Here is a 57,671-nt window from a genome sequence, read left to right as displayed (position 1 = left end):
CTGCTGTCCTATGTGCTGGTCACGCTGGTGCGGCGTCCGGTTTCATTCCCCTTGCCCTATGATGATCGGGCGCAGCTGCAGACAGGGTAATGGGGACGCATGGCTGCGCAAGAGCACGGAACTAAAAAAGCCAGGGCCGCGGATGTGACCCTGGCTTTTATGGCTTACGGAGAGATTGCAGCCTGTTTCCATTCAGCAGCATTACGTTCAGGGAAACAGGTCGTCCACAGCCGACTGCGACATCGGTGTTGTATCTACTTCCGCCGCCAGCTCTTCGGTCGTCACCTTAGTGAGTGCTGCTGCGGGAGGCGGCGTGGCCGGCCTTGTGGCCAAGGGATCATCCACCTGCTTCAATGCCGAAGCAGCCCCGGCCAGTAGCATATCCACCGCATCCTGATTGATGGCGTCGCGCAGGGGCGGGCCGTGCATCAAGTCGGCATCGGGTCTGGTATCCTTGTCCTCCGTCAAGACGGCGGACAGGTCGCTCTCCTCCACCCCTTCCAGACCCCAGATCTGGATCATCGCATGGACACGGCGCTCGATATAACGCAAGGTATTGACCACCTTGGTCATCCGCTGCCCGGTAATATCCTGGAAGGAGCAGGCGGTCATGATCTCCGTCACCTCCGCATCCAGAATCTGGGCGAGGTCAGGGTGATCCTTGCGCAACCGGTCAGCGACTGACTGGATACGTTCCGACCCGTTGAGGATTTCGGTTGTCGCGTGCTCGGTGGATTGCAGGATGGCATCAAGCTCTTCCGTCGCCCGCATAATGCGATTGGCGGACGGATCATCCGGCTTCAGGGCGGCGATTTCACGCCGCGTCTCCGCGATATGGGAGGAAAGCTCCTGCAGCTCCCGCCGCAGGATCTTGATGTGCGAGCGCTGATCGACCTCAGGAGGTTCCCGCCGCTCCCGCACGATGCGGCGGAGATCGTCGAGCGATACAGCCCGGTGCCGGCGGTCACGCACCCGAAGGAATGCGCGACCACGGGGACTGGACAGCAACGCGTCTTCGATCTGATCAAACTCGGCGTCGGAAAGATCAATGATCTCCGACACGGCCGATCACCCGAGAGCGCCGAGAACGCTTTCGATTTTCTTCTTCAGCGTGTCAGCGTTGAAGGGCTTGACGATGTAATTGTTCACACCGGCTTCCTTGGCGGCGATCACGTTTTCCGTCTTCGATTCGGCTGTCACCATGATGAAGGGCGTCGCCTTCAGCCGCACATCGGCGCGCACTTCCTTCAGAAGCTGCAGGCCTGTCATCGGTTCCATGTTCCAGTCGGAAATCACCAGACCGAACTGGGCAGCACGCAGCTTGGCCAGTGCTTCAGCGCCATCGGCTGCTTCTTCGATCTTCGTGAACCCGATCTGGGTAAGCAGGTTCCTGATGATACGCCGCATCGTCGCATAATCATCGACAACCAGCACTTGAATGTTCAAGGACACTGCGGAACCCCCACCTGAACGTGTTGCGCCAAGATGTATCGCGTTAATACATTACTCACCATATGGTCGATCCACCCTGACCGGGTTTCCGTGACCGACCGTATGATGATACCACCAGAGGGTAACTGATCGTTTGAAACAAGCCAACAATCATAACCCTACCGGCGGATCAGGCCGCACTTTGGTTTCCGTGCTGCCCCTTGTCAAGCTTGGTGGAACTGACCTTTTGAACCTTTTCATCAAGTGCGGCGCAGGAGGGACAGCAAACCGCTGGTAATCGGGTAGCGGCGGTCCTTGCCGAAGCTGCGCGAGGTGATCTTCACGCCCGGTGGTGCCTGCCGCCGCTTATATTCGGCCCGGTCCAGCATCCGCCAGACGCGGTTGACCGTTTCGGCATCGTGGCCGCGCGCCACGATATCGGCCAACGCCATATCGCGTTCGACCAGGCATTCCAGGATATCGTCCAGCACGGCATAGTCCGGCAGGGTGTCCTGATCCTTCTGATCGGGCTTCAGTTCCGCCGTGGGGGCCTTGGTGATGATGCGTTCGGGAATCACCCGGCCCGCCGGACCCAGGCCACCGGCCGGGTGATTCTGGTTCCGCCAGTGCGACAGCCGGTAAACGGTGGTCTTGTAGACATCCTTCAGTACCGAATAACCACCGCACATGTCGCCATAGAGCGTGGCGTAGCCGACCGACATTTCCGACTTGTTGCCGGTGGACAGCACCATGCCGCCAAACTTGTTGGAGAGCGCCATCAGGGTGACGCCGCGCGACCGGCTTTGCAGATTCTCTTCCGTGATGTCGGGGCCCCGGCCGCTGAAGCTGGGGGCCAGCATCGTATCGAAGGCCTGCATGGCCGGCCCGATGGAGATGGTATCGATGCGGCAGCCCAGCAGCCCGGCGCATTCCGCCGCGTCATCCAGGCTGTCCTGGCTGGTATAGGGGCTGGGCATCATCACGCAATGCACCCTCTCCGGCCCCAGCGCGTCCACCGCCACGGCGGCGGAAATGGCCGAATCAATGCCGCCCGACATGCCCAGGATCACACCGGGAAAGCCGTTCTTGCCGACATAATCGCGCAGGCCCAGCACCATGGCCCCATAAATGGCAGCCAGTGATTCCGGCGGCGGCACCATTTCATCGGACCGGCCCACCCAGCCATCGGCCCCGCGGGTCCAGCGGGTGATGGCGACGTATTCCACGAAGGCCGGCATCTGGGCCACCAGCCCCTTGTCGGCATTGAGCGCGAAGCTGGCGCCATCGAATACCAGCTCATCCTGCCCGCCCACCTGATTCAGATAGATCAGGGGCAGGCCGGTTTCGGTGACGCGGGCCACGGCCAGCGACAGGCGTTGGTCGATCTTCTCCAGCTCAAACGGGCTGCCATTGGGCACCACCAGCAGCTCGGCCCCGGTCTCTGCCAGGGTTTCGGCCACATCCGGCTTCCACATGTCCTCGCAGACCAGCACACCCAGCCGGACGCCCCGGAAATTGACCGGGCCGGGCAGGGGGCCGGCATCGAACACCCGCTTTTCATCAAAGGGGCCGTAATTGGGCAGGTCATGTTTCAGGCGGATCGCCTGGATCTTGCCACCATCCAGCAGCAAGGCCGCATTGTGACGCCGCCCTTCCACCCGCCAGGGGGCTCCCACCAGCAGGGCGGGGCCGCCATCGGCGGTGCGGGCGGCCAGGGCCTGCACCACATCTTCCACCTTGTCGAGGAAGAAGGGCTTCAGCACCAGATCTTCGGGCGGATAACCGCTGACCGACAATTCGGGATAAACCACGAGATCGGCACCGGATCGGGCCGCTTCATCGCGGGCGGCCAGGATAAGCCCGGCATTATGCTCAAGCGCACCAACGGTGGGGTTGATCTGCGCCAGCGCGATGGTCAGTTGATCGGTCATTCTGCTTCCGGTCCCGTTCCGGCCGCTGGGATGGAGAATCGGGCCGGGCACATCCCTTATGCTCCGGTAGAGCATAAGGGGTCAAGCCGACAAGCGGCGGTTCATCCGGCTTGCCCCGCTTCCGTCCCCGCCGTACCCTCGCGCCGGGAAGGGCTGCCCGCTCTGGGCCTGAGATTGGGAGCTTGTCACCATGGATAGAGATAATCGCCGGATCGGGCGGTTGATTGCCGCAGGGCTGCTGTTGTTGCCTTCCGTGCCGGCGCTGGCCGAACATCTGCCGGCCCCGGCCGCGCAATATCAGGCCCGCCAGACGCTGACCATCAATGGCGCCGTCCTGGAAGCGGTGGTCCACCATGATCATGGCAAGGAGCGCCGCGAAAGCCGGGTTGATGGCTTGAACAATCTGCTGATCGTGCGCCCGGACCAGCAGAAGGCCATCGTCATCCAGCCGGAAAGCCGGATGGCCATGCAGATCGACATCACCGATCCGGAAGTGGGGGTGGTACCGGCCGCCCTGGCCGGGCTGGAGGCCAAGCCGCAGGGGGCGGAGACGCTGGCCGGCGAAAAGGTAACGCGCTACCGGGTGCAGGACAGTTTCCCGCAAGGGGGGGCCTTTGATGGCACCGTCTGGTCCACGCCCGACGGCATCTATATGCGGATCGAAGGCAAGGTGAGCGATGCTGCCGGGCCGATCGACATGGCGATGCGCCTGTCCGACATCAAACGCGGGCCGCAGGATGCCGCCTTGTTTACCCCGCCGCCCGGCTTGCGGATGATGGAGATGGAGCCGGAGGCGGGGCGGGTACCGCCCGCCTTTCAGGAGGAGAAGAAGTGAGGATGTTGCGCATTCTGGGCGCCTTGTTCGCCTTCCTGCTGTCCCCCCTGGTGCCGTCGCTGGCGCGGGCGGAACCCTTGCCGGAGGGTGAATATCTCCAGTCCCTGGATGCGGCGGGCTGGAAGGCCACGCCCGGTGGCGTGCGTTACCGGGTGGTGGAGGCGGGCCCCGGCAAGGGCAGGGGCCCGCTGCTGACCGATTATGCCACCCTGCATTATCGCGGCAGCCTGCTGAACGGCACCGTGGTTGACGATACGGCCAAAGGGCGCAAGCCCGTTCGCCTGCAGTTGACACGGGTGATTGCTGGCTGGAAGGAGGTATTGCCCCTGATGCATGTCGGCGATAAGTGGGAAATCGCCGTGCCGGCCAACCTGGGCTATGGCGTGCGTGGATCATCCACCGGCAAGGTGCCGCCCAACGCCACCTTGCTGTTCACCATAGAATTGCTGGGGCTGGAAGCGCCGAAGCTGAGCAGCGAAATCGGCGGCGGCGGTTGACGCCCGGGGGGATGCGGGTGCGGCGGCAAGGGGGATGGTTCTGCGCCGTCTTCCGTGCTACGCCCGTGCGCAGTTGATGTCTTTCCCCGTTGTCGCCGGAACGGAGCCGTCGCCCACATGTCCGTCCTGTCCAAGCCCGCCCTTCTTGCTGCTGCCCTGCTGGTCTTGCAGGCTCTGCCCGTCGCCGCCCAGCAGCCGACGCCGCCGGCTGGCGGTGATGCAGCGCTGACCCTGCCGCGTATCGATCCGCAGAAGCAATATCTGATTGAAAATGCCAAGAAGCCCGGCTGGCGGACCACCCCCAGCGGTCTGCAGTTCCGCGTCATGAAGCAGGCGGTGGGCAATGCGCCCCGCCCGGCCCTGACGGATGAAGTAACCGTGCATTATCGCGGGGTGTTGATCGACGGTACCGTGTTTGACAGTTCCTATACCCGGGGGCGCCCGGCTTCCTTCCCGCTGTCGGGCCTGATTCGCGGCTGGCAGGAAGCCATCCCGATGATGAAGGTGGGGGAGACCTGGGAACTGGCGGTCCCGTCGGAGCTGGGCTATGGCGCGCGGGGGCAGCCGGGCAGCATCCCTGGCGGATCCACCTTGCTGTTCACCATCGAATTGCTGGGTACGCGCAAGCCGGATAATACCAATCTGCTGCTGAACCCGAACATGATTCGGTAAAGCGGCGGCTTACAGTAAATCGCGCAGCCGGTACCAGGTCATGGCCAGGACCAGGGCCGGCATCCGCAGAGCCTGACCACCGGGGAAGGGGCGGTGTGGGATGCGGGCGAAAATATCAAACCGTTCGGCCTGAGTGCCGATGGCTTCCGCAATCACCCGGCTGGCCATGGCCGTCAGCGCCACGCCATGGCCGCTATAGCCATGGGCGAAATAGGTGGTGGGGCTGAGCCGGCCTAGATGGGGCAGGCGGTTCATGGTGATGGCGACATGGCCGCCCCAGAGATAATCGATCCCCAGATCGGCCAGTTGCGGAAAATACTGCAACATGGTGCGGCGCAGGCTCTGTTTCAGGCCCGGCGCATCAAAGCCGGAATAGCTCACACCACCACCGAACAGGAAGCGGTGGTCGGGTGAGCGGCGGTAATAATTCAGGGCGAAATTGATATCGGCCACGGCGATGCCGTTGGGAATCAGCGCTTCCGCCCTGGCCGGGTCCATTGGCGCGGTGCCGATGATATAGGTGCCGGCGGGCATGATCCGGCTGCTGGCGGCCCCGGCCAGCCCGCCCAGATAGGCATTGCCGGCCAGCACCAGATAGCGGGCGGAAACCTTGCCGGTGGCGGTGGTGGCGAAGGGCTGGTCGCCGGTCTCCACACGCACCACCCGGCTATCCTCATGGATGCGCACGCCCAGGCTTTCAGCGGCGCGGGCCAGCCCCAGCGCATAGTTCAACGGGTGCAACTGGCCGGACCCGGCATCATACAGGCCGCCGAGATAGGCTTTGGTTGCCACCATCTCACGCATTTCCGCCTGGCCCACCAGGCGGGATTGGCCATAGCCCAGCCCTTCCAGTTCCGCCTGATGCTCCGCCAGCGCAGTGATATGCCGCGGTTTCAAGGCCGCCAGCAGATAGCCCCATTTCAGATCACAATCGATCTGGTGCTGTTCCACCAGATCGGCCAGCATCTGCTTGGCTTCCTCCGACATGTCCCAAAGCCGCCGGGCATCGGCCTTGCCCACCAGCTGTTCGATCTCGGCAATGGATTTGTTATAGCCGGTGACGATCTGGCCGCCATTACGCCCCGATGCGCCCCAGCCAACCTTCGCGGCCTCCAGCACCACCACGGACAGGCCGCGTTGCGCCAGTTCAATGGCCGTTACCAGCCCCGTATAGCCGGCACCAACAATGCAGACATCCGCTGCCGTGTCCCCCACCAGCATCGGGCGGGTGGGGGCGGGATGGGCGGTGTCGGCGTACCAGGACGGGGCATGGTGCATGATCGGTTCCGGCTCGGTTCCTCATGGGCAGCGGCAGCATAACACCGCAAGCCGTTGAGAAGCCATGTTCAGCGGGCCTATCCGTTGACGAGCGCGCTGACCTTGCCCAGCAGACCCGATGCGGTGCCGGCACTTGACTCCACCAACAGCACAACGCTGCGCAAACCCGTACCGGCGGGGAAGCTTGCCTGCAGCGGTCCCACCCCGGCTGCGGATTTTTCCGCCACCAGCCGCCCATCGACCCAAAGCTCAGCGCGGCCGCCGACCTGTTCGAAACGCAGCAGCCCGCCTTCGGCCGCCATCCGTTTCCAGGGCTGGAAGCGGGTGCGATAGACGCGCCAGCCGGGTTGGGATTCCGTCGGCGTGGCCGTGCCGGGCCGCAGGAAAGCCCAGCTGTTATTGTCCCCATCAGCCGGGGCTAGAGTAGGGGCGGGTTTTTCCGCCAGCAGGGGGGAGCGTCGCCACTCCTCCAGCGCCAGACGGGGTGGGGTGACCGGTACCTGCGGGCGGGGGGATGCGGCCAGCCGCTCAATGGAAAGCCTAGCCGGTTTCAGCCCATCGGCCTCCGCCAGCAGCGTGATGCGCCCCTTGCCCTGATCGGCCCGGATGATGATCTGGGCCAGACCGTTGAACAGGGAGCGGCTGTTGCCCTGCTCCGGCTCATGGCTGTTGGGGTCACCATTGCCGACGCCGATGACGCTGGCACCTTCCACCTGAAAACGCGTCATCAGGTTGGCCGTGGGGACGTGGCGGCCCTTGGCGTCCACCGCATCAATGGTGATCGGCTGTGCCTCCTCCCCATCGCCGGCCATGCTTGTCCAGGCTGGCGTCAGGCGCAGGGCCACGGGGGCACCGGCTGTCTCATGCATCGTGGAAGCGACGGGTTTGCCAGCGCGTAAAGCCACGGCCTCAATCCGGCCCGGAGCATAGGGGACATCCCATTCATTGCCCATGAAGCGGTCGGCCTTCTGCCGCCCGATTTCCCGCCCGTTCAGTTTCAGGATGACCTCGTCAGCATTGCTGCTGATGAAGAGCTTCACTGTCTGGCCCTCTCGGCCGGACCAGGTCCAATGCGGGGCCATGAAGATGACGGGGCGGTCATCAATCCAATGGGCGGCATGGATGCCAAAGGCGGTTTTGGGAAAACCGCAGAGGTCCAGAATGCCGAAGAAACTGGCAATGCTGGGCCAGACATGCGGGGTGGGCTCCCCGTGGTAATCGAAACCGGTCCAGACGAAGCCGCCGGCGATGAAGGGGCGCTCGGCGATATTCTTCCAGCTCTGCCGGTGGGTGTTGCCCCAGCTCGTCACCTCTGTGTCGTAGGAGGTGATGATGTTGCGGGAGGGATCGGTGTGGAAGGCGCCGCGCGTCTGATAGGCGCTGGTATCTTCCGAACTGGTGATGGGTTTGGTCGGGTTCAGGGCATGAAACCGGTCATAATGTTCCTGATAATAGTTGAACCCCATGACATCGACGACGGTGGAGACATTCACCGGATCGTAGAAGGAACCATTCATCGCCGCCGTCACCGGCCGGCTGTCATCCAGCCGTTTCACCGCCGCCACCATGCGGCGCACCATCTCCACCCCCGACTCGGTGCCCTGCATCGGCTCCTCATTGAAGACCGACCAGAGGATGACGCAAGGATGATTACGGTCGCGCCGCACCAGCCATTCCAGCTGGGCCAGATAGTCGGGGGCGGGGTTGAACAGCCGGTTCTCATCCATCACCAGGAAGCCCAGCCGGTCACACCAATCCAGCATTTCGGCATTGGGTGCATTGTGCGACATGCGGATGGCGTTGCAGCCCATGGCCTTCAGCCGCTCCAGCCGCCAGAGGATCAGGCTGTCCGGTACAGCGACACCGACTCCGGCATGATCCTGATGCAGGCAGACGCCTTTCAGCTTCACCGGTTGGTCATTGAGAAAGAACCCCTGATCGGCGTCAAAGCGGATGCTGCGGAAGCCGATGAAGCAGGTGCGCTCATCGGTCACGACACCTTCGCGCAACACCCGTACCCGCACCGCGTAGAGAACGGGGTCTTCCACCGACCAGAGGCGGACCGACCCCGGATCAAGCGCCAAGGCAATCTCCGCCCGGTCCAGCACGGGTACTGTCACGCTTCTCTGTGCCGTGGCGATGTCACGGCCATCGGGGGCCAGCAGGGTGGTTTCCACCGTCACCGTTACCGGGGCCGCCTGAATATTGGCGAGCGTAGCGGTGACTGGTACCTGCCACCGCCCATCCGTGCCGCGACGGGGATCGCAGTGAATGCCATCGCTGATGATGGCCACCGGGGCGCGGCGGACCAGCCAGGCATGGCGGTACAGCCCGGCCCCTTCATACCACCAGCCCTCCATCGCGTTGGCATCAACACGAATGGCGATGACATTCAGCTCATCACCAAACCGGGCAAATGGGGTGAGGTCGATGTAGACACTGTTATAACCAGACCAATTATGGGCCACGATGCTGCCATTGACCCAAATGGTCGCATGGGTGGCGATGGCGCCGAAATGGAGTTCAATGGTCTTGCCGCGATCGGCCGGGTCCAGCCGCAGGGTGCGGCGATACCAGCCGATGCCACGCGGCCGGTAACCCTGAGAAATGTTAGCGTTCTCAACAAAAGGCTGCTCCGATGCCCAGTCATGGGGCAGCAGCACCGGCTGCCAATCGCTGTCATCATAGCCGGGGGCAGCTGCCCCGCCAGCATTGCCGGCCTTCACTGAAAGATATGTCGCGTGATGTCCCACGGGAACGGGTGTGGGAATGTCTCCTTCATGGAAACGCCAGCCCTGATCCAGCCGGCTGCGGAACGGATCGGTCTCTGGCAGCTGCGGGCAGGGGGCATCCAGCGGTGGCGGCAGGGGAAAGCCATCACCGGGCACCGCTTTGGCCCCGAAGGCCACCCCCGGCAACCAGCTTTTCACCGCCAGTGCGGTGCCGATACCGGCAGTGCCGAGCAAAATCTGGCGACGGTCCATGGCGCAGGCTCCATCGAAGGGCGCGTCATGGCGCGCCGGGTGTTTGGTTTGTGCGGGGAAAGGAATGATGGCGCGCAGAAAGGGCGGCAGCCATGCCGGCTGTTCCGGCAGAACGGGCGGTCAGACAGTGGCCGCCCCGGAGAAGAACGTCAAATGTCGCTCAATTCCGCAACAAAATCATAGGCATCGCCGCGGTAATAGGAGCGGGTAAATTCCGCCGCGCGGCCATCGCGCAGAAAGGCGCGGCGCTCGATCAGCAGGCCGGCATGACCGGCATCCACACCCAGCATCTTGGCATGGTCACCCAGGAAGGGCACGGCGCGCAGCCGCTGCAGCGCCCGCACCGGGCGGCTGCCGGCCTTTTCCAGGGCAGCATAAAGGCTACTGCCCACGGCATCGGCTGACGGCAGGCAATAGCCGGCGATGGTGGAGAATTCCAGCGCCATCGGCACATCATCGGCGTAGCGGATACGGGCAAAGCGGAATACGGGCGCACCGGGGGAGAGGCCCAATGCCATGGCCTCTTCCGGATTGACCTGTCCGGGGCCCTTGGAAATCCAGCTGCTGCTGGCCCGGCGCCCGCGTGCCGCCATATCTTCGGAGAAAGAGGAAAGCTTGGAGAAGCTTTTTTCCACCCGGCCGGCGACAAAGGTGCCCGCACCCCGCCGACGGGTCAGCAAGCCTTCCTCCACCAACCCGGCAATCGCCTTGCGTACGGTGATGCGGGAAACATCATATTCCACCGCCAGATCGCGTTCCGGCGGAATGGCATCTCCCTGGTTCAACACATTGCCGCTGATCGCATCGCGGATCAGCTGCTGAAGCTGAATGTATAAAGGGGAGTGGTTATCCGCCCGGAAGCGTCCCACCAAATCCGAAAACGCCATTACGCCTCCCTGGCGGCGATCTTGCGCCGCACCCAATAGCGTCAGAAATATATCATGCTTAACAGCAGGGCAACCGGTATGGACCAAGGTCTATATTGGTGTTCGGCATGAGCGCCCTGCCGCAATGTGGAATTGTCCGGGTGCCTCGCCGAAGGCGGCCTGCATACCATGTTATTTGAGGCGCCTATTCACCTGAAAATGTTATGTGCTTTTGCGGCTTTGGGTTGCTGCTGGAAAGTGATTGTTACGAGTTGGTATTAAGGAGGGGAAGGACACTGTGGCAAGATTTACACGGTCGTAAAAGACTCTGCCGCCGTCACCGTTGGCTCCTTGGTGTTAGTAGAAGAATTTCTTAAGGTAATCAAACGCTTGCCCATATTTCATGCGATCGTCACGAAATTTTAAAAGAGGTAGCATGTTTGGTATGAATTGGTTATGTTCGTTTTAGCGCTAACAGTGTTCGGCCTAGCCGACAAAAAATGTGTGGAATGGTGCCTGCCGGATGGCGGGTGTGCTGCCTGGCGGCGCTCTTGGCCGGGGGCATCTTTTCAACAGGGGGAAGACAATGAAATTGCGGCACTTGATTCTGGTTTCCACTGCTTTGGCGGGTTTGGCTTGTGGCGTTCAGGCCCAGGCGCAGGAAACTGCTGGTGGCGAAACGCTCGAAGAAATTATTGTTACCGGTATTCGTGGCAGCCTGCGTCAGGCCATTGAGGTCAAGCGTCAGGCCAATTCCGTGGTTGACGTCATTTCCGCTGAAGATGTGGGCAAGTTCCCGGATCGTAACGTGGCGGAATCGCTGTCCCACATCCCCGGCGTCTCCATCGATCGTCGCTTCGGTGAGGGTGAAAAGGTCGCCATCCATGGTACCGACCCGGCCCTGAACCGGATGTTGCTGGATGGTCACGCCCTGGCTTCGGCCGACTGGGGTGGTAACGACAACGACCCGTCCAGCCGTACCTTCAACTATTCTCTGCTGGCGCCGGAACTGGTGGACCGTCTTGAGGTCTACAAGTCGCCGGAAGCCCAGATCGAAGAAGGTTCGATTGGCGGTACCGTCATCGTCCGCACCCGCAAGCCGCTGGACATGGACTCCGGTTCCATGTTCGCCTCGGCCGGCTATTCCTATAATGATCGTGCGGAGAAGGGCAATGGCCGCGCCTCCGGTCTGATCAGCTGGAAGAACGACGACGAAACCTTCGGTATCCTCGGCGCCGTCACCTATGATCGTCAGAACCTGACCCGCGGTGGTGTCGAGTTCTTCGGTTATGACAATGTCAATGGCGGTAGCAGCCCGTTCCTGACCACCAATGCGGCTGGTCAGCGCGTGCTGAAGAACCCGAACGCCAAGATCACCGGCGGCAGCGTCGCCGACCTGGACAAGGCCGTTTCACCGTTCGGCATCAATTATGCCTATTTCCAGCAGGTGCGTGAGCGTACCAGCGTTTCCAGCACCGCCCAGTGGCGTCCGTCGGAAGAGATCACGCTGACCGCCAGCGGTCTGCATATCGACGGTAATTACAACAACTACAGCCAGTCCATGTACACCATTCCGGGTGCCTGGACCGGTGACAAGCTGCTGTCCGCCACCGTCAATAACGGTGTCGTTACGGCCGCTTCATTCGACCCGGCCAGCAGCCAGAGCGCCCAGCTGGACACCCTGGTTCGTCGCACCAAGCTGAAGACCGACAGCTTCAATCTGGAAGGTGAGTGGGAAGGCAGCAGCGGCGCCAAGGTGAAGCTGAGTGGCGGCTGGAGCAAGGCCACCGGTGGCCGCGATCCGGAATATCTGTTCAACGTCCAGACCAAGCTGGGCTTTGACTATGCGTTCACGGATGATAGCGCGACGGTCAACTTCAAGGGTGATCCGACCAATCCGGCCAATTACTTCACCAACCCGAACAACAACAAGCAGACGTTCGAAGGCAAGCCGATGATCGTCAACGGCGTTCAGTTGAACGCCGCGCAGATTGGCGGGCTGGATTACAGCAAGACCACCGATCGTGACATCTATGGCGGTGTCGATACCGAAATCCCGCTGGAATTCGGTCCCTTCACCAAGCTGCTGTTCGGTGGCCGTATCACCGAGCATGTCAACCGCGTCGATGCGGCTGGCCTGAACACCTATCTGTCCACCTCCAAGCTGGCCTCCCAGCTGGGTGTTGAAACCCTGGTTACCCCGGATGGTGTGTTCGACGGCAGCGGCGGCAGCGGCAATGCCACCAAGTACCTGAACCTGCCGCGTGAAGCCGTCATCAAGATCCTGGCCGACAGCATCAATTTCGACCTGGGTCGCAAGATTGGCGCTTCCAACCGCGTGCAGGAAAATGTGGCGGCTGGCTACACCCAGCTGAATTTCGAGAAGGGTAACATCCGCGGTAACATCGGTGGCCGTCTGGTTTACACCCGCGACGTCTCTGATTTCGCGCTGACCAGCAACGACAACCCGGTCCCGCAGGTCCAGTCGGTCGAAACCGATTATCTGAAGTTCCTGCCGAACTTCAACATCGCCTATGAGTTCGAAGAGAACGTCATTCTGCGCGGTGCTGTGGCCAAGGTGATTTCCCGTCCGCGTTACGGCGAATTGGCTGGCTCGTTCTCCCAGAACGATGTCACCAAGGATGCTGGCGGTGGCAACCCCAATCTGAAGCCCTATGAGTCGGTGAACTACGAAATCTCGGCCGAGTGGTATCCGAAGCGCGGCACGCTGATTTCGTTGGAACTGTTCCGTCGTGAAATTGACAACTACATCCTGAACAGCAAGCAGACGAATGTCCGTCTGTTCAATGGTCTGAATCAGCGTTTTGAGGATGGTTACACGGTCAACCGCCCGATCAATGCCGGTTCTGCAAAGGTGAACGGTGTCCTGATCGCCGGCCAGAGTGAAATCTGGAATGGCTTTGGTATCCAGGCCAACTACACCTATGCTGACAGCTCCACGGACTCCAGCGATGCCCTGGGCGAGCTGAACCTGCCGTACCTGTCCAAGCATACCGTGTCGGTGATCCCGTACTATGAGGATGGTCCGTTCCAGGCTCGCCTCAGCTACAATTACCGTTCGTCCTACTTCCGCACCATCGGTCGCCTGAACTCGCGCGACATGGTGGCGCCGTATACCCAGCTGGACTTCTCGGCCGGTTACCAGATCACCGATGCGATCTCGCTGACTGTGAATGCCCAGAACCTGCTGGACGAAACCTACATCCAGTATAACGGCACCCGTGACCGTCCGACCGCCTTCTACAAGAATGGCCGGACCTACGCGGCGTCCATCTCTTACCGCATGTAATTCCTCCCAGCGCCTCCTTTCCCTTTGGGGAAAGGAGGCCTTTCCCATGGGGCCCGGCTGTCAGGACCGGGCCCCATGGGAATTTTTTTATCTGCACATCGCATGGTCTTGAATGCACAGGCGCGGTTACCGATATCGCGCCTGTGCATTCGCATGTCTGCGTCTTGGCAACAGGGATGCTGTGGATTTTTTTGGTCATTCGCGCATATCAGGCATAGACGTGGCGCGCAGCCTTTGGCACCATACCTTTATGATAACAATGCGGTCATTTAAGACCGTTTGATGTCGCGTTTCCGCTAAGAGGCTCAAGGTTTGCGCGGATTTGGCAGTTTCCGAAGCAGAGCCCTCTATAATACCAATACAGAACCAGTGAGGCATGGATGAAACGAGCTGCATTGAGCATATCAATCGGGCTGGCGACGCTGTTCGCCTCCACCGCGATAGCGCAAACATTACCGCCGCTCGTGCCCATGCCGCAGAAGGTAGCCGCTGCCACCGGCAGCTTCACGGTTTCGGATGGGGCAACCATTGGTCTGCCGGCGGGGGATGCCGGTGCGACGGCGGCGGCGCGGCTGCTGGCGGCGCATGTGAAGGTCGAACGCGGCCTGTCCTTGGCGGCGGCTGGCACGGCCGGTGCCATCACCCTGGTGCGCGATCCCGCTGTTCCCGGTGACGAAGCCTATAAGCTGTCGGTGGATGCCACGGGTATCCGGGTCACCGCCTCTGGCGACCGGGGCCTGATCTATGGCGCCATGACGGTGGCGCAGTTGCTGAGCCCTGATCACAATTTTGGCAAGCCGGTGACGGTGCCAGCCCTGTCCATTGAGGATGCGCCGCGTTTTGGCTGGCGCGGTCTGATGGTGGATGTGGCCCGCCACTTCCAGCCGATCGAATTCCTCTACGGCATCGTCGATCAGATGGTGTCGGTGAAGCTGAACACCCTGCATATTCACCTGACCGATGATCAGGGCTGGCGCTTTGAGGTGAAGCAATATCCCAAGCTGACCGAGCTTGGTGCCTGGCGTCAGGGCCCCAGCACGGGCGGCCCGGCCCCGACCGAAAAGGTCGGCGGCTATTACACCCAGGAACAGTTGAAGGCGCTGGTCGCCTATGCCGCCGAACGCGGCATCACCATCGTGCCGGAAATTGATCTGCCGGGCCATGCCCAGGCGCTGGTCGCGGCATATCCGGAAATCGGCGTGTTTGGGGATCGCCCGGTTGTGTCGCATGATTGGGGTATCAACCCTTATCTGTTGAATTCCAATGAGAAGGGAATGCAGTTCATCAAGAATGTGCTGGATGAACTGATTTCCGTCTTCCCCGGCACTTTCGTCCATCTGGGCGGTGACGAGGCAGTGAAGGACCAGTGGGAACGCTCCCCGGAAATCCAGGCCCAGATCAAGGCTTTGGGCCTGCGGGATGAAAATCATCTGCAAACCTGGGTGATCGACGAGCTGGGCGCCTATCTGGCGCAGAAGGGCCGCCGCCTGATCGGTTGGGATGAGATTCTGGAAGGCGGTCTGCCGCCATCTGCTTCCGTCATGTCCTGGCGGGGGGAGAAGGGGGCGGTTGCCGCCGCCAATGCCGGCCATGATGTGGTGTTGAGCCCGGCCCCGACGCTGTATCTGGACAGCCTGCAGAGCGACCGTGCGGATGAGCCGCCGGGTCGCCTGTCGATCCAGACCCTGGCCGATGTCTACAAGTACGACCCGATGCCCGTTGGCATCGATGCGGAAAAGGCCAAGCATGTGCTGGGCGCCCAGGCCAATGCCTGGAGCGAGTATCTGGCCACCCCCTATCAGGTGCAGCATGTAATTTTCCCGCGTGCGGCGGCGGTGGCGGAAATCGTCTGGTCCGATAAGGGCAAGCGCGATTTCACCAGCTTCCTGGACCGGGTGCGCCCGCAGATGCAGCGCTGGGAGCGTTCCGGCATCCATGTGGCCGACAGCGCCTTTGCCGTGGATTTCAAGCTGGATGGCACGCGCGGCCAGGCCCTGCGTGACAATAAGGTGAAGGTCAACCTGACTACCCAGGCCGGTTACGGCACCATCCGCTATACGCTGGATGGCAAGGAACCGACAGCCAAGTCCAAGACGTTCAAGGAGACGCTGACGGTCAAGCCCGGCACCACCATCCGCGCCGTTGCCTTTGACAAGCAGGGTCAGCCCACGGCCGCCCCGCGCAGCTTTGACACGACGCGGGAAGCGCTGCTGACCCGCAGCGCGTCGGACATGGTGGCCTGCCCGCGCGGTGCGCTGGGCCTGCGTGTGCCGGCAACCTCTGGCGCCAGGGAGAATGCGCCGGCCTATAACGTCAATATCTTCGATACCTGCACCGCCTATCCGGCCGCCCCGCTGGATGTCGCCAAGAGCTTCACTGTGGAGGTGGCGCGGCTGGCCCGTCACTATGGTCTGGCGCATGAGGAAAAGGCGCTGCGGCATCATTATGCCGTCACCACCCATGGGGAACTGGTGATCAGCGCCAACTGCATTGCCGCCGCCAAGAGCGAGGGCAAGCTGAAGCCGACGGTGGTGGCCACTTTCCCGCTGCCCGATCCCAACACCGCCCCCACCCGCTTCAGCTTCAGCGGCAGCCTGCCGAAGCTGGAAGGGGATGCCGACATGTGCTTCCAGTTTACCTCTTCGCTGCTGGACCCGTTCTATACGGTGCATAGCGTGACGCTGAAGGAGAAGGCCCAATGAAGATCCGTGCCGCTCTCCTCTCCGTCCTGCTGCTGACCACTTCCGCGCTGGCAGCGCCGAAGGATGTCGTCTCCCTGAATGGTGAATGGCAGGTTCGTATCGATCCGGCCGATGCGGATGCGGCCAAGGCCCATCCCAAGGAATCCAAATGGTTCAAGTCCCTGGTGCCCGGTTCGGTGCAGCAGGATCTGATCAGTGCCGGCCGCGTGCCCGACCCGTTCAAGGGGATTAACGAGGCGCCGATCCAGTGGGCCGGCATGACCAACTGGCAGTTCCGCCGCACCCTCCAGGTGACGCCCGCCATGCTGGCGCGCGACAATCTGGAACTGGTGTTTGACGGGCTGGATACGTTTGCCAGCGTCAGCGTCAATGGCAAGGCGCTGCTCTCCACCGATAACGCCCATCGCCGCTGGCGGGTGGATGTGAAACAGGCGCTGAAGGCGGGGGAGAATGAGATCATCGTCTCCATCGCCTCGCCCATCCGCACGCTGCAGCCCAAGGTGCTGGCCGAAGCCAACCCGCTGCCCGGCGAATATGACAGCCCCTATGGTGATGAGCCGAAGGGCAAGCAGACCAGCCCCTATATCCGCAAGCCGAAATATCAATATGGCTGGGATTGGGGCCCGCGTCTGGTCAATATCGGCGTCTGGCAGCCGGTCAATCTGGAAGTCTGGGATGACGCCCGCGTCGATACGCTGCTGGTGCATCAAGAAGCGCTGAACGATGCGGAGGCGCGGCTGCTGGCCCGCTACCGCGTTGTTGCCGACAAGGAAACCACGGTGACGCTGACCACCAGTATCACCGCGCCCGACGGCACGGTGCAGAAGGTGGAACGCACGGCCAAGGTGGCCGCTGGCGTGAATGAGGTGACGGTTCCGCTGACCATTGAGAAGCCGCAGCGCTGGTGGCCGGTGGGCTATGGCGCGCAGCCGCTTTACAAGGTTTCCGGCCATTTGGGTGACGGGCAGGGGGCCGCCGACACGGTGGAACGCCGCATCGGCCTGCGCACCAGCGAACTGGTGCGCGACAAGGGCAGCTTTGGTTTCAAGATCAACGGCATGGTGATCTTCGCCAAGGGCTCCAACCTGATCCCGTTTGATAATTTCCCGGCCCGTGTTTCAGAAGCCCAGATGCGCGACGTGCTGACCAGCGCGCGTGATGCCAACATGAACATGATCCGCGTCTGGGGCGGCGGCTATTACCTGCATGATGCCTTCTACGCCATGGCGGATGAGATGGGCATCATGGTCTGGCAGGACTTCATGTTCGGCGGGGCCGTTACCCCGCCGGATGCGGAATTCCGCCACAGCGTGAAGGCGGAAGCGGAAGAGCAGGTGGAACGCCTGCAATCCCACCCCTCCATCGTCGTCTGGGCCGGCAATAACGAGGTTCTGTCGGGCTGGGAAAACTGGTCTGACCGCAAGGCCTTCAAGAAGAAGGTGGGACCGGATGAGCAGGAGCGGGTCGGCGTCGGCATGGCCGTACTGTTCGACCGCGTGCTGCGCGATGCGGTATTGACCCGCTCGCCGGGCATCCCCTATTGGCCGGGTTCCCCCTCCACCGATTATGAAGGGCCGACCGATACGGACAAGGATGGCGACCGCCATTTCTGGGATGTCTGGTCCGGGTCCAAGCCGGTGGAAAAGTATCTGGAATCCTGCCCGCGCTTCATGTCGGAATATGGGTTCCAGTCCATGCCCGACATGGCGACCATCCGGGACTTCGCCGGCAAAGGTGATCTGGCTATCGACAGCCCGGTGCTGAAGGCGCACCAGAAGTTCCTGGCCGGGGAGGGCAATGACCGCCTGAAGCTTTATATGGATCAGCGTCTGCGCCCGGCGAAGGATTTCGCCGACTTGGTCTATCTGACCCAGGTGAACCAGGCCCAGGCCATTGATATGGCCGCCCGCCATCACCGCGCCTGCCGCCCGGTGACGCTGGGTTCGCTCTATTGGCAGATCAATGATACCTGGCCGGCCATTTCCTGGGCCAGCATGGATTATTACGGTCGCTGGAAGCTGCTGCATTACGCCGCCCGCCGCTTCTTCGCGCCGCAGGCCATCGTGGCCCAGCACCGCGACGGCGCGACCGTGGTTTCCGTCGTCTCTGACGCCACCCAGCCGATCACCGGCCAATGGCGTATCCGTTCCTTCGACATGGCAGGGAAGGTTATCGGCAACCGGGAAGAAGCCGTGACCATGTTGCCGCTCAGCGCCACCCAGGTCGCCAGCATCCCGGATGCCGATCTGTTCCATGGTGCCGATGCCAAGGCCAGCTATGCCGTGGCGGAACTACTGTTGGATGGCAAGCCCGTGTCCCGCACCATTGTGGAACGCGCGTTGCCAAAGGACATGGCCTATCCCGCCCCCGGCCTGAAGGCCGAATGGGACGGTAAAAAGGTGACGATCACCGCCACGGCCCTGGCCCGCGCGGTGATGCTGGATTTCGGCGCCACCGCCGCCCAGCCGTCCGACGATGGGTTTGACCTGTTGCCGGGTGAGAGCATCACCGTTGATGTCCGTTCCGATGCCACCGCCGCCGCGCTGAAGCGCGCCTTGACCCTTCGTACCCTGGGACCGCAATAACATGTTCCGTCGTTTATTGCTGCTTGCCGCCACCGCGCTGTCCACCAGCGCGGTTGCCGCCCCCGTGGATGATACGGTCGCCAAGGCCATCGCCACGATGACGCTGGAAGAAAAGGCCGCCCAACTGCAGAACACGGCCCCCGCCAATCCGAAGGTGGGCATTCCCGCCTTCGACTGGTGGAATGAGGGGCTGCATGGTCTGGCCCGCAACGGCTATGCCACCGTGTTTCCGCAGGCCATCGGTCTGGCGGCTACCTGGGATGCGGAACTGCTGGGTAAGGTCGGTGATGTGGTCGCCACCGAGACGCGGGCCAAGTTCAATACCAAGCCCGCCAACGCTGATCGCCGCATCTTTGAAGGGCTGACCATCTGGTCGCCCAATATCAACATTTTCCGCGATCCGCGCTGGGGTCGGGGGCAGGAAACCTATGGCGAAGACCCGCATCTGACGGGCACGCTTGGGGTGGCTTTTGTGAAGGGGCTGCAGGGCCCGGACCCGAGCCAGCCCAAGGTGATTGCCACGCCGAAGCATCTTGCCGTGCATAGCGGACCGGAGGCCGGGCGCGACAGTTTTGATGTGGACCCCAGCCCGCAGGATCTGGAGTCCACATATCTGCCCGCCTTCCGCCAGACCATTATGGAGGGGCATGCGCAGTCGGTAATGTGCGCCTATAACTCCATCCATGGCGTGCCGGTCTGTGCCCTGCCGTCGCTGATGGTCGATCGGGTGCGCAAAGATTGGGGCTTCAAGGGCTTTACCGTGTCCGACTGTGATGCGGTGGCCAATGTCCATATGTTCCACCATTACCGGCTGGATGCGGTAGGTGCCGCCGCCGCCAGCCTGAAGGGCGGGACGGACCTGAATTGTGGCAATACCTATGCGGCACTGCCGGAGGCGGTGAAGCGCGGTCTGGTCACTGAAGCGGAGATCGACACTTCCCTGGCCCGCGCGCTGGAAGGCCGCCGCATGCTGGGCACTGCCTTTGGTGCCAGCAGCAAATGGGCCAGCATCAAGCCCGATCAGGTGAACACGCCTGAACACCGCGCCCTGGCGCTGGAAGCGGCGCGCAAGGCCATCGTGCTGCTGAAAAACGATAACGCCATCCTGCCGTTGAAGCAGGGGACGCGCATCGCTGTGATCGGCCCGAATGCCGACGACTTGGGCGTGCTGGAAGCCAGTTACAAGGGGGCGGCCCTGAACCCGGTGACGCCGCTGGATGGCCTGCGCCACCAGTTCGGTCCGCAGAATGTGACCTATGCCCAGGGTTCCGTGTTGGTGGATGGTGCCGCCGTCACCATGCCGGAAACTGCCTTCACGGCGGATGGCAAGCCGGGCCTGAAGGCGGAATATTTCGCCACCTCCACCGTCACCGGCAACCCGGTGGCGACGCGCCAGGATCGTCGGGTTGATTTCAACTTTGCCCGTACATCCCCTCTGCCGCAACTGGACCCGAAGTCGTTTGCTGCCCGCTGGACCGGCCAGTTCGTGCCGCCGGGCGCTGGTCGCTATGTGCTGGCCATCGACATGCCCGCCTGCTGGAAGGACTGCACCCGCCATGACGAGGTGCGGTTGTGGATTGATGGCAAGCCGGTACACCAAGGTTTGCTGGGCAAGCAGCGGGTGGAAATCCCCTATACCAGCGACGGCAAGCCGGTCGATTTCCGGCTGGAGCTGGACCATTACGGGGAGGATGAGGGGCTGCGCATGATGTGGCAGGCCCCCGATCAGCCCCTTTTTCAGCAGGCGCTGGCGGCGACCGCGAATGCCGATGTCATCGTTGCCATGGTCGGCCTGACCGCCGATCTGGAGGGCGAGGCCCTGCAGGTGACGGTGCCGGGCTTTGTCGGCGGCGACCGCACGGAAATCGAACTGCCGCTGATCCAGCGCCGGCTGTTGCAGGCCCTGCGCGATACGGGCAAGCCGGTTGTGGTGGTGCTGACAAGCGGTAGTGCCGTTACCATTGATCCGGCCATGGCTGATGCCATGCTGGCCGCCTGGTATCCGGGCGAAGAAGGTGGCACGGCCATTGCCGAAACGCTGGTGGGTTTGAACAACCCCTCGGGCCGGCTGCCGGTGACAATCTATCAGAAGACCAGCGACCTGCCGGCCTTTGTCGATTATGGCATGAAGGAGCGGACTTATCGCTTCTTCTCCGGCACGCCGCTCTATGGCTTCGGCCATGGCCTGTCTTATACCAGCTTCAGCTATGACCGGATCAAGGCGAAGGCTGTCGATATCAAGTCCGATGTCAAGGTAACCGCCCGCGTGCGCAACAGCGGCAAGCTGGCCGGTGATGAAGTGGTGCAGGCCTATGTGGTTCCGCCCGCCGCTAAGGGCCCCCGGACCATGACCACGCCTGTCTTGCAGCGCGAGTTGGTTGCCTTTACCCGCACCAGCCTGAAGCCGGGTAAGGACGCGGAAATCAACTTCAGTCTTGATCCGCGCAGCCTGTCCATTGTCGCCCGCGACGGCACCCGTACGGTGCAGCCGGGCACCTACAAGCTGTGGATCGGTGGTGGCCAGCCGGGCACCGCGCCCGGCGTCTGGACTGAGTTCACCCTGCAGGGCGAAGCCTGGGAGCTGCCGAAATGATCGACCGTCGCACGTTTATCACCACCGGTGTTGCTGCCGGTGCCGCGCTGATGGCCACCCCGGCCTTCGCCCGAACGGAGGGTGGTTTCACCAGCCATCGCCCCGCCAAGGGTGACCGCCATTTCACCAGCGAGGCGGTGGAGGCGGAGATCAAGCGCGTCTCTGCCAAGATCGCGGATCCCAAGCTGCGTTGGATGTTTGCCAACTGCTATCCCAACACCCTGGATACCACGGTGAAAATGGGCATGGTGGATGGCAAGCTGGACAGCTTTGTCATCACCGGTGACATCCCTTGCCTCTGGCTGCGGGATTCTGCGGCGCAGGTGAAGCCGTATTTGCATCTGGTGCGGCAGGATAAGGAGTTGCAGCGCCTGTTCCAGGGGCTGATCGGGCGGCAGGCCCGATCTGTGCTGATCGATCCCTATGCCAATGCCTTCATGGAAGACCCGTCGGCCCCGACCAACCTGAAATGGTCGTTGCAGGACCAGACGGAAATGAAGCCCGGCGTGGCCGAACGGAAATGGGAGATCGACAGCCTCTGCTATTTCCTGCGCCTCTCCTATGGCTATTGGAAGGAGATGGGGGACAAGAGCCCCTATGACGCCACCTGGGTGCAGGCCGCCAAGGCCGTTATCCGCACCTTCCGCGAACAGCAGCGCAAGGATGGGAAGGGGCCTTACCGCTTCCTGCGGGCCAGCAATCGCCCCACCGAAACCCTGATGCTGGATGGTTATGGTGCGCCGTCGCGGCCGGTGGGGATGATCCATTGCGGCTTCCGCCCATCGGACGATTCTTGCGTTTATCCTTTCTTCATCCCGGCCAATTTCTTTGCCGTGACCACGCTGCGCGAACTGGCGGTGGTCGCCAGCGAGGCGGTGGGCGACGCCAACCTAGCCAATGATGCCAAGGCATTGGCGGATGAGGTGGAGATCGCCATACGTCAGTACGGCAAGACCCGCCTGCTGGATGGCAGCGAGGTCTGGGCCTATGAGGTGGACGGGTTCGGCAATGCCCTGTTCATGGATGATGCCAACACGCCGTCGCTGTCGTCGCTGGCCTATCTGGGCTGTGTCGATTATGCCGATCCGCTGTGGCGGCGCACCCGCGATGCCTGCTGGAGCGAGAACAACCCCTATTTCTCCAAGGGTAAGGCGGTGGAGGGCATCGGTGGCCCGCATGTCGGCTTAGGCCAGGTCTGGCCCATGTCGCTGACCATGCGGGCGCTGTCTTCCAACGACGATGCCACCATCCGCACCTGCCTGAAGATGCTGCGCGACAGTGATGCCGATACCGGCTTCATGCATGAGGCGGTGGATCATGATGATCCGTCGAAATTCACCCGCGACTGGTTCGCTTGGGCCAATGGGCTGTTCGGGGAGATGATTGTGCATCTGGCCGATACTCGCCCGCAAATCCTGAAGGAGGTGCTGTGATGGGGATTAGCCGCCGCCAGCTTCTGATTTCCAGCGCGCTCGGTGGGGCCATGCTGGGCCTGGGTCTGCCGCGCGGGCGGGCCTGGGCTGCCACGCCGGCCACCGCCCCCAACCTGTTCATCGGCACCGGCGGGGATGGGCACACCTATCCCGGCCCCAGCCTGCCGTTTGGCATGGTGCAACTGGGGCCGGATACGGATGTGGAGCGCTGGGATACCTGTTCCGGCTATCACCGCACCGATACGTCCATCCTGGGTTTCTCCCACACCCATCTGTCGGGCACCGGCATCGGCGACATGCTGGATGTGCTGGTGGTGCCAACGGCCGGCGACAAGGTGCAACTCACCCCCGGCACCATGGCCGACCCGGATGCCGGCTACCGCCAGCGCTTCAAGGATGAGGTGGCGGAGCCCGGCTACTATGCCGTGACGCTGGAAAGCGGTGTGCGCGCCGAACTGACGGTGACGGCGCGCACCGGCTATCACCGCTATCAGTTCCCCACAGGGCCCGGTCATCTGCTGATCGACCTGTCCCACCTGATCCTGGACAAGACCGACCATCCGCCGCTGATCCAGGATGCGGGCATGGAACTGGCCGCCGATGGCACGCTGATGGGGCACCGCACGGTGAACCGCTGGGCCAAGGGGCGGCGCATCTATTTCGCCATGCAGTTTTCCCGGTCGCCCGACCGCGTGAGTTTCTATGCCGATGATGACGCTGCCCAGCCCGCTGGCTCCACCAAGGTGGAAGGGCGTCGCCTGAAGGCGCTGGTGCAGTTCAAGGAAGCGGGCGGGGAGCCAATCCTGGTCCGCTGCGGTATTTCCGGGGTGGATCGGGAAGGGGCTCTGGGCAACCTGAAGGCAGAAGCGACGCACTGGGATTTCGATGCCGTGCGCCGGGCGGCGGCGGGTGTGTGGGCCGATACGCTGGGCACCATCCAGGTGGAAGGTGGCAGCGAAGACCAGCGCACCATCATGACCACGGCGCTTTACCATGCACAACTGGCACCAACCCTGTTCTCTGACGCCGACGGGCGCTATCTGGGCATGGATGGCAAGGTGCATCATGTGCCGGTGGGTGGGGCGGCGCACAGCACATGGTCGCTGTGGGACACCTATCGCGCCGTGCATCCGCTGTTCACCCTGCTGGCACCGGAAAAGACCAAGCAACTGGTCGACGACCTGATCCGGCAATCGGCCCAGTCACCCTATGGGCCGCTGGTCTGGCAGTTGCAGGCCAAGGAAACGGGCACCATGATCGGCTGGCACGGCGTGGTGCCGCTGGCCGAGGCACAGGCCAAGGGGATTGAGGCGGATTACGCCGCTGCTTGGCCCGCCATCCGCCGTCGCAGCTTCGATTTCAAGGCACCGGACAAGGATAACAGCCTTGGCCGCGACCTTTATGACAAGCTGGGTTACGTGCCGGCGGACAAGGTGTTTGAAAGCGTCAGCCGTACCCAGGAATATGCCTATGATGATTGGGCCAGTTCCAGGATTGCCCGCGCCATCGGTGAGACGGGGGATGCTCAGCGCCTGACCCGCCGGTCGGCCAACTGGGCCAATATTATCGACCCGACCATCGGCTTCGCCCGTCCGCGCTTTGCCGATGGTTCCTGGTGGGAACCCTATGATCCCATCCAGTTGGGCCATATGCCCAAGCCCTGGTGGCGGGATTATACGGAGGCCAATGGCTGGCAGGCCACCTTCCTGAACCAGCATGATATTTACGGCATGATCAAGCATATGGGCGGCGATCAAGCCTATGAGGCCAAGCTGGACGCGCTGTTCAACGCGCCTTCCACCCTGCCGGATAACGCACCGCCCGATATTGCCGGGCTGGTCGGCCAGTATGCCCATGGCAACGAGCCAGACCAGCACGCGCCCTATCTCTATGCCTATGTCGGCGCACCCTGGAAGACCCAGGCCATGGTGCGGCGGCTGTGTGCGGAGATGTATCACAACGCGCCCAAGGGCATTATCGGCAATGATGATTGCGGCCAGATGAGCGCTTGGTTCGTCTTCTCCGCGTTGGGCTTCTATCCGGTTGATCCGGTGGAGGCCGTCTATGTCTTCGGCTCGCCCTTGTTTGAACGTGCTGCGGTGAAGGTGGGCAATGGCCGCACGCTGGTGGTGGAAGCCCCCGGCAACAGCGCCGATACGCCCTATATCAGCGCTGTGGAATGGAACGGCCAGCCCTGGAGCAAAAGCTGGATCGCGCATAAGGATCTGGTGCAGGGCGGTACGCTGCGTTTCACCATGTCCAAGGAACCCAACCGTACCTTCGGCGCCAAGATCGCCGACCGTCCGCCCTCCTTTGGGCGCAGCGCCAGCCAGAGCTGAGGCCATGGGCATGGGCTTCGGCCCATGCCCATGGCGGCCGGCGACTGCCGGCCCGCGCCACGTGGCGCGTAAGCCAAGGGCGCGCAAGCGCCCGCCCGGCGATTGAGGGAACATGAAGCGGCATTGGATCGGCCACGATCAAATGACGCTGGTAAGAGAAGGAAGAACAATTATGACCGCCTTTTCCCGGCGTACTTTGCTTGCCACCAGCCTGGCCGCCAGCACACTTCCGGCCATGTCGGCACTGGCCGCCACGCGCGCCAATGCGCCCAAGCCCTATGGCGCCACGCCCAGCGCCCGGCAATGGCGCTGGCACGGCATCGGCAGCTATGCCTTCATCCATTTCTCCATCAATACCTTCACCGACAAGGAATGGGGGTATGGGGATGAGGATGTGAAGCTGTTCAACCCAACCGATTTTGACGCCGACCAGATCGTCGGCGCGGCCAAGGCGGGTGGGTTGCGCGGTATTCTGCTGACGGCCAAGCATCATGATGGTTTCTGCCTCTGGCCGACCAAGCTGACCGAACATTGCATCCGCAACAGCCCCTACAAGAACGGCCAGGGCGATATCGTCCGCGAATTTGCCGATGCCTGTAAGCGGGCAGGGATGCTGTTCGGCATCTACCTGTCCCCGTGGGACCGTAACCATGCCGACTATGGCCGCCCGGCCTATGTGGAATATTTCCGCGCCACGCTGACCGAACTCTGCACCCAATATGGCGACCTGTTCGAGGTCTGGTTCGACGGGGCTAATGGCGGCGACGGCTATTACGGCGGCGCGCGGGAAGCCCGCAAGATCGATGCGCCGAAATATTATAACTGGCCCGACATTGTGGCCCTGGTGCACAAGCTGCAGCCCAACGCCTGCACCTTCGATCCGCTGGGTGCCGATATCCGCTGGGTGGGGAACGAGGATGGGGTGGCCGGCGACCCATGCTGGCCGACCATGCCCAACAAGCCCTATGATCAGGTGGAAGGCAATTCCGGCGTGCGCGGCGGTGAACTCTGGTGGCCGACGGAAACCAATGTTTCCATCCGTCCCGGCTGGTTCTATCACGCGGATGAGGATTCCAAGGTCAAGAGCCCGGAACGGCTGGTGAAGCTGTTTGACGAGAGCATTGCCCGTGGCACCAACCTGAACCTGAACCTGCCGCCGGATCGGCGCGGCCGCATCCCCGATCAGGATGTGAAGATCCTGAAATCCTTCGGCGATGCCATGCGCGCCACCTTTGCCCAGGATCTGGCGCAAGGGGCAGTCGCCTATGCCAGCCACAGCCGGGGACCGGGGTTCGAGCCTTCGCTGGTGCTGGATGGCGACCGGGAAACCTATTGGTCCACGCCCGACGATGCGACCAAGCCGGCGCTGACGCTGGAACTGAAGCCCGGCAACACGTTCGATCTGATCCGCATTGCCGAATATCTGCCGCTGGGCGTGCGCGTCACCCGCTTTGCCCTGGATGCGGAGATTGATGGCAAATGGCAGGTGCTGGCGGAGCATGAATGCATCTCCCAGCAGCGCGTCGTTCGCCTGAAGGCACCGATCACCCCGACCAAGGTGCGGCTGCGCATTGTTGAGGCACCGGTGTGCCCGGCGATTACCGAGTTCGCCCTGTTCCGTGCCGTCGCTCCGGTGTCGGTGCCGCCCATCGTTTCCACCGACCCGACCGTACTGGACGTGACCACGTGGAAGGTGGTGGAGGCGACGGCCCCGAAGGCGGAAAAACTGCTGGATAATGATGCCCAGACCATCTGGATCATGGATGCACCGCCGCCGGGCAAGCCCGCCAGCGTCACCGTTGATCTGGGGGCGGAGACCAATCTGGCCGGCTTCAGCCTGACGCCGTCGCGTCAGGTGATGACCGGTGCCGCCCCACCCAAGGGCTATGTCGCCGAAACCAGCCTGGATGGCAAGTCCTGGCAGGCGGGCGGGAAGGGGGAGTTCTCCAACATCGCCTATGCGCTGGCCACCCAGCGCATTCCGTTCGATGCCCCGCGCAAGGCCCGCTTCCTGCGGCTCAGCTTCGCGGAAACGGCGTTGGCGATGCCTCGGCTGGCCATTGCCGGGATCGGTGGGTTCACGCCGCGCTCCTAAGGCGGCTTGATCGTGAAGGCGCGGAGGGAGACTTCCGCGCCTTTTTCTTATGCTTCTTCTGGACGTTGCCCACCATGCGTCTCCTGCTGCTGATCGCCCTGCTCTGCCTTTCCCCGCTTCTGCCGGCCAAGGCGCAAAGCCTGGACCTGACGCACGCCACCCTGGTTGCCGCACCTGCCAGCGGGCCGGAACAGGCAGCGGTGACACTGCTGCTGGAAGAGGTGGCCAAGCGCACCGGCATTGCCTGGGAACAGAGGGCAGCAGAGGCGGGGCCGCTGGTGGTGGTGGGGCAGGGAACGCAGATGGGCGCCCTGTTGCCGGCTGACCTGCGTTCGGCCTGGACAGCACCGGTGGGATGGGGCCGCGAGGGCTACACGCTGCGCACCTTCACCTATCAGGGCCGCCCCCTGATCGCCATTGCTGGGCATGATGCGCGCGGCGTGCTCTATGGCATCGGCCATCTGCTGCGGTCGCTGGCGATGGAGAAGGGGCGGGCGGTTCTGGCGGCCCCCTTGAATGTCACGGCAACACCGGAAAAGACGCTGCGCAGCCACCAGATCGGCTATCGCTTCAAGAACAACACCTATGATGCCTGGACCCTGGCGCAGTTCGAACAGGAAATCCGCGATCTGGCGGTCTTTGGCAGCAACGCCATCCAGGTGATTGCCCCGATTTCCGATGATGAGAAGGCAAGCCCGCTCTTCTCCGCCCCGGCGGATGAAACCATCATCGGCATTGCCGGCATCCTGGCGAAATATGGGCTGGATTTCGATCTGTATTACCCGGTCATCCGCGCTGATTATGGCGACCCGGCGCAGGTGGCGGCAGAGCTGGCGGATTTCGAGGCGCTGATCCAGCGCTTCCCCGCCATCCATGCGCTCTATGTGCCCGGTGGCGATCCGGGCCATACCCCGCCGGACCATTTGTTCCCGCTGCTGGAAAAGCTTGCGGCGCGCCTGCACCGCCATCATCCGAACGCGGAACTGTGGGTATCGACCCAGGGGTTCGATCAGGCCGGCTATGAGGCGTTTTACCATCAGTTGGACCGCCAGCCGGCCTGGCTGACGGGCATCTTCATCGGCCCGCAATCACGTGACCCGATGGCGGTACAGCGGGCGCGTATCCCCGCTCGCTATCCGATCCAGGCCTATCCGGATATCGGCCATACATTGCACGCGCAGTTCCCGGTGGCGGATTGGGATCCGGCCTTCGCCCTGCTGGAAGGGCGGGAGCCGATCAGCCCAAGGCCGGGGGATATGGGTGTGATTTACCGGCATTTTCAGCCGCTTTTCACCGGCTTTGTCACCTATTCCGAAGGGGTGACGGATGATGTGAACAAGATGCTGTGGTCGCAATGGGGCTGGTCTGCTGCCACCGATCCGGCAGAGATTCTGCGTGATTACGCCCGCTACTTCCTCGGCCCCGCCATCGCCCAGACCCATGCCGACCGTGCCGCCGCCCTGATCTTGAATCTGGAGCGTAATTGGCGCGGGCCGGTCCGTCAGAATACGGGTATCGGCGCCACCCTGCAGGGTTTTCTGGCGCTGGACCAAGGGGTAGCACCGGGTAATTGGCGCTGGGAAAGCCTGCTTTACCGTGCTCATTATGACGCCTATGCCCGCCGGCGAGCCATTGCGGAAGCGGCGCGGGAGGCGCAAGCGACGAGTGTTTTGCGCCGAGCCCCCCAACTGGGCAGCCATGCCGCCGTGGCCGACGCCCGCGCCGTGCTTGCGACCGTGGATGATGAGCAGACCATGGCCCTGCGCGCGCAGGTGTTTCAGCTTGCCGGGCGGCTTTATCACCATGTTGGTCTGCAGCTCAGTGTTCGGCTCTATGGGGCGTCGAATTGGGAGCGGGGGGCCAATCTGGATCGTATCGACACGTCGCTCAACAATCGTCGCTGGCTGGAAAAGCAGTTCGGGATGATCGCCATCTTGCCCGATGAGGCAGCAAGGTTGCAGCAACTTGCCGCCCTTGTGAATTGGGAACAGCCGGTGCCTGGCGCGCTCTATGATGATCTGGGCGATCCGACCCGGTCGCCACATCTGGTACGCGGCCCCGGCATGGCGCGCGATCCGCAATTCTTCCAGACCGCCATCCATTCCATCGCCGATGTCATACCAGGTCCGGACTGGCGTCTTTCCTGGGTCACCTATGGCGAGACACTGTATGACAGCCCCCTGACCCTGCATTATCGCGGTCTTGATCCCGGCCAAAGCTACCGGCTGCGGGTGACTTACGCCGGGGAGGACTATCATTTGCCCATCCAGCTGATGGCGAATAAAAATATTGAAATTCAACAATCATTTTCACGTCCAGCAAATCCGGCAATGGTAGAGTATAAGCTTCCACAGGAAGCAATCCATGATGGAAACTTGGTTTTACAGTGGTTCCGACCGGTCGGACTGGGGGGGAGTGGGCGTGGAAAACAGATAGCAGAAGTATGGTTGCTTCCTGTTATCAGTAATAATTATAATTAATCAAGGAAACTATCTCCTGGGGTAGCGTCGTTCAGCCAATGGCTCCGCATAACCTTATGGACATTTTTTTAACTTTATCCATGTTCCCTTAAGATTATCCTGTTGGGAAATTTCCAAACGGGGGGATGTGGTGTTAAAGCGTTTTTCTTTGGTTACCAAGCTGTTGCTGGCTATCAGCGGTGTTCTGATCATCGGCTTGGGAGCGGCAATCTTCGCTATTACGGAGAGCAGCGGGGAGCACACCGACAAGCTGTCATTCGAGGTGGGAGAGAAGATCGGCCGGTATAACGCCGCGCAGGTGGAACGGCAGCTAAATGACGCCATGGATATCAGTCGATTCATGGCGACGACCATGATCAGCATGAAAAAAAGCGGCATGGGACGTCAGGAGGTCAATAACTGGCTGAAAGACTTGCTGGAAGCCACCCCGAATGTGCTGGCTGTCTGGGTCGGTATGGAACCAGATGCGTTCGGCGGTAAGGATACCGATGCTGTCAATGCTCCAGGTAGTGATGCGGCAGGTCGTTTTGTTCCCTATTGGAACCGTGGCGGTGGAAAGCCGATATTGGAAACCCTGGTCGGCTATGACGATCCGGGTCCGGACGGGAATTACTATCAACTCTCCAAGCGTAGTCTGAAGGAAGTGGCGGTCGAGCCCTATGTTTATACGGTCGCCGGCAAGTCAGTATTAATGATGACATTGGTGGTTCCCATTATTGAAAATGGTAAATTCATCGGAAATGCTGGTATCGATCTTGCCACTGACGATATTTGGGAAAGCCTGAAGGGTGTTAAACCTTTCACCACCGGCACGGTCTCCCTCATCTCCAATGGAGGGCTTTGGGTTGGCTATGCCAACAAGGATCACCTGGGAAAGCCCATTGGTGATACAAATGACCGGCTGAAAAACGCGTTACCCGCCATTCGTGAAGGCAGGGATTATCAACAATTCTCCGTTTCCAAGAGTTTAAATACACAAGTTCAGCAACTGTTCATCCCGGTGAATATTGGAAATACGATCACTCCTTGGTCTGTTCTGGTAAATTTGCCATTGAACCAGGTGGAAAGACCGAAAGTTGAAGTGCGTAACTTCATTCTGATGGGTGCCACCTTATTGACTGTGTTGCTGCTACTGGCACTTTGGGTGTCTACGCGTCAGATCGTTGGCGCTCCGTTGCAGCGGATCATTGCCATAGTACAGGCGCTGACCAGTGGCAATTATTCCGTTCAAGTGGGCGATCAGGATCGCGCTGATGAGATCGGGGCCATCAATAAGGCGTTGCAATTATTCAAGGATAATGCTGGTCGTGTGGCGCAGATGGAAGAACAGCGCCGTCAGGATGAGGAACAGGCTGCCCGTCGCCAGAAGCAGGAGCTGAACCGGCTGGCGGATAATTTTGAAAGCAGTGTCGGCGGCGTGGTTGGTGCGGTGGCCGAGCAGTCAGACCGTATCCGCCATGATTCCGAAGCTTTGTCCGCCATCGCCAGCCAGACAACATCTCAGGCCAACGCCGTGGCCAATGCCGCCGACATTGCCAGTGCCAATGTGCAGACGGTGGCTGCTGCGGCGGAAGAACTGGCCCGCTCCATCACGGAGATCAACCAGCGTCTGGCCGAATCCAGCCGCAAGGCGGGGGATGCGGTGACAGAGGTGGAGAAGACCAATGACACGGTGGCCGGGTTGGCGGATGCAGCACAGCGGATCGGGGACGTGGTGAATCTGATTCAGGAAATCGCTGCCCAGACCAATCTGCTGGCGCTGAACGCGACGATTGAGGCGGCGCGGGCGGGGGAGGCCGGTAAGGGCTTTGCCGTGGTGGCGTCGGAGGTGAAGAACCTGGCCGCCCAGACGGCGCGCGCCACGGAGGAAATTGCCGGACAGATCAGCCGGATGCAGGCGGTGAGCGGCAATGCCGTCACCGCCATCCAGTCCATCGGTCACACCATCGTCTCGATCAGTGAAACTGTGACGACGATCGCCGCAGCGGCGGAAGAGCAGGGGGCGGCAACCCAGGAAATCAGCCGCAATGTGCAGGAGGCGGCAGCCGGTACCCAGGAGGTTACGGCCACGATTCAGGAGGTGACGCGGGCTGCTAATGAAACCGGCGCCATGGCGGCCCATGCCCGGACGGCATCCGATAACCTGTCCCAGCAGGCAACCCAACTGCGTCAGGAAGTGCAGCGCTTCGTGTCCAGCATCCGCACCTGACCAGCCTGCGAATATCCTTTCCCAAAAAAAGACCCCTTCAGCCCGGTCGGGCTGAAGGGGTTTAATTTTGTGTGGAATATCCCGGCCCCACAGGGGGTGGAAGCCGGGAGGGGCAGGGATCAGAAGTTGATGGTCAGGCCCATGGCAATCTGACGGCCCAGCGAGTCATAGCGACCCGACAGGGTGTTGTTGCGGGACAGGCCATAGCTGTAGGAGTTCGGCAGGATCGGCGGGCGCTTGTCGAACAGGTTGTTCGCCGCCAGCCGGAACGTGTAATTCTCCTGCACGCGATAGGAGAAGGCCAGATCGAAGTAATTATAGGCCGGAATGCGGTAGAAGGTGGAACGTTCACCCGCCTGCGTCCAGCCCAGTTCCGGCTTGCCGGAATTGCTGACATTGTTCATCACGCCGACATAGCGCCAGTTCAGCGAAGCGGTGAAGTTGCCATCTTCCGAATTATAGGTACCGCGCAGACCATGCGTCCATTTCGGGATCAACTGGCCGCACGGACCGCCGTAATAGCCGGCGCAATTATACTTCGGCAGGATCGGCGAATCCTGGCCACCAGCCAGGGTGGTCAACGAACCGGCGAAGCTCCAGTCGATGAAGCCGGCTTCCTGCAGGTTCAGGTCTTCCAGGTCCAGACGATACTGGGCCTGAATATCCCAGCCGTGCGACTTACTCTTGTAATAGTTGGTGGTACCACCACGGATGAAGCCGGTGGTAGGGTTGGTGCTGGCAGCACTATAGAGCGTGCCGTTGGCATTGCGCACGAACTTGGAGCAGAAGAATTCCTGACCGGTCTGCAGGCAGCCCTTCCAGAAATAATCATCAAAGTTAAAGCCGATGCTGTCATTCAGATCGATCATGAACCGATCAACCGACACCACCAGACCCTTGGCGAAGCGCGGCTTCAGCACCACACCGATGGTCTTGGTATAGGCGGTTTCCGGATCAACCGTGAAGCCGCCCAGGCGAACGGTGCAGGCATTGTCCGGGCAGGACAGGTCACGGCTGCCGTAGAGGCTGGGAGCCAGCCCGGTGGCGGCGCAGACAGCCTGAGATGCCTTGGGCCCGTCATAGACCGTGATCATCTTGGTCGGATCGTTGGGATCTTGAACCTGACGCGGCGTGCTGGCGCAGAAATCGTTCTCCAGCCCGCCCTGCTTCCGGTAGTCGAAATTCTCGGCCTGGGCGATTTCCACCACGGTTGGCGCGCGCTGTGCCTTGTTGATGGAGGCGCGGAAGGTGATGTCCTCCACCGGGGCATAGAGGCTTTCGCCCTTCCAGGTGGAGAAGGATTCCGGGTTGCTGTTATACTTGGACAGACGGTAACCACCGTTCAGCTGCAACAGCTCAACACCCGGCTTTTCCTGCACCAGCGGTGCCTGCACTTCCAGATTGCCTTCCCAGACATGCTGGTTCAGCGTCCGGTCCGTACCGCCATTTTCCTTGCGGTAGATCGCGTCGGCAAACTCCTTCAATTGGTCATGTCGAAACTCGGCGCCAAAAGCTACGGCAACACCTTCGTTTGCCCAAGGGGAGGTGACGCCATAGGCGCCCAGGTCGCCCTGAACGTTGGCGAGCACATTGCCCAGGGTGCCGATACCGCTCTTCGTACCGCTGGGACGAGTCAGCAGGTAATCGAACAGGGCCGCATCGTTGTTGTTGGCGCGGAACGCATCGAAAGGCACGCAGTCGGGATCGCTGCCATTGATCTTGGACACGCAGGTTGGCGTGCCATTGACATTGACCACATTGAGCGAACGGTTAACCTTGTCGAAATCGGGGTTATTGCCGTTGGTTGAATCCTGCCGGTTGCGGGCATAGACGCCGCCGACATCATAGCTCCAGACGTCGGCGAACTTGCCGCGCACACCACCGGTGATGCGATGACCCTTGTTGACATAGACGTCTTCAACATGGGGCAACTCGTTGAAACGGTAGCGCACTTCCAGCGGTATGAAAGCGGCGGCACCGGCAGAGGTACCGCACACCGACTGTGCCTGTGTGGCCGACATGAACGGGTTGTCGCAGTTCACCTGATAAGGCGTACTGCCGTAAGCCGTGTAGCTATAGACCCGCGCCGGATAGGGGTTCGACGTGCGATCATGGAACATCATCGCGTCGACATAAATCTCGGCGCTGTCGGTCAGGTCAAACGTGGCGAAGCCACCAGCATTCCACCGCTTATTCTCACGCTGGAACGGATAGCCATCATAGGGATTGGTGGCAAAGCCGGGTGCTGTGCTACTGGGCACGAAGGTGCGGCTGCCATTTGGGTTGTTCAGGAAAACCGACCCATTATTGCTGCCACCGCGCGGCGAAATATAACCTGCCGGCGAATAGGTGGAGGTGGTACAGCCCAGCGGGCCATCCTTGCTCGATTCCGTGATCTGGCAGGCGGAGGTTTCGCGGCTGCTGTACTTCACCAGGCTGGCTTCACGATAATCGACGAAGCCTGCAATATGCAGCCGGTCTTCAAACAGCCCCGTGCCGGCGGCGACGGAGATATCGGCGCGGCCACCATCCTTGTTGGTGCCGGTGGCCGGCGTGAAACCATATTGATTGGCAAGGTCCGACACCAGGGTCGGCTTGTTCTTGTGATAGTAGAAATTATGGTTGGCGTTGACCTGAACGCCCTCAAACTTCTTCTTCATCACGAAATTGACGACGCCGGCAACGGCGTCGGAACCATAGACCGAGGAAGCACCACCGGTCAGCACATCCACCCGCTCCAGCAGGGCGGTGGGGATCATGCCGGCGTCCTGGCCATTCATGGTGCCCAGGCGCTTGCCATCTACCAGAACCAGGGTGCGTTCAAAGCCGAGATTGCGCAGCTTGATGCGCTGGCGACCATCGGAATCCTGATAGCTTGCCTGATTATCCGGTGCAATCTGCGGCAACCGGTTCAGCACTTCTTCGATATTGACGGCGGCCTGCGCCTGAATCTCCGCTGCTGTCACCGACTGGATCGGTGCGGCGGCCGTTGCGTTCGGCCGCGCGATGCGCGTGCCGGTGACGACAATTTCTGTCAGCGAGAGTTCCGTGTCGGAACCCTTCTTGTCCGACGCCTGCTGTGCCGAAGCGGTTACCGCTAACAAGCTCAAGGCGCACGTCGACAGCAAAAGAAGACGGTTACGTCCCTTCATCATTTAAATCCCCCATTTATAAGTCGTTTTTCAACGACTGAAAGCCTGCGTCTAGCTTCCCACTTCGCTACCCGGACGCGAGGCTGCCCGATATTGTTGATTGCTGTTCAGATGCGGCAGCATGGCCGCATTCGTATGTTTCCTTAGTGATTGTCCCCTTTTTGGAGCACTTGCCGCCCGGTCACTTTTCTATGGCGGACTGACAAAAGCACACATCACGGAACCCGTCCCTCCACGGTTTCCGTTTCAGCGTCCGCTGCCGATCTGCCTCTTGTTTCCCCCAAGAGCAAAGTAACCAAACTGCAATGTGCTGCAGGGAGGTTGCCATGCAGGCAATATCAATTCAATACCAAAATAGGGTTTATGTTACCGTGAACACGTATGGCTGTTCGAATGTTGCGCGTTCTTGGCGGTGACGCCCGCCGCGGCCCCCGAAGGGAGGCAGCGGCGGGCAGTGTCGCGGGGGGCGGCCGCTGCTCAGTGGCAACCGTCCGTCACCGCTGCGACGGCATTGTTCGTCACATTGATCGTGCGGTGATAGCATCCGCCGTCACTGTCTTTGACATCCAGTTGCACACGATTCGTTCCGGTCACCTGACGGGAACGGCGCGTTTGTGGATCGGTTACAGCTGTCAGTTCCGGCTTCACCTGATAATCCATAATCTGCCACCAGCGCGCCCCTGACGCATCGGTGATTACCCGCTCCGACCACAGGCCCTGTTCCAGTTTTAGCTGTTGGGTTCGATTATTGTCGTCACCGGAGACCTGCATGTCGATGGTCAAGGGGTAGCGGGCCTGGAAGCGTTCCATCCGTAAACCATCCTTGTCGATGGTCTGGACCAGATTGTCGATCAAGGTGGATTGATCGACCCGCCAGAGATTGGCCTTCTCACCAGAAACATAATCCTGCCGGTTAAAGAAACGGGTGCTGCTGCGGACCCTGGTTTCGATGCGGCCCCTGGATGTTTCCACAAATCCGGCAATTTCATAGGCGCGGGCCTGGGTGGTCAGGCTGTTGCCGTTCAACTCGCCCTGCTCCGTCGGCTTGGCCCGGCTGAAATCGGCGGTTACCTCCGGGTCGGTCAGGGTGTTGCTGATCACGGCACCGGTAACACGCTTTGCCCCCTTATCCTGCCAGCCCATCAGGGTGCCGGTGACAAGGAAGTAACGGCGCAGACCCTGGATGGTCACCGCGATTTCATGCGGCTTGTCATCGGTCAGCAAGCCGATAAAGGGCGTCAGATCCAGCCGTGTCGGCACGAAATTCAGGGTCTGGATGCCGGGGGCCGGGAACCACAGATAGGGGTTGATGCCGCCGGTATAAATCCACGGAAAAAGCGGGGCGGTGCCGGCGCGCTGGCCGTCGATCCACAATTCCGCTTCCCGCCAGGCGCCGCCACCGCAATTTTCCTTGCCATCGCCGGCCAGCCGGTCATCCACACAGGCATACCAGAACTCATCCGCCCCTTGTGGTTCGGCCAGCAAATCCAGGTGAAGCCGTTCCAGGTTGGCGGGGAAGCGCACCTGCGTGGTCAGGCGCGGTGTGTCACTGTCCAGCCGTACTGGTGCATCGGAGATGGGGGTGACGAAGGGCGCCGTTTCGGCGGCCGGCGCATCCTTGGCGGCGGGATAGAACAACATCCGTGCCCGGCCGGTGATATGGCCAGTATAGGTGTCATCGACATAATTGACCAGCCAGGCCGCCCCCTTGCGCTTGTCGCGCAGGTAAGCCTGATACGCCGTCACGTCACGCTCGACATGCCATTCCGGGGCGATGTCCTTGCGCGGCTCCATCGTAGTGCCGAAATAGAGATTGACGCCGCCGACATTGATGATGGCGGTGCGATCATATTGGCGGCCGGCGGAAACCGCGTAATCCGCCTCGATCACCACCTTGGCCCAGGGGCCCTTGCATTTTTGCGGCGGCGCATAATCGAATCGGGCTGGATCTTCGCCGACAAATTCGCGGGTATCGAACAGGGGGACGATGCAGGGCTGGTTGGCGGGGCGCGGAACGCGCAACTCCACCTCGGCCACCGTGTTGGTTCCCACGGGCGGAACGGGGGGCGCCGCATAATCCGCCGCATAGGCGGGCACGGCCAGACCGGCGCCCAGCAGGACGGCGGACCAGAATAGGCTTCTCATGGGGAAATATCCCTGACAGGTGTCTGGAAATGGCCGCGCAAGGAGGGAGGCGGGCAGGGTGCCCGGTTGCGCTAACATCACGATAGCCCACGCGAGCTCCCCGTCAAGAAGGAAGCCTATAAGGCCTGTATTGGAATTATTTTGGTTTTGTGTTGTTTTATGTAACGGGATTGCGTGGGCCGCTGAATCACAGGGTGCTGCGCCGGGGAAAATCAGATCAGTCAGGGGCCTCATGCTTGAAGTATGCGTAGAGGAAGTGGCCGGCATTGATGCCGCCGCAGCCGGTGGTGCCGATCGTATGGAATTGTGCGCCGGCTTGTCGCTGGGCGGGCTGACCCCGTCGCCAGCCCTGATCCGCGCGGCGGCAGCCTGCCCGGTGCCTGCCCTGCTGCTGGCCCGGCCGCGCGAAGGCGATTTCCGCTATGATGCGCGTGAGGCGGCGCTGGTGGCGGAAGATATCAGCGATGCTGCCCAGGCCGGACTGGCCGGCGTGGTCATCGGGGCCAATGATCAGCATAACCATCTTGATACCAATTTGCTGGCGCAATGGGTGGCCCATGCCCGGGCGGAAGGGGAGAAACGGGGGCGTCCGCTGCTGTTGACCCTGCACCGCGCCTTCGATCTCTGCCCCGATCACGGGGCAGCGCTGGAGGTGGCAATTGCGCTGGGCTTTGACCGCATCCTGACGTCGGGCGGTCAACCGCGCGCCGTGGATGGGGCTGCCACACTGGCCGCGCTCGTCAGCCAGGCGGCGGGCCGCATTATCATTTTGCCCGGCGGCGGGATCGATGCCGGCAATGTCTCCACCATCCTGGCGACCGGGGTGCGGGAGATTCATGCCTCCTGCCGCGCCCCGCTGGGGGCACCGGGTGAGCAGGAAAAGCGTTTCGGTTTCCAGGCGGGCCCGCGTCTGCGCACCCAGGCAGACAAGGTGGCCGCCCTGCGGGCGTTGGTGATGGCAGATAGATCCTGAATAGAACCTTGTACAATACCAATATGTGACTTATCCTTGAGGGATTGGTTACGGAACAGGTGGGGGCGAAGGTGATCGCTGACGAAAATCATAAGGCCACGGGTGCTGCGGCGACCCTGATGGGGAGCGAGGCCGCCGAAGGGGCGGCTGCCGTGCGCCGTCTGCTGGATGCCAATATCGACACGCTGCGTGAATTGGGTGCTGCGCTGCGGGCGACGCCGCCGTCGCTGGTGGCGACCTGTGCGCGTGGTTCGTCCGACCATGCCGCGACCTATGGCAAATATCTAATTGAAACCCTGTTGGGTGTGCCGGTGGCCTCTGCCGCCCCCTCGGTGGTCTCGGTCTTTTCGGCCCCGGTTGTTGCTAACGGGGCGCTCTGCATTGCCATTTCGCAAAGCGGGCGCAGCCCAGACCTGCTGGCCACGGCAGAGGCCTACAAGAAGTCGGGTGCCCGCCTGGTGGCCTTCGTCAATGACGAAACCTCTCCGCTGGCGGCCATGGCTGATACCTATATCGCCTTGAAGGCCGGCCCGGAAAAGTCGGTTGCTGCCACCAAGTCCTATATCGTCTCCCTGGCCGGCCTTGCCGCCCTGGTGGCCGAATGGGCGGATGATGACGCGCTGCGCGCCGCTGTGCAGGGCCTGCCCGATCTGCTGGCCAAGGCCAATGGTCTGGATTGGTCTGCTGCGGTTGAGGCATTGCGTGATGCCCGGAACCTGTTCACCATCGGTCGCGGCTATACGTTCGGGATCGCGCAGGAGGCAGCGCTGAAGTTCAAGGAAACCTGTGGTTTGCACGCGGAGGCCTTCAGCGCCGCCGAGGTGAAGCACGGCCCGATGGCGATCGTGCGCGATGGTTTCCCCGTGCTGGCCTTTGCCGGGTCGGACACGGCCGGTGATGGTGTGCGGGATACGTCAGCGGTCTTTGCTGAGCGTGGCGCCCGCGTCTGTCTGGCCGATGCCAAGGCCGATGGTGCCAGCACCCTGCCGGCCCTGCAGACCCATCCGGTCATTGAACCGATTTTGATGATCCAGAGCTTCTATCATATGGCCAATGCCTTGTCGGTGGCACGCGGCCATGATCCGGATCGCCCGCTCTTTCTTAGCAAGGTGACTGAAACACGATGACCGGGTTTCGCTTCGTCAATGGCCGGGTGGTGACGCCGGCCGGTATATTGGATGGGGCCGAGATCGCGGTGGAGGGCGGCCGTATCGCCGCCATCCGTCCGCTGACCACGACCGAAGGTGCCATAGATCTGCAAGGCGGCTGGATCGTTCCCGGCTTCATCGATACGCAGGTCAATGGCGGCGGCGGTGTGCTGTTCAATGATGAACCGACGATGGAGGGGATCGCTGCCATCGGGCGCGCCCATACGCGTTTCGGTACCACCGGTTTCCTGCCGACATTGATCAGCGATGTGCCGTCCGTGATCGCCCGCGCGCTGGATGCGGCAGATGCGGCGATCGAAGCCGGGGTGCCCGGCTGTCTGGGCGTGCATATCGAAGGGCCGATCATCAATGTCGCCCGCAAGGGGATTCACGACCAGACCAAGTTCCGCCGGCTGGACCCGGAGATGTTGGCCCTGTTCGAGAAGCCCCGCCGTGGCAAGGTGATGCTGACCCTGGCGCCGGAAATGGCGACGGTGGAGGATATTGCCCACCTGCACAAGCTGGGCGTGATCATGTCCATCGGCCATAGCGATGCGGACTATGATACGGCGGTGGCTGGTTTCCAGGCGGGCATGTCCGCTGTGACCCACCTGTTCAACGCCATGTCGCCGTTGCAACACCGCGCCCCCGGCGTGGTGGGTGCCGCCCTGGATGATCAAAGCATCTATTGCGGGATCATCGTCGACGGGTTCCATGTGCATGATGCGGCGCTGCGCGTCGCCATCCGCTCCCATGCGCTGGATCATTTCATGCTGGTGACGGATGCCATGTCCTGCGTTGGCGTGGATGTGACGGAATTCGACCTGCATGGCCGCCGCATTCTGGTGCGCGATGGCCGTTGTGTGGGTGAGGACGGCACACTGGCCGGTTCCGCCATCGATATGGCCGCCGCCTTCCGCAATACGGTTAATCGTCTGCGCCTGTCCCATGCCGATGCCTCTGTCATGGCTTCTGCCGGGCCGGCTGGCTTCCTGGGTCTGTCGGCGGAACGGGGCGCGCTGGCCCACGGGCTGGTGGCTGATTGGGTGCAGTTGACGCATGATCTTCAGCCCGCGGGAACCTGGATCGCCGGTACCCGCATCGCCTGACGCCAACTTCAAATAGAGACTTGGCCCTGAGCATGACACCACCGACCAACAAGATCGACGGTATCGCCGGGGCGTCCATCGCCATCGGCGCGCCCCTGACGGGCTGGCTGACCGTTCTGGATGAAGTGCCCGACGCCGTTTTCGCCAGCCGGATGCTGGGGGACGGCGTCGCCATCGACCCGACGGGCGATTGCCTGGTTTCCCCCTGCGATGGGGAGGTCAGCGCGCTGAATGCCAGCGGCCACGCCGTCACCATCCGCATTGCGGATGGGGCGGAAATCCTGATGCATATCGGCATCGATACGGTGGCCCTGGCCGGTCGCGGCTTCACCCCCTGCGTCCGCCAGGGCGACCGGGTGAAGCGCGGCGATGTGCTGATCCGTTTCGATCTGGACGCCATTGTGCAGGCGGCCCCGGCGGTGGTAACGCCGGTTCTGCTGCTGGAAACCGACCGTTTCACCCTGGCCCGCACCCGCGACAATGGCCCGGTGAAGGCCGGTGACTATATCTTCACCCTGACCGCCAAGGCGGCAGAGGCGGGCACCCCGGCCGAGGCGGCCACGGGCGCCACGCTGGAACGCCGCCTTCTGGTGCCGCTGGCCCATGGCATTCATGCCAGGCCCGCCGCCCGCATCAAGGAAGCGTTGAGCGGGTTCAGCGCCAGCGTCACCATCGCCAAGGCCGGCAAGGCCATGAATGCCCGCAGCCCGGTGGGGCTGCTGACCTTGGGCATCCGCCTGGGTGATGAGGTGACGATCAGCGCACAAGGGGCCGATGCCGCCGAGGCATTGGCAACCCTAGGGGCGCTGATCGACAGCGGCATGGGGGAAAAGGCCGATCCGGCATCGGCACCCAAGGCCCAGCCCGTCGCCCCGGTCGCGGCCCCGGTGGCGCAGGGCACGGCGGAATTGCCGGCGGATGGCAAGCTGGCAGGTGTCACGGCGTCCCCAGGTTTGGCCGTGGGGCAGGCGCGCGCCTTCCGGCTGCCGGAAATCCAGGTTGCCCCCACCGGTCAGGGGGCGGCGGTGGAGCAGGCGCGGCTGGAAGCAGCCCGCGCCGAGCTGGGCCGCCGGCTGGAGGCTGAGGCAGCGCACGCTAGCGGCCCGCAGAAATCCATCATCCAGGCGCACCGCGCCATGCTGGATGATGATGGCTTGCTGGAAGCGGCCAGCCTGTCCATCGGTGATGGTGCCAGCGCCGGCCATGCCTGGCGCGCCGCCGTGCGGCCGCAGGCGGCGGCGTTGCGTGCCACGGGCGATGCCCATCTGGCAGAACGCGCCGATGACATGCTGGATCTGGAACGCCGGGTGCTGGCCGTGCTGGAAGGCGTGGCGGATGAGCCGCTGTCTTTCCCGCCCGGTACGGTGCTGGTGGCCGAAGACCTGTTGCCCTCGCAATTGATGGCGCTGGATAAGGAAAATGTTGTCGGCTTCGTGGTGGAACGGGGTGGCCCCACCTCCCACGTTGCCATTCTGGCCGCCAGCATGGGGCTGCCGGCGCTGGTTGCCATCGGCCCGGCGCTGCATCAGGTGGCGGATGGCACCGACCTGATTCTGGATGCCACCGGCTGCACCCTGCATGTCGCCCCCGATACCGCCACGCTGGCGGCGGCGCGCGACAGGCTGGCCGTGTTCAACGCCCGGCGGGCGGCGGCCAAGGCGGCGGCGGGCAAGCCCTGCCACACCGCCGATGGTGTGCGCATTGAGGTATTTGCCAATCTGGGATCAGAAGCGGATGCCAAACAGGCCGTCGCCAATGGGGCCGAGGGCAGCGGGTTGCTGCGAACCGAGTTCCTGTTTCTGGAACGGGCGACGGCGCCGACGGTGGCCGAACAGACCGCCGATTACCAATCCATCGCCACCGCACTGGAAGGCCGCCCGTTGATCGTTCGGCTGCTGGATATTGGTGGCGACAAGCCGGCCCCCTATCTGCCGATCCCGGCGGAGGAGAACCCGGCCCTGGGCCTGCGCGGCATCCGCGTTGGTTTCGCCTATCCGACCATGCTGGAGGATCAGATCCGCGCCATCCTGTCGGTGCAGCCGGTGGGCCAGTGCCGCATCATGGTGCCGATGATCGCCGGGGTGGATGAGCTGCGGCGCGTGCGCGCCGTGCTGGACCGCGTGCGGACGGAGATGGGTATCACCGACAAGGTGGAGCTGGGCGTGATGGTGGAAACCCCGGCGGCGGCGGTGACAGCCGATCTGCTGGCGGCGGAGGCCGATTTCCTGTCCATTGGCACCAATGACCTGACGCAGTACGCACTCGCCATGGATCGCGGCAATGCCGCCGTGGCCGGTTCCATCGACGGTCTGCATCCCTCGGTGCTGCGCCTGATTGCGCAGACCTGCCAGGGCGCGGCCCGCCATGGCAAATGGACGGGCGTGTGCGGCAGCCTGGCATCCGACCCGCTGGCCGTGCCTATTCTGGTGGGGTTGGGCGTGGCGGAATTGTCGGCCACGCCGGCCATTGTTCCTGAAATCAAGGCACTGGTCTCCGCGCTGACGCTGGAACAGGCCCGTGCCCATGCTGCGGCGGCGCTGGAGTGCGCCACGGCGGCGGATGTCCGTACACTCGCGCGGGGGTTCAGCGCATGAAGTCGATCCTGGAAAAACTTCAGCCCCTTGGCCGCGCGCTGATGCTGCCCATCGCGGTGCTGCCGGTGGCGGGGCTGATGCTGCGCCTGGGCCAGCCCGATCTGCTGGATATCGCCTTCCTCAGTGCGGCGGGCGATGCGCTTTTCTCCCATCTGGGTCTGCTGTTTGCCATTGGTGTCGCCACCGGCTATGCCCGTGATGGCAATGGCGCGGCCAGCCTTTCCGGCATTGTCTGCTTTCTGGTGGCGACAGAGGCCGGGAAATCCCTGCTGGCGATCCCGCCGGAGGTGACGGGCGATCTGGCCATTGCCGCCTGGAAGGCCAAGGCGGTGGCCCGGCTGGATGTGCCGGTCGGCATCATTTCCGGCCTTGTTGGCGGCCTGTTCTATAACCGCTTCTCCACCATCAGCCTGCCGGATTATCTGGCCTTTTTCGGCGGGCGGCGCTTTGTGCCCATCGTGGCCGGGGCGGCGGGGCTGGTGCTGGCCGTCATTGTCGGCCTGGGCTTCCCGCATATCAGTGCGGGGGTTGATGGGCTGTCGCATGGCGTCGCAGAGGCGGGCGGTTTTGGCCTGTTCATCTTTGGCCTGCTGAACCGCCTGCTGCTGGTCACCGGCCTGCACCATATCCTGAATAATGTCTTCTGGTTCGTGCAGGGCGATTATAACGGCACCGCCGGCGATCTGCGTCGCTTCTTCGCGGGCGATCCCACCGCCGGCGGCTTCATGGCCGGTTTCTTCCCGGTGATGATGTTTGGCCTGCCGGCGGCGTGCTTGGCCATGTATCGCGCCGCCAAGCCGGAACGGCGCAAAGCCGTGGGCGGGATGCTGTTCAGTCTGGCCCTGACCTCGGCCCTGACCGGGGTGACGGAGCCGATTGAATTCAGCTTCATGTTTCTGGCCCCCGCCCTTTATGCGGTTCATGCCATCCTGACCGGTGGGGCGATGGTGCTTATGGACATGCTGGGTGTGAAGCTGGGTTTCGGCTTCTCCGCCGGTCTGTTCGACTATGTGCTGAATTACGGCAAGGCCACCAAGCCGCTGATGCTGCTGCCGGTGGGGCTGGCCTATTTTGCCATTTATTACAGCGTCTTCTCCTTCGTCATCCGCCGCTTCGACCTGAAGACGCCGGGGCGGGAAGAAGAGGGGGCGGCCAGCCCCGCCACCGTCACGGCCAGCCTGCCCGGTGGTCGGGGGGAGGCATTTGTCTGCGCCCTGGGCGGGGCCGCCAACCTGACCAGCGTGGGCGCCTGCACCACCCGCCTGCGCCTGATCGTGGCCGATCAGGGGCTGGTGGATGAGGCATCGTTGAAGGGGCTGGGCGCACGGGGTGTGATCCGCCCCTCGGCCAATGCCTTGCAGGTGGTGCTGGGGCCGATTGCCGATCAGGTGGCGGTGGAAATCCGCGACGCCATGGCCCAGGGCGGCGGCAGCCAGCCGGTGCGCAAGGCTGAAACGGTGACGGCCAGTGCGGCGGCGGGGATCACCCTGACCGATGCAGCGCTGGCGGCCCTGGGCGGGGCCGGCAATATCCGCCGTGTCAGCCAGCATGGCAGCCGCCTGCGGCTGGAACTGGCCGATACAGCCAAGGCCGACCGGGCCAGCCTGACCCGCCTGGGCGTGCGGGAAATGGCAGCGCCGGCCGACGGGCTGCTGCATCTGCTGCTGGCACCGGGGTCGGTGTCGGCGTTAGTGAAGGCGGTTTGAGGGTAAGGGATGGCGGCACCCGGTCGGGTGCCGCCGTTAACCGTACGCAACACTATGCAACGGAATTTGTGGGGGTGGTGCGCCACCCCCTCTTTTTTTGTCAAGGTGGGGTGAAGGTGGATAGAAAGCGGTAATCCAACGGGGAGGAGAAACATACTTTTAGCAGGCTTTATTTTGTGCAAGATATATTTTAGTATATTTAAAAAATAATAGGAGGTGATTTTGATATTCGATTGGTTGTTAAAAAAGATACGTGCCAAAAAAGAGGGTGTCACTTATGTTTCATCGTTTGATGATGAAGAATCTATTGTTATTACAGTCGCCAATAACGGTGTTTTTAATTTAAAAATTTCTGAATTCCCGTTTCTTGGATATATTAATATTGGTGAAGAGTTGTATTTTTTTCATGATGTTTGGTGGATTTTGCCTTATCATGAAAATTTTATTCTTATTTCTGAAAATAGTACTAATGTAGGGTGTGTTTTTAGATACAGTAAGTTAAGATCTAACTTGGATAAAATAGAAAAAAAGTATGTTGTTCATTTGAGTTCAATGCCATGTATTTTGCGTTTTCATTCAAAAAAAGATGGATTTAAGATTATTACTGTAAAAGACCTGCTGTTTTTGAAAAAAAGGGGGTGTGTTGAGGATGTTTCTTCAATTGATGAATTTCCCGCATCAAGCGAATGAGGAAAAAAATGCCATTTCCGAACAATGACGAAGATTTGTCAAAAATACTTGATTTTAATCTATTTCCGGTCGGCGACGAGAGTGAGGATATTGAACATCCGCCAATTTATCTTCCAGGATATGAGCGAGATGATGTTACTCAATTTCTTTCTTCTGTCGGAAGTGGAAATATTTCGGCAATAATTCATAGTAAATTTTCCGTTAAAATTCGCGACTTCTATAAAAGAGAATTGATTCAAAAGGAACTTCTGATCAGCGCAAAGCTTAAGGCGCTAGGCTCAAATCCGACCGACTATGAACTTCGTGGATTGGCAGAGTGGGCCGTCCGTGAACGCACAAGAACGGCACGCATATGGCGTATTCCAACCCCCGTTGTTGGTATTGGCTTCGAAGCACGAGATTGGATGAAGTATGGTTTGGGTGGCCGTACATATAATAATATTTATAAATATACAAAAGAAAAAATGAATAATAATAACGTCAATGATTTAAAAATAAATAGAAATATAGTTTACTCATCTACTAGGTCAAATCCAGCTGTAAACGAAGCTGCAAAAACGGGTGAAAAATTCCTTCGCCGCGGTGGTGGTGTGCTTCTTGTGGCGGGTTTAGGGTTAGCCGCATACGATATCTGGCAAGCACCTGCCGAAAGACGCATGGATGTCGCTGTCCGGCGTGGAGCCGGAATTGCTGGCGGAATAATCGGAGCCGAACTTGCGGCTGGTGCGTTAACGCTGGGAGCCGGTATTCTTTTGGGAGTGACGCCTGCTGGATGGTTGATCATTGCAGTGGGCTTGGTTGGAGCTATCGCCGGGGCCATGGTTGTCGATAAGGTTTTTTTTCCAGACGATTATCGACCAGTCTTGCAAAATATCCAGCAAGGTCGGCTTCTGAATCCCTTGAGATTGAATACTGTCGGCTTTGATGTGCCAGATCGAACTGCATTGAATGTAGTGGAGGTTGTGTCGCTTACGGTGCGACCGGGGGATACAATACGAACTTTCACGCATCGCGCTTACATGCAGGCTGCCGCATCGGTAGGTTTAGATACCGATGGGCAAAAGGCCTTTGCTGATCGGTACATTGCCACTGCCAGCGCAAATTGGCGGGTCGGTGATCCTTCCGTAAATGGCTCTTCTATTGTTCAGGACCAAGACCTGCGTTCTATGGTTGGCAAACAGGTGAATGTTCGCCTGTCTTCAGTTGAAAGAATGGAATTGGCACACTCCTCAATATAATCAGGAAGGCTCGCCCATAAGGCACTGTCACCAGTGCATCCCTCACCGCGCCACCCCCTTCGCCGTCACCGCATCCGTATCGACGACAATTTCCACCCGCCGGTTTTCTGACCGGCGGGTGGGGTCGGTGGTGAGCGGGCGGCTGTCGGCCAGGCCCAGGGCGCCCAGCCGTTCCGGGGGCAGGCCCAGGGCGGCCAGCACGCGCACCACGGCGGCGGCGCGGGCGGCGGAGAGTTCCCAGTTGGAGGGGAAGCGGGCCGTGCTGATGGCCACATCGTCGCTATGCCCCTCCACCGTCACACTGCCCGGCAAGGCGGCCAGGGAGGGGGCCAGCGTGCGCAGCAAATCCACCGCCGCCGGCTGCAAGGTGGCAGAGCCGGAGGGGAACAGGATACGGTCGCGCACCACGATGGCGATCTTGCGGTCCTTCAGGGTGATGTCCACATCCGGCGGCAGACCCGCCGCTTCCAGCTTGCGCAACCATGCCTGTGCGCCGGGTGACAGCGCTGCGGCGGCATTGCTGCCGGCGACCGACGCACTGCCGCTGCGATCCGCCGGGCCGCCCTGGCCGGGCGGGCGGGCGGGGGGTGGTGCCTCGTAATCGGCATCATCTTCCCGATGCAGATTGGGGAAGGGGGAGGGCAGGGGATGGCTGGCCAGGGCCTTGTCCACCTGCTTGGTCGCCTCCCGCTCCTCATCGCTGGGGTTGGACAGGCGGCCATCCATGCCCAGAATCGCCACCATGCCCAGGAACACAGTCATCAGCACCGTGACCATATCCATATAGCTGATGACCCATTCCTCGCTTTCCTCCATCGGTTCCAGCGATTTTTCATGGGGGCGGTGGGGCTGGCGGCGGGCGGCGACGCGGGCGCGCTCGGTCTCCGGTGTCAGGTCACGATCAGCGGCCACCGCGCACCTCGTCGCCGGCATCCAGCAGATAGGTGCGCAATGTCTCCTCAATCACCATGGGGGAGCGGTTGAGATGGGCCAGCACCACGCCTTCCAGCAGAATGTTTAACTGCGCCACCCGTTCGGTGGTGCGCTGTTCCAGCTTGATGGCGATGGGCTTGAACAGCAGATTGGCCAGGATCAGCCCGTAAAGCGTGGCCAGCATGGCCACCGCCATGGAAGAACCGATCAGGCCGATATCGCCCGATCCCAATTGCTTCAACATCCCCACCATGCCGGCCAGCGTGCCCAGCAGCCCGAAGGCCGGCGCGAAGGAGGCCAGCACGCGGAAGAAGCGTGATTGCTTCTGATCGGCCTCCACCTGTTTCTGGATGCGCCAGTTCATCACATGCATGATGTCATCCAGCGAGGCATTATCCACCACCATCTGCAACCCCAACCGCAGAAAGGGGCTGCCCACCCGGCGCACCCGTTCATCGGCGGTCTGGATCTGCCGGCTGAAGAGCTGTTTGGAGACCTCCAGCAGCTCCGCCATTTCCCGTTCCAGGCTGGGCGGACCCTTGAACATGGCGGCGATGGCGGACAGGGCCGCCGTGATCTCATCCCCCCGGAAGGCCAGCAGCGCCACGCAGATGACGCCGCCCCCGACAATCACCAACCCTTCCAGATTGAAGAAGAAGCGCGCATCGCCCCCGGCATAGACGACAAAGGCGAGCAGGCCGATGGTGGCGGCGATGCCGATCAGGCTGGTGAAGACAAGGCCGGAGGAACTGGAACGGGGCATGAAGGGCGGTCCGGATGCTGTTTTTGTGAGGCTGAGGCGAAGAGATGCTTGAGGCCATTTCTTCTACCGTCATTTCAACGCAAGCGCATAGGCTCCGATCGAAAAAGCTGCTTACTCGTCTTTCATCGCCGTCTCATGTCGCCTGAGAAAAGGCTTGTACCAAGTTGTGATACATAAAATTCATCGCAACCTGATACGGCGGCGACCGCCGCCTTTTCTGCTGAAGAGCTGGAAACCACTTTTATATTGTGCGGAAGGGGGTTGGGACATGAGCGAGATCAATCTGATCGCCTTTTCCAAATTTCTTCATGAACGACCATGTTTTGCTGTGGCAAGACGCCACCTTGCGAATTCTATCGTGTGATACTCACCCTGAGAAATCCACGCTCCCAGCAGAATACTTGGTACTGCGCACGAATATTTTTACTGAGCACATCATATTGAATCTGCAATTTTATATAATTCATGTTTTCATACTGGGTACCGCCAAATCTGTTACTGATTGACTCTGATCAAGCGGATGGCATGAGTAAAATATTAACATATGGCCGATAGCGTCGATGGCGGCGTTGCATGAAAGGTTGATGCGTTCCGATGAAACCGGCGACCCTAGACGGGCTGGATATTGGCTATACGAAGATTGCGGCTCCCGAACTGGAAAAGGTTCTGGCTGCCCATCGCCGATTCCTGCAGGGGCAACGCGGTGGGATGCGGGCCAACCTGAAGTTCCATGATCTGTCCTTCGCCGTGCTGCGCAACGCCAATCTGGCCGATGCCGACCTGACCGGCGCCAAAATGAACGGGGCTGACCTGTCGGGGGCCGATCTGCATGGTGCCTGTCTGTTCGGGGCCGATCTGCGCCGCGCCAATCTGCCCTCGGCCAATTTGACCCGCGCCGATCTGCGGGGTGCCGCCATGCGGGGGGCCTGCATGGCCCGCGCCGTACTGAACGAGGCGGACCTGCGCGATGGCTATCTGATGCGGGCCAAGAATGGCGATCTGGCGCCGATGACGACAGAGCACAATACGACCGAACTGTCGGAAGCCAGCATGGTGCGGGCCAATCTCAGCCGGGCCAAACTCTCCAACGCCTTCGTTATCCAGGCCGATTTGCGGGATACCGATCTGCGTGGTGCCGTCTTCGTGCGGGCCGATCTCAGCGGATCGGACCTGACCGGCTGCAATCTGGAAGGGGCTGACCTGTCGGATGCCAACCTGTCCGGCACCCGCCTGGATGGCTGCATCCTCACCCGTGCCCTGCTGCGCAATGCCAACCTGTCGCAGGCCAGCCTGCTGGGTGCCCTGCTGGATGAGGTGGATTTGTCCACCGCTAACCTGTCGGGGGCCGATCTGCTGCGCCGACTGGACAATATCAGCGGCGTTATCGGGGAGGCGTTGCGCCTGCACCGGGAATGGATTGTCACCAATGGCCATAAGGGGGAGCGGGCCAACCTGTCGGCCTTGGACCTTTCCGGTCAGGATCTCTCCAACCTTAATCTTTCTGCTGCGATCCTGAAGCAGACCTCGCTGCGGGGGGCCAACCTGTCCGGCACCGTGCTGGCCATGGCCGATCTGTCCATGGCGGATATGCGGCAGGCCCGGATGCCCCGGGCCGATCTGCGCGGCGCCTGCCTGGAACGCGCCATTCTCTATGAAACCGACCTCAGCAATGTGATCGCCGGCCCCATGGAACTGCGCAATGGCCAGAGCTGGCCAACCAATTTCAGCAAGGCACGGCTCGCCCGTGGGCTGCTGGCCGGGATCGACCTGTCCAGGGCCCGGCTGGATGATTGCGACCTGACACAGGCCAATCTGCAAAATGCCATTCTGCGCGGCACCATCCTGACCGATGCCGTGATGACCCAGGCCGATCTGCGTGATGCCGACTGGACAGATGCCGATATGCGCGGCGCCCGCGGCCTGATGCTGCCCAGCCCGGCATTGGTGTAATTGTAACAATCTTTCCCCTGCGCCATCTGCAACGCAGAAATCTGATCAGCGGGGAGCAGTTTGCGATTGACGGAACGGGCGCCCTCCCATAGCTTCGGCGGCGGGTCACATCCCCCCAACGGGATGCTACTATTCTGGAAGGAATAGCCATAATGGCTGCGCCGAAGCCGGGCAATCGCCCCGCCAATCCGCAATTCTCGTCCGGTCCCTGCGCCAAGCGCCCCGGCTGGTCGATCGAAGCCCTGAAGGGCGCCCTGGTGGGCCGCTCGCACCGCTCCAAGCCCGGCAAGGCTAAGCTGGAGCAGGTGATTACCCTTTCCAAAGAAATTCTGAACATCCCCGCCGATTACCGGCTGGGCATTGTTCCCGCCTCTGACACGGGCGCCGTTGAAATGGCGCTGTGGTCGCTGCTGGGTGCCCGTGGCGTCGATATGCTGGCCTGGGAATCCTTCGGCAAGGATTGGGTCACCGACGTCGTCAAGCAGCTGAAGCTGCCGGATGTCCGTTCCCTGACCGCTGGCTATGGCAAGCTGCCCGACCTTGCCACGGTGGATTTCTCCCGTGACGTGGTCTTCACCTGGAACGGCACCACCTCGGGCGTCCGCGTCGCCAATGGCGACTGGATCCCGGCGGATCGCCAGGGCCTGACCATCTGCGACGCCACCTCCGCTGCGTTCGCCATGGATCTGCCGTGGGACAAGCTGGATGTCGTCACCTGGTCCTGGCAGAAGGTGCTGGGCGGTGAAGCCGCCCACGGGATGCTGGCGCTCTCTCCCCGTGCGGTGGAACGGTTGCTGAACCACACGCCGGCCTGGCCGATGCCGAAGGTTTTCCGCATGGCCAGCAATGGCAAGCTGTCGGAAGGCATCTTCAAGGGGGAGACCATCAACACCCCCTCCATGATCGCCGTGGAAGACGCGTTGGACGGCCTGAACTGGGCCAAGTCCGTCGGCGGCCTGGAAGGGCTGATCGGCCGGTCGGAAGCCAACCTGAAGGCTGTGGCCGACTGGGTTGCCGCGACCGACTGGGTGGATTTCCTGGCGGAGACGGCGGATAGCCGTTCCTGCACCTCCATCTGCCTGAAGATCGTCGACCCCTGGGCGACGGAACAGCCGGCGGAAGCGCAGGCCGACATCGCCAAGAAGCTGACCTCTCTCTTGGAGAAGGAAGGCGTGGCGCTGGATGCCGGTTCCTACCGCGATGCGCCTCCCGGTATTCGCATCTGGGGCGGTGCAACGGTTGAAAATGCCGATATCGTGGCGCTGCTGCCCTGGCTGGACTGGGCCTATGCCACCGTCAAGGCCGGCTGATTTTGTAACTGGTTAAGGTGACCTCCCCTGTCTGGTTCCGGCCGATGGGGGAGGGGCATCGACAGGCCGGAAACCCGTTTCCCGGCGATGATCCATGCCCACACTCACCACTTATCTTTGGCCGGTCCTGCTGCTGGTCGCTTCCAACATCTTCATGACCTTTGCCTGGTACGGGCATCTGAAGTTCAAGTCGGCACCGCTTATCACGGCCATTCTGGCCAGTTGGGGCATTGCCTTCTTTGAATATTGCTTTCAGGTGCCGGCCAACCGGCTGGGTCACGTGGTCTATACAGCCCCGCAACTGAAGATGATTCAGGAGGCGATCACGCTGACCGTGTTCGCCATCTTCTCTGCTTTCTGGCTTGGCGAATCCCTGCGCTGGAACGATTGGATCGCGTTTCTGCTGATCGCCGTCGCCGTCTTCTTTTCCGTTCATGATTGGAGCTGACCCGCTCCTCACCCGAGATATCGGAGCCACCCATGCCCAAGGTTCTTATTTCCGACAGCCTGAGCCCCCGCGCCGTTGAGATTTTCAAGGAGCGCGGCGTTGAGGTCGATGTGAAGGTCGGCCTGAAGCCGGATGAGCTGAAGGCCATCATCGGCGAATATGATGGTTTGGCCATCCGCTCGGCCACCAAGGTGACCAAGGATATCCTGGCCGCCGCCACCAACCTGAAGGTCGTTGGCCGCGCCGGTATCGGTGTCGACAATGTGGACATCCCCGCCGCCACCGCCCGTGGCGTGGTGGTGATGAACACCCCGTTCGGTAATTCCATCACCACCGCCGAACATGCCATCGCCATGATGTTTGCGCTGGCCCGTGAAATCCCGGCCGCCAATGCCTCGACCCACGCCGGCAAGTGGGAAAAGAACCGCTTCATGGGCGTGGAGCTGTTCGGCAAGGTGCTGGGCGTCATCGGCTGCGGCAATATTGGCGGCATCGTCGCTGACCGCGCCGTCGGCCTGAAGATGAAGGTCATCGCCTTCGACCCGTTCCTGTCGCCGGAACGCGCCACCGAAATCGGCGTGGAAAAGGTGGAACTGGAAGATCTGCTGAAGCGCGCTGACTTCATCACCCTGCACACGCCGCTGACCGAAGCGACCAAGAACATCCTGGACGCCAAGGCGCTCGCCAAGACCAAGAAGGGTGTGCGCATCATCAATTGCGCCCGTGGCGGCCTGATCGTGGAAGAGGCGCTGCAGGCGGCCATCGAGGCCGGTCACGTCGCCGGTGCCGCCCTGGACGTGTTCGCGGAAGAGCCGGCCAAGGCCCACCCGCTGTTCGGCAATGAAAAGGTGATTGCCACCCCGCATCTGGGGGCGTCGACCACCGAAGCGCAGGAAAATGTCGCCCTGCAGGTGGCCGAACAGCTGGCCGATTATCTGGTCAGCGGTGCTGTGGTCAATGCGCTGAACATGCCGTCCGTGTCGGCGGAAGACGCGCCGAAGCTGCGCCCCTATATGAAGTTGGCCGAGCAGTTGGGCGGCTTTGCCGGCCAGATCACCGAGACCGGCATCAAGGCCGTGACCATCGAATATGAAGGTCAGGTGGCAGAGCTGAACACCCGTCCGCTGACCGCCATCGTGTTGAAGGGCCTGCTGGGTCCGCTGATGGAATCGGTTAACATGGTCAACGCCCCCGTCATCGCCAAGGAGCGTGACATCAAGGTGAGCGAGACCAAGCGCGAGGTTGCTGGCGATTATCAGACGCTGGTGCGCGTGATTGTGCAGACCGAACAGCGCACCCGCTCTGTTGCCGGTACCCTGTTCGGTGGCGACAAGCCCCGTCTGGTGGAAATCGAGGAAGTACCGGTCGAGGCGGAAGTCACCGACCATATGCTGTTCATCCGCAACGAGGATAAGCCGGGCTTCATCGGCAAGCTGGGCAGCACGCTGGGTGATGCCGGTGTGAATATCGCCACCTTCCATCTGGGCCGTACTGCCCCCGGTGCCAACGCCATCTGTCTGGTCTCGGTCGATCAGGCGGTGTCGGAAGAGCTGCTGGGCAAGATCCAGGGTCTGCCGAGCGTGGTACGCGTAAAGTCGCTGGATTTCTGATCCAGCTCAAGGACGGGGCACCCCGATGGAAACTATCCAAAAGGGGTGCCCCAGCCGGAAAATCGTCACGATGTGTTCGCCGGCTTTGTGCTATGAAGGTGGAACGCCCGGTTTGTCCGGGTCGCTACAGGTCAACCCCTAAGACGCAAGGCCTTTGCAGATGAAGTACGGCAGCGAATCGAGCAATTTCTCCGGCGCTGGCAAGAGCGAGGTTTCCTCCGCCCTCCAGGAAATCAGCCGCGAACTGGAAGGTCTGCGCACCGAGATCGAGAAGGTGGGCACTGTGGCCCAGCAGATCGACGCCATCGCCAAGCAGACCAACCTGCTGGCCCTGAACGCCACCATCGAAGCCGCCCGCGCGGGTGAAGCCGGCAAGGGTTTCGCGGTTGTGGCCGGCGAAGTGAAGAACCTGTCCGGTCAGACCGCCGCCGCAACGGCCGAAATCTCCGCCGTGCTGCAGAGCCTGACCAAGCGCACCCAGCATCTGGGTCAGCTGGTTGAGCGCGCGATCACTCACGCTTGATCACTTACATTTTCGCAAGGGGCGGCACCGGTGACGGTGCCGCCCCTTCGCTATTTCAGCACCCCGCAGAGTCCGTATTCCGGTTTGGTCCATGTTCGCAAAGCCCTTCATCATCATCGGTGCCGGCCCTGCCGGCCTGATCGCCGCCGAGACCATTGCCGCTGCCGGTGGCAAGGTACGCATTTATGACGCCATGCCGTCGCCGGCGCGCAAATTCCTGATGGCGGGTCGGGGCGGATTGAACCTGACCCATAGCGAACCGCTGGACCGGTTCATCGGCCGTTATGGCGCGGCGCGGCCGCTGTTTGACCGGCTGATTCGGTCATTCACGCCGGCTGACCTGCGCGACTGGTGCCATGGGTTGGGGGTGGAAACCTTCGTCGGTTCTTCCGGCCGGGTGTTTCCGAAGGAAATGAAGGCCAGCATCCTGTTACGGGCCTGGCTGCGGCGGTTGGCCGGGCTTGGCGTGGAACTGCATCCCCGGCATCGCTGGGTCGGCTGGACGGCAGCGGGGGCGTTGCGTCTGGCGGGCCCGGCGGGGGAGGTAACCACCGACGGGGCCGCAGCGGTGATTCTGGCCTTGGGCGGTGCCAGCTGGCCACGCCTGGGTTCTGACGGGGGCTGGGCGGAATTGCTGCGCGGTCGTGCCGTGCCGCTGGCGCCGTTCCGCCCCTCCAACAGCGGATTCGATGTGCGCTGGAGCGCCGGCCTGCGGGAGCGGGCGGAGGGGATGCCCCTGAAACGGATCACCGTCACCTTCCGGGATCGCACCGTGCCGGGGGAACTGGTGATTACGGCCCATGGGCTGGAAGGCGGGCCGCTCTATGCCCTGTCCGCCCCGCTGCGCGATGCCATTGAGCGGGATGGGGAGGCGGAGATTCTGCTGGACCTGAAACCCGATCTCACCGTGTCGCAGGTGCAGAATCGGCTGGCGCGGGTGCCCCCGGCCGACAGTGTGGCGAACCGGTTACGCAAGGCGCTGTCGCTGAACCCGCCCGTCGGTGCGCTGTTGCGGGAAGGGGCGGGCGACGCCGACCTGACGCGCAGCATGTGCGTGGCCAGTCTGTTGAAGTCTCTTCCCATCAAACTTTCCGGGATGCAGGGGCTGGAACGCGCCATCTCCACCGCTGGCGGCATCCGGCTGACGGCTCTGGATGACGGGCTGATGCTGAAGGACATGCCCGGTATCTTCGCCTGTGGCGAAATGCTGGATTGGGAGGCACCGACCGGCGGCTACCTGCTGCAGGGCTGTTTTGCCAGCGGCATTGCCGCCGGCAAAACAGCCCTGAGGTATGCGGCGGGTCACTGACCCCGCCGCCCTTTTTGTTCAGCTGACGGCCGGGATGGTGCCGTCATCGACAACGACGCGGTTACGGCCGGACCGCTTGGCCTGATAAAGCGCCATGTCGGCGCGACGCAGCAATTGATCCCCGCTTTCGGTTTTACCATCAGCATCCTGCCGACCGTCGGTGACGGCGACGCCGATGCTGATGGTGACATCGATCTTTTGCACCGGGGCTGCGACGTCGAAGCTGGTTTCGGCAATGCGCTTGCGCAGCCGTTCTGCCACCAGCGTCGCCTGGGTCATGTCCGTATCGGGCATGATGACGACGAATTCCTCCCCGCCCAGCCGGGCGACGAGGTCAAAATTGCGCAGGTTGCGGCTGGCGCGGCCCGCCACTTCCTTCAGCACCTCATCGCCCACGCCATGGCCCCAGCTGTCATTGACCACCTTGAAATGGTCAATATCGAACATCAAGGCGGAGACGGGCTTGGCATTGCCGCCGCTGCGATCCAGCAGCCGGGGCAGGTGGGCGGAGAGATAGCGGCGGTTGAACAGACCGGTCAGGCTGTCGGTCAGCGCCATCGACAGGCTTTGTTCGTAATTGGCGCGCAGCCGATCCTGATAGCGCTTGCGCCTTATCTGCGTGCGGGCGCGGGCCAGCAGCTCATTCCGGTCGATGGGTTTGATCAGATAATCATTGGCGCCCAGCTCCAGCCCCTTGGCCACCCGATCCATGTCAGTTTCATCGGCCATTAGCAGAATGGGGATCTGGCGAGAGCGTTCCTGACTGCGCAACTGGGAGCAGAGCCGCAAGCCATCTTCCCGCATCAGCGTCAGGCTGACGATGATCAGGTCGAATTCCTCATTCAGGGCTAGTTCCAGCCCGGCGGTGCAGCTATCCGTATCCGTCAAATCATCGCGGTCGCGGGCCAGCGTCTCATCAATCTTGTCCAGATCAATGGCACTATCCTCCACCACCAGCACCCGCGCTGCCTCCGCCGTCTGGTTTTGCACCGAATCGGTAGAGACCAACATCCCCAGCTGGCCAGAGGTGCTTTCCCGCAGGCGCCATTCATCCATCATCATTTTCAGACGGACCAGGGAGCGGACGCGGGCAAAAAGCGCCACATCATTGACCGGCTTGGTCAGGAAATCGTCGGCCCCTGCCTCCAGCCCGCGCACCCGGTCGCTGACATCCGAAAGCGCGGTCACCATGATAACCGGGATATGCATGGTGGCCGGGTCGGCGCGAATCCGCTCGCACACCTCAAACCCGTCCATGCCGGGCATCATCACATCCAGCAGCACAATATCCGGTTGATGGGCTTTGATCCGCTCCAGCGCTTCCGGGCCGCTGTTGGCGGTGACAACGTCAAAATATTCCCGCGTCAGCTTTGCCGCGAGGAGTTTCACATTGGGGAGCACATCATCAACAACAAGAACCCGGGCCGACATGGTTTCCTATTCTTCCGTGCCCGGCAGGCGGGCGTCATACGAAATCTTGAACCGTTTGCAGGAATTTTGCCACTGAGATCGGTTTGGCGATATAGGCTTCGCAGCCCCCTTCACGAATCTTCTCCTCATCTCCCTTCATGGCAAAGGCGGTGACGGCGATGACGGGGATGGCCCGCAGCGCGTCATCTTCCTTCAGCCATTTGGTAACCTCAAGCCCGGAAACCTCCGGTAACTGGATATCCATCAAGATCAGGTCGGGATTGTGCAAACGGGCAAGTCGCAGCGCTTCCATCCCGTCGCGGGTCTGCAGCGTCGCATAGCCATGGGCTTCCAGCAGGTCGTTGAACAGTTTCATGTTCAATTCATTATCCTCGACGATCAGGACGAGGGGCCGGGCGC

At 61.7% G+C, this 57,671-nt stretch carries 38 protein-coding genes (2 of these 38 running past the window's edge); 26 read left to right on the top strand and 12 right to left on the bottom strand.

The window, feature by feature from the left end; translation table 11 throughout:
* Positions 1 to 90 carry the end of a DUF817 domain-containing protein gene (locus tag GE253_RS09060; protein WP_153203794.1) on the top strand. The gene continues 813 nt to the left of window position 1, outside the view, so 90 of the gene's 903 nt are visible here — the last part of the coding sequence; its start codon lies beyond the left edge, outside the window; the stop codon is at positions 88 to 90.
* A 117-nt stretch (positions 91 to 207) separates the two neighbouring features.
* Here GE253_RS09060 and GE253_RS26220 read toward each other — a convergent pair whose 3' ends face one another.
* The 3 genes from GE253_RS26220 to GE253_RS09045 all read right to left on the bottom strand — a co-directional run bounded on the left by GE253_RS26220 (position 208) and on the right by GE253_RS09045 (position 3,362).
* Positions 208 to 1,062, bottom strand: coding sequence for a protein phosphatase CheZ (locus tag GE253_RS26220; RefSeq protein ID WP_153203793.1), 855 nt, complete (start codon positions 1,060 to 1,062; stop codon positions 208 to 210).
* Between the two features lie 6 nt (positions 1,063 to 1,068).
* The gene (locus GE253_RS09050; protein WP_269910826.1) at positions 1,069 to 1,452 is read right to left on the bottom strand and encodes a chemotaxis response regulator CheY; all 384 of its coding nucleotides are present in this window, start codon (positions 1,450 to 1,452) and stop codon (positions 1,069 to 1,071) included.
* 239 nt (positions 1,453 to 1,691) lie between these two features.
* The gene (locus tag GE253_RS09045) at positions 1,692 to 3,362 is read right to left on the bottom strand and encodes an NAD+ synthase (RefSeq protein WP_153203792.1); all 1,671 of its coding nucleotides are present in this window, start codon (positions 3,360 to 3,362) and stop codon (positions 1,692 to 1,694) included.
* A gap of 190 nt (positions 3,363 to 3,552) precedes the next feature.
* On the opposite strand from GE253_RS09045, the gene GE253_RS09040 reads away from it, so the two are divergent.
* The 3 genes from GE253_RS09040 to GE253_RS09030 all read left to right on the top strand — a co-directional run bounded on the left by GE253_RS09040 (position 3,553) and on the right by GE253_RS09030 (position 5,366).
* Complete coding sequence (locus GE253_RS09040; protein WP_153203791.1) at positions 3,553 to 4,197, top strand: hypothetical protein; 645 nt, start codon at positions 3,553 to 3,555, stop codon at positions 4,195 to 4,197.
* 2 nt (positions 4,198 to 4,199) lie between these two features.
* Positions 4,200 to 4,694, top strand: a complete 495-nt coding sequence (locus GE253_RS09035; RefSeq protein WP_153203790.1) for an FKBP-type peptidyl-prolyl cis-trans isomerase — start codon at positions 4,200 to 4,202, stop codon at positions 4,692 to 4,694.
* 117 nt (positions 4,695 to 4,811) lie between these two features.
* On the top strand, positions 4,812 to 5,366 hold the full coding sequence (locus GE253_RS09030) for an FKBP-type peptidyl-prolyl cis-trans isomerase (protein ID WP_153203789.1): 555 nt from the start codon (positions 4,812 to 4,814) through the stop codon (positions 5,364 to 5,366).
* Between the two features lie 9 nt (positions 5,367 to 5,375).
* Here GE253_RS09030 and GE253_RS09025 read toward each other — a convergent pair whose 3' ends face one another.
* The 3 genes from GE253_RS09025 to GE253_RS09015 form a co-directional block, all read right to left on the bottom strand.
* Positions 5,376 to 6,644, bottom strand: coding sequence for an FAD-binding oxidoreductase (locus tag GE253_RS09025; RefSeq protein ID WP_153203788.1), 1,269 nt, complete (start codon positions 6,642 to 6,644; stop codon positions 5,376 to 5,378).
* 77 nt (positions 6,645 to 6,721) lie between these two features.
* Positions 6,722 to 9,628, bottom strand: coding sequence for a beta-galactosidase GalA (gene galA, locus GE253_RS09020; protein WP_153203787.1), 2,907 nt, complete (start codon positions 9,626 to 9,628; stop codon positions 6,722 to 6,724).
* A gap of 149 nt (positions 9,629 to 9,777) precedes the next feature.
* Positions 9,778 to 10,515, bottom strand: a complete 738-nt coding sequence (locus GE253_RS09015) for a GntR family transcriptional regulator (RefSeq protein ID WP_153203786.1) — start codon at positions 10,513 to 10,515, stop codon at positions 9,778 to 9,780.
* Between the two features lie 565 nt (positions 10,516 to 11,080).
* Here GE253_RS09015 and GE253_RS09010 point away from each other — a divergent pair.
* From GE253_RS09010 to GE253_RS08970, 9 genes are all read left to right on the top strand, one after another.
* Positions 11,081 to 13,804 carry a TonB-dependent receptor gene (locus GE253_RS09010; RefSeq protein WP_153203785.1) on the top strand — a complete coding sequence of 908 codons (2,724 nt, stop codon included), beginning with the start codon at positions 11,081 to 11,083 and terminating at the stop codon, positions 13,802 to 13,804.
* A 395-nt stretch (positions 13,805 to 14,199) separates the two neighbouring features.
* Positions 14,200 to 16,506 carry a family 20 glycosylhydrolase gene (locus tag GE253_RS09005; RefSeq protein WP_211101403.1) on the top strand — a complete coding sequence of 769 codons (2,307 nt, stop codon included), beginning with the start codon at positions 14,200 to 14,202 and terminating at the stop codon, positions 16,504 to 16,506.
* Positions 16,503 to 19,091, top strand: coding sequence for a glycoside hydrolase family 2 protein (locus tag GE253_RS09000; protein ID WP_153203783.1), 2,589 nt, complete (start codon positions 16,503 to 16,505; stop codon positions 19,089 to 19,091). Before GE253_RS09005 ends, GE253_RS09000 begins: the two co-directional genes overlap by 4 nt.
* Position 19,092: 1 nt before the next feature.
* Entirely contained in the window at positions 19,093 to 21,684 is a 2,592-nt protein-coding gene (locus GE253_RS08995) for a glycoside hydrolase family 3 C-terminal domain-containing protein (protein WP_153203782.1), read from the top strand.
* A complete protein-coding gene (locus GE253_RS08990; RefSeq protein ID WP_153203781.1) occupies positions 21,681 to 23,117 on the top strand; it encodes a glycoside hydrolase family 125 protein in 1,437 nt (478 codons plus the stop codon). The genes GE253_RS08995 and GE253_RS08990 overlap by 4 nt, the downstream gene beginning before the upstream one ends.
* Positions 23,117 to 25,456 (top strand): GH92 family glycosyl hydrolase, encoded by a 2,340-nt coding sequence (locus tag GE253_RS08985; protein ID WP_153203780.1) that lies wholly within the window; start codon positions 23,117 to 23,119, stop codon positions 25,454 to 25,456. Before GE253_RS08990 ends, GE253_RS08985 begins: the two co-directional genes overlap by 1 nt.
* A 172-nt stretch (positions 25,457 to 25,628) precedes the next feature.
* Complete coding sequence (locus GE253_RS08980; protein ID WP_153203779.1) at positions 25,629 to 27,551, top strand: alpha-L-fucosidase; 1,923 nt, start codon at positions 25,629 to 25,631, stop codon at positions 27,549 to 27,551.
* 74 nt (positions 27,552 to 27,625) lie between these two features.
* Positions 27,626 to 30,031 (top strand): hypothetical protein, encoded by a 2,406-nt coding sequence (locus GE253_RS08975; RefSeq protein WP_211101402.1) that lies wholly within the window; start codon positions 27,626 to 27,628, stop codon positions 30,029 to 30,031.
* A gap of 130 nt (positions 30,032 to 30,161) precedes the next feature.
* Positions 30,162 to 32,240 (top strand): methyl-accepting chemotaxis protein, encoded by a 2,079-nt coding sequence (locus GE253_RS08970; protein WP_348770802.1) that lies wholly within the window; start codon positions 30,162 to 30,164, stop codon positions 32,238 to 32,240.
* A gap of 119 nt (positions 32,241 to 32,359) precedes the next feature.
* Here GE253_RS08970 and GE253_RS08965 read toward each other — a convergent pair whose 3' ends face one another.
* Together GE253_RS08965 and GE253_RS08960 are read right to left on the bottom strand one after the other, a co-directional pair.
* On the bottom strand, positions 32,360 to 35,395 hold the full coding sequence (locus GE253_RS08965) for a TonB-dependent receptor (protein ID WP_211101401.1): 3,036 nt from the start codon (positions 35,393 to 35,395) through the stop codon (positions 32,360 to 32,362).
* 474 nt (positions 35,396 to 35,869) lie between these two features.
* On the bottom strand, positions 35,870 to 37,537 hold the full coding sequence (locus GE253_RS08960) for a peptide-N4-asparagine amidase (RefSeq protein ID WP_173012567.1): 1,668 nt from the start codon (positions 37,535 to 37,537) through the stop codon (positions 35,870 to 35,872).
* A gap of 232 nt (positions 37,538 to 37,769) precedes the next feature.
* Here GE253_RS08960 and GE253_RS08955 point away from each other — a divergent pair, with 232 nt between their 5' ends.
* The 7 genes from GE253_RS08955 (at position 37,770) to GE253_RS08925 (ending at position 46,995) form a co-directional block, all read left to right on the top strand.
* Positions 37,770 to 38,510, top strand: a complete 741-nt coding sequence (locus GE253_RS08955; protein WP_153203777.1) for a copper homeostasis protein CutC — start codon at positions 37,770 to 37,772, stop codon at positions 38,508 to 38,510.
* Between the two features lie 71 nt (positions 38,511 to 38,581).
* Complete coding sequence (locus tag GE253_RS08950; protein ID WP_348770801.1) at positions 38,582 to 39,637, top strand: SIS domain-containing protein; 1,056 nt, start codon at positions 38,582 to 38,584, stop codon at positions 39,635 to 39,637.
* Positions 39,634 to 40,767, top strand: coding sequence for an N-acetylglucosamine-6-phosphate deacetylase (gene nagA / locus GE253_RS08945; RefSeq protein ID WP_153203776.1), 1,134 nt, complete (start codon positions 39,634 to 39,636; stop codon positions 40,765 to 40,767). Before GE253_RS08950 ends, nagA begins: the two co-directional genes overlap by 4 nt.
* Before the next feature lie 32 nt (positions 40,768 to 40,799).
* The gene (gene ptsP, locus GE253_RS08940; RefSeq protein ID WP_211101400.1) at positions 40,800 to 43,361 is read left to right on the top strand and encodes a phosphoenolpyruvate--protein phosphotransferase; all 2,562 of its coding nucleotides are present in this window, start codon (positions 40,800 to 40,802) and stop codon (positions 43,359 to 43,361) included.
* Positions 43,358 to 45,067: an N-acetylglucosamine-specific PTS transporter subunit IIBC gene (gene nagE / locus GE253_RS08935; RefSeq protein WP_153203775.1), complete on the top strand. Its 1,710-nt coding sequence runs from the start codon at positions 43,358 to 43,360 to the stop codon at positions 45,065 to 45,067. The genes ptsP and nagE overlap by 4 nt, the downstream gene beginning before the upstream one ends.
* A gap of 222 nt (positions 45,068 to 45,289) precedes the next feature.
* Positions 45,290 to 45,757 (top strand): hypothetical protein, encoded by a 468-nt coding sequence (locus tag GE253_RS08930; protein ID WP_153203774.1) that lies wholly within the window; start codon positions 45,290 to 45,292, stop codon positions 45,755 to 45,757.
* 8 nt (positions 45,758 to 45,765) lie between these two features.
* On the top strand, positions 45,766 to 46,995 hold the full coding sequence (locus tag GE253_RS08925) for a hypothetical protein (RefSeq protein WP_153203773.1): 1,230 nt from the start codon (positions 45,766 to 45,768) through the stop codon (positions 46,993 to 46,995).
* Between the two features lie 42 nt (positions 46,996 to 47,037).
* Here GE253_RS08925 and GE253_RS08920 read toward each other — a convergent pair whose 3' ends face one another.
* Positions 47,038 to 47,907: an OmpA family protein gene (locus GE253_RS08920; RefSeq protein WP_173012566.1), complete on the bottom strand. Its 870-nt coding sequence runs from the start codon at positions 47,905 to 47,907 to the stop codon at positions 47,038 to 47,040.
* On the bottom strand, positions 47,897 to 48,691 hold the full coding sequence (locus GE253_RS08915) for a MotA/TolQ/ExbB proton channel family protein (RefSeq protein ID WP_153203771.1): 795 nt from the start codon (positions 48,689 to 48,691) through the stop codon (positions 47,897 to 47,899). Before GE253_RS08915 ends, GE253_RS08920 begins: the two co-directional genes overlap by 11 nt.
* 594 nt (positions 48,692 to 49,285) lie before the next feature.
* Between GE253_RS08915 and GE253_RS08910 the strand changes: the two genes are divergently transcribed.
* The 6 genes from GE253_RS08910 (at position 49,286) to GE253_RS08885 (ending at position 55,841) form a co-directional block, all read left to right on the top strand.
* The gene (locus GE253_RS08910) at positions 49,286 to 50,641 is read left to right on the top strand and encodes a pentapeptide repeat-containing protein (protein ID WP_153203770.1); all 1,356 of its coding nucleotides are present in this window, start codon (positions 49,286 to 49,288) and stop codon (positions 50,639 to 50,641) included.
* 152 nt (positions 50,642 to 50,793) lie between these two features.
* Positions 50,794 to 51,951 (top strand): phosphoserine transaminase, encoded by a 1,158-nt coding sequence (locus GE253_RS08905; protein WP_153203769.1) that lies wholly within the window; start codon positions 50,794 to 50,796, stop codon positions 51,949 to 51,951.
* Between the two features lie 94 nt (positions 51,952 to 52,045).
* Entirely contained in the window at positions 52,046 to 52,399 is a 354-nt protein-coding gene (locus GE253_RS08900) for a DMT family protein (protein WP_153203768.1), read from the top strand.
* 32 nt (positions 52,400 to 52,431) lie between these two features.
* Positions 52,432 to 54,009, top strand: a complete 1,578-nt coding sequence (gene serA, locus GE253_RS08895; RefSeq protein WP_153203767.1) for a phosphoglycerate dehydrogenase — start codon at positions 52,432 to 52,434, stop codon at positions 54,007 to 54,009.
* 160 nt (positions 54,010 to 54,169) lie between these two features.
* Positions 54,170 to 54,532, top strand: coding sequence for a methyl-accepting chemotaxis protein (locus GE253_RS26495; protein ID WP_089286580.1), 363 nt, complete (start codon positions 54,170 to 54,172; stop codon positions 54,530 to 54,532).
* 91 nt (positions 54,533 to 54,623) lie between these two features.
* On the top strand, positions 54,624 to 55,841 hold the full coding sequence (locus tag GE253_RS08885; protein WP_153203766.1) for a TIGR03862 family flavoprotein: 1,218 nt from the start codon (positions 54,624 to 54,626) through the stop codon (positions 55,839 to 55,841).
* Positions 55,842 to 55,859: 18 nt separating this feature from the next.
* Here the strand turns inward: GE253_RS08885 and GE253_RS08880 are convergent, their stop codons facing one another.
* Both GE253_RS08880 and GE253_RS08875 read right to left on the bottom strand, forming a co-directional pair.
* Positions 55,860 to 57,272 (bottom strand): PleD family two-component system response regulator, encoded by a 1,413-nt coding sequence (locus GE253_RS08880; protein ID WP_153203765.1) that lies wholly within the window; start codon positions 57,270 to 57,272, stop codon positions 55,860 to 55,862.
* Between the two features lie 34 nt (positions 57,273 to 57,306).
* Positions 57,307 to 57,671 carry the 3' portion of a response regulator gene (locus tag GE253_RS08875; RefSeq protein WP_153203953.1) on the bottom strand. The gene runs 34 nt beyond the window's last position, so only the last 365 of its 399 coding nucleotides appear in the window; its start codon lies beyond the right edge, outside the window — the gene reads right to left on this strand; it ends in the stop codon at positions 57,307 to 57,309.

Source organism: Niveispirillum sp. SYP-B3756, assembly GCF_009495745.1.
Taxonomy (GTDB): domain Bacteria; phylum Pseudomonadota; class Alphaproteobacteria; order Azospirillales; family Azospirillaceae; genus Niveispirillum.
Note: the sequence above shows the minus strand (reverse complement) of the source record. Positions and strands in the feature narration are given on the sequence as shown.

Excerpts from the sequence above, each read along its gene's own strand:
- GE253_RS08995 (WP_153203782.1), top strand. The coding sequence starts at position 19,093 with ATGTTCCGTCGTTTATTGCTGCTTGCCGCCACCGCGCTGTCCACCAGC.
- GE253_RS08910 (WP_153203770.1), top strand. The coding sequence starts at position 49,286 with ATGAAACCGGCGACCCTAGACGGGCTGGATATTGGCTATACGAAGATT.
- GE253_RS09010 (WP_153203785.1), top strand. The coding sequence starts at position 11,081 with ATGAAATTGCGGCACTTGATTCTGGTTTCCACTGCTTTGGCGGGTTTG.
- GE253_RS09030 (WP_153203789.1), top strand. The coding sequence starts at position 4,812 with ATGTCCGTCCTGTCCAAGCCCGCCCTTCTTGCTGCTGCCCTGCTGGTC.
- GE253_RS08965 (WP_211101401.1), bottom strand. The coding sequence starts at position 35,395 with ATGATGAAGGGACGTAACCGTCTTCTTTTGCTGTCGACGTGCGCCTTG.
- nagE (WP_153203775.1), top strand. The coding sequence starts at position 43,358 with ATGAAGTCGATCCTGGAAAAACTTCAGCCCCTTGGCCGCGCGCTGATG.
- serA (WP_153203767.1), top strand. The coding sequence starts at position 52,432 with ATGCCCAAGGTTCTTATTTCCGACAGCCTGAGCCCCCGCGCCGTTGAG.
- GE253_RS08955 (WP_153203777.1), top strand. The coding sequence starts at position 37,770 with ATGCTTGAAGTATGCGTAGAGGAAGTGGCCGGCATTGATGCCGCCGCA.
- GE253_RS08980 (WP_153203779.1), top strand. The coding sequence starts at position 25,629 with ATGACCGCCTTTTCCCGGCGTACTTTGCTTGCCACCAGCCTGGCCGCC.
- GE253_RS08885 (WP_153203766.1), top strand. The coding sequence starts at position 54,624 with ATGTTCGCAAAGCCCTTCATCATCATCGGTGCCGGCCCTGCCGGCCTG.
- GE253_RS09040 (WP_153203791.1), top strand. The coding sequence starts at position 3,553 with ATGGATAGAGATAATCGCCGGATCGGGCGGTTGATTGCCGCAGGGCTG.
- GE253_RS08900 (WP_153203768.1), top strand. The coding sequence starts at position 52,046 with ATGCCCACACTCACCACTTATCTTTGGCCGGTCCTGCTGCTGGTCGCT.
- ptsP (WP_211101400.1), top strand. The coding sequence starts at position 40,800 with ATGACACCACCGACCAACAAGATCGACGGTATCGCCGGGGCGTCCATC.
- GE253_RS09035 (WP_153203790.1), top strand. The coding sequence starts at position 4,200 with ATGTTGCGCATTCTGGGCGCCTTGTTCGCCTTCCTGCTGTCCCCCCTG.
- GE253_RS08915 (WP_153203771.1), bottom strand. The coding sequence starts at position 48,691 with ATGCCCCGTTCCAGTTCCTCCGGCCTTGTCTTCACCAGCCTGATCGGC.
- GE253_RS08960 (WP_173012567.1), bottom strand. The coding sequence starts at position 37,537 with ATGAGAAGCCTATTCTGGTCCGCCGTCCTGCTGGGCGCCGGTCTGGCC.
- GE253_RS08925 (WP_153203773.1), top strand. The coding sequence starts at position 45,766 with ATGCCATTTCCGAACAATGACGAAGATTTGTCAAAAATACTTGATTTT.
- GE253_RS08975 (WP_211101402.1), top strand. The coding sequence starts at position 27,626 with ATGCGTCTCCTGCTGCTGATCGCCCTGCTCTGCCTTTCCCCGCTTCTG.
- GE253_RS08990 (WP_153203781.1), top strand. The coding sequence starts at position 21,681 with ATGATCGACCGTCGCACGTTTATCACCACCGGTGTTGCTGCCGGTGCC.
- GE253_RS09025 (WP_153203788.1), bottom strand. The coding sequence starts at position 6,644 with ATGCACCATGCCCCGTCCTGGTACGCCGACACCGCCCATCCCGCCCCC.
- galA (WP_153203787.1), bottom strand. The coding sequence starts at position 9,628 with ATGGACCGTCGCCAGATTTTGCTCGGCACTGCCGGTATCGGCACCGCA.
- GE253_RS08985 (WP_153203780.1), top strand. The coding sequence starts at position 23,117 with ATGGGGATTAGCCGCCGCCAGCTTCTGATTTCCAGCGCGCTCGGTGGG.
- GE253_RS08880 (WP_153203765.1), bottom strand. The coding sequence starts at position 57,272 with ATGTCGGCCCGGGTTCTTGTTGTTGATGATGTGCTCCCCAATGTGAAA.
- GE253_RS09015 (WP_153203786.1), bottom strand. The coding sequence starts at position 10,515 with ATGGCGTTTTCGGATTTGGTGGGACGCTTCCGGGCGGATAACCACTCC.
- GE253_RS09000 (WP_153203783.1), top strand. The coding sequence starts at position 16,503 with ATGAAGATCCGTGCCGCTCTCCTCTCCGTCCTGCTGCTGACCACTTCC.
- GE253_RS26495 (WP_089286580.1), top strand. The coding sequence starts at position 54,170 with ATGAAGTACGGCAGCGAATCGAGCAATTTCTCCGGCGCTGGCAAGAGC.
- GE253_RS08905 (WP_153203769.1), top strand. The coding sequence starts at position 50,794 with ATGGCTGCGCCGAAGCCGGGCAATCGCCCCGCCAATCCGCAATTCTCG.
- nagA (WP_153203776.1), top strand. The coding sequence starts at position 39,634 with ATGACCGGGTTTCGCTTCGTCAATGGCCGGGTGGTGACGCCGGCCGGT.
- GE253_RS09045 (WP_153203792.1), bottom strand. The coding sequence starts at position 3,362 with ATGACCGATCAACTGACCATCGCGCTGGCGCAGATCAACCCCACCGTT.